This is a genomic window from Nesterenkonia cremea, from assembly GCF_014642675.1.
In the GTDB taxonomy this organism is placed as follows: Bacteria; Actinomycetota; Actinomycetes; order Actinomycetales; family Micrococcaceae; genus Nesterenkonia; species Nesterenkonia cremea.
The window spans coordinates 395,525-450,957 of record NZ_BMIS01000001.1 but is presented as its reverse complement, the minus strand read 5'-3'; the positions used below and the strand labels follow the sequence as shown (position 1 = coordinate 450,957).

The window sequence follows — 55,433 nt, the reverse complement described above, 5'->3', positions numbered from 1 at the left end:
GGCTGCTCCACCGGTGGGAACAGCGCTCCCTGGGGCAACACATCCTGGATGGAGAGGCCCTTTCCTCCCTGGTCATAGGCGCCTTCGATCTGGTTGGCGGCAGTCGCCCCGCCCCAGAGGAAATCGTGGGGGAAGTTGGTCATGTCTGGTTTCCTTTCGTGTGCAGGATGGAGCGCTGTGAGGCGGCCGAGATCAGGGTGTCACGGTGATGATGACGGCGCCCGGAACAGCTTCGCCGGCCCCCTCAGCGACGACGTCGGTCAGGCTGTCGCTGTTGGTCACCGTGAGCACAGTGGTGATGTCATACCCCGCCTCGGAGACCGCGTCGAAGTCCACGGCAGCAAGCTGCTGGCCGATGTCCACGTGGTCTCCCTGAGACACCGCAGGGCTGAAATGAAGTCCCTTCAGCTGCACGGTGTCGATGCCGATATGGATGAGGATCTCGACGCCTTCGGCGGTCTTGATTCCGTAAGCATGCCCGGATGAGGCCACAGACACCACCGTGCCCTCCACCGGGGAGACGACTCCGTCCGATTCCGGGACGATCCCCACACCGTCGCCGAGGGCGCCAGAGGCGAAGGCCTTGTCACCGACGCTGGAGAGCTCGATCAGGCGTCCGAGGAAAGGAGCATGGATCTCTACGACTCCCGGCTCTGCGCTGCGCACTCGGCCGGCCCCTGAAGAGCCCGACCCGACCGCAGGGGAGCCTCCGGTGACCACGGAGGAGCGTTGAGGCTGTGGAGCAGGCTGATCAACCGGCGGCCCTGTCACTGATGCGGCAGACTCCGACGGGTCAGCCTCCCGGTCGACCCAGAAGTAGGTCAGGGTGAAGCTGATGACCATGGCGACGGCCACGCCGACCACCAGCAGGGTGAAGCTTCCCACCTCGAGGAACGCGGGGAAGGCCAGGAAGGAGGGGAAGACGAATGAGGTCGAGGCACTGCCCCCGAGGGCGCTGATCGCTCCACCGATGGCTCCGCCGACCACGCCGAAGTACAGCGGCTTCTTCAGCGGGAGGTTGACACCATAGATCGAAGGCTCGGTGACTCCGGCCAACAGCCCGGACAGTGATGCGGAGCCGGCGACCTGGCGTCGGGCCGCGCTGCGTGTGCGCAGGAAGACGGCCAAGGTCGCCGCTCCCTGGGCGAGCACCGCCGGCATCAGCGGTGCCAGCATGACGACGTGACCGACCGATCCCAGATCGCTGAGGAAGATGGGGACGAAGCCCCAGTGCAGACCGAAGATCACGAGGATCTGCCAGATGCCGCCCATGATCATCCCGCCCAGCCAGGGCGCGACGTCGAACAGCCAGGTGATCCCTCCGGCCATACCCTGCGCGGCGAAGGTGGTGATCGGCCCGACCGTCATCAGGATCAGCGGCACCATGACCAGCAGAGCGATCAGCGGTTTGGTGAAGTTCCGGATCGAGGAGTGCAGGATCTTGTCCAGCAGCCGCTCAAGATGACCCAACAGCCATGTGGCCACCAGGATCGGAATCACTGAGGCGGAGTAGTCCATCAGCACCACGGGGATCCCTGAGAAGGTGACTGACTCCCCGGCCTGCTGAGCCTCGACCAGATTGGGGTACACCAGCGCTCCGGCGATGGCCATGGCGATGAATTGGTCAGCACCGAATCGCTTGGCCGCCGTCACCGCCAAGAAGAGCGGGAGGAAGTAGAAGATCGCATCGGATGCGGCATCCAGGATGAGGTGGGTCGTCCCCTCCGGGTCCAGCAACCCGAGCGTGGTGAACAGGACCAGAAACGCTTTGAACAGGCCAGCGCCGGCCAGCGGCCAGATGATCGGCGTGATGATCGCCGAGATCATCTGGATGAACTGTTCGAACAGGTTCCACTTCTCCCCTGCGGAATCCGGCTCCTGCTCCTGCTTCTGGGAGGGCTCCCCCTCCGGGAGATGGCGCACCAAGGCCTGGTGCACCTTGCCCACCTCATCACCGATGACCACCTGGAACTGCCCTCCGGCCTCCACCACGGTGAGCACACCGGGCAGCTCTCCCACGGCCTGCTGATCCGCGGCGGTGCTGTCCTTGAGGTGCATGCGCAGCCTGGTTGCGCAGTGGAATGCCGAATCGACGTTCTCGGCACCGCCGACCCGCTCGAGTATGCCCTCTGCCAGCTGCGCATGATCCGTCTTGGCGGCCATCATGATCACTCCTCACGCCCTACTCCGGGCACAAAAAAAAGACCCGAGACACACGTGTGACGTGATGTCTCAGGTCTTGCCTCACAGAACTCCAGCGAACCGGAGGTCTCGAAAGTAACAACCCTGCTACCTATTTCTGACGAGCAACAGTACACCCCTGATGTGATGTGGGCAACTGTGAGTGTGTCCCGACATGACAGCGAGACTTTGATCTCCTCGCCGCCCGGAGCGTACTCTGGGCAGGTAACCATCCCGAGCGGCTGAGAGATCTGGCTCTGCGACGCCGCAGCAACCACCGAGAAGTCACCCCTTCTCGAAAGGTGCTACCGCCAGGATCGATGGGAGTGATTTTCCTATGGGCTCGTCCGCACCCACTCTGGACCGCGACGCCGCCGTCTTCGCTGAGCACAGCGCACCCGTGGCCCCTTCGCCGCTTCCGGCGCCCACGGCATCGCCCCCCTCGCTCACTGTGGATCTCGTCCACGTGGGCAGGACCTTCGGCGAGCGCACCGTCCTGCGCGATGTCACCCTGCAGATCCGGCCCGGCGAGGTCATCGCCGTCCTGGGCTCCTCCGGCTGCGGCAAGTCCACGCTGCTGCGCCAGGTGGGAGGCCTGGACACCGGCCATGAGGGTGAGATCCTCATCGGCGGGGAGCCGGTCCGGCGCTATGACGAGCGTACCGCCGTCGGCTTCCAGGAGCCGCGCCTGCTGCCCTGGCGCTCCATCCGGAAGAACGTCGCCCTGGGCCTGCCCCGCAGCCTGTCCAAACTTGAGGGCCGCGAACGCGTGGATGAGCTCCTCCAGCTGGTCGGCCTGAGCGACCGAGCGCACCTGCGTCCGCGGGAGATCTCCGGGGGCATGGCCCAGCGCGCCTCGCTGGCCCGAGCCCTGGCTCGCCGCCCCGGCGTCCTGCTGCTCGACGAACCCTTCGGTGCGCTCGACGCCCTGACCCGCCTGAAGATGCAGGATCTGCTCCTCGACGTCCACGCCCAGACCGGCACAACTGTCCTATTGGTGACCCACGACGTCGACGAGGCCCTGCAGCTGGCCGACCGCATCCTGCTGCTGGGACCGGCCGAGCCGGCTCAGGAGCCAGGCGGCGCCCCCGAAGGTGCGACCATCTCCCGCCTGCTCACCGTGCCGGGCCGGCGCCCCCGCGCCCGTTCCTCCGCCGAAGTGACCGCTCTGCGCGAAGACCTCCTCTCCGGACTGGGCGTAGAAGCCCACAGCCGCTGACGCTGGCCATCCCCTGCACAGACTCCACCCCGGACGGCTGTTGCACCGTCCCACACTCACATCCCGAAAGGCTCTCCCATGCCCAGCACTGCCCGCCGCATCCCCCGCTCCGCCCAGGCTGTCTCCGGCGCAGCTGCCGTGATGCTGCTGGTCACCGCCTGCGGCGGCGAGAGTGACGGCGAGCTCGAGGTCCTCAACATCGACTTCGCCACCTACAACCCGCTCTCCCTGATCATCCTGGAACACGGTTGGCTGGAAGAGGAGCTGGACGATCTGGGCACCGAGGTCACATGGGTTCAGTCCCATGGCTCCAACCAGGCCAACGAGAACCTGCGCGCCGGCAATCTGCACGTCGGCTCCGCTGCAGGTTCGGCGGCTCTGCTGAACCGCTCGGTGGGTGCAGACGTGCATACCTTCTACGTCGAGTCCCAGCCGGAGTGGGCCGCACTGGTGGCGCAGCCGGATTCCGAGGTCCAGGGCCCTGATGACCTCGAGGGCGCCACAGTCGCCGCCACCCTGGCCACCGATCCGTTCTTCTTCTTGGCTCAGACCCTCGACGAGGCCAGCCTCACCCTGGACGATGTGGAGGTTCAGTCCCTTCAGCACGCCGACGGCCGCCAAGCCTTGGAGAACGGCGACGTCGACGCCTGGATGGGGCTGGACCCGATCATGGGTGACGCCGAGCTCGCCGGAGCCGAGCTGGTCCACCGCGATGTCGACTTCAACACCTACAGCACGGTGAACGCCACCGCCGACTTCCTCGAAGACTACCCGGAGGTCGCCCAGACGGTGACCGATGTCTACGAGCAGGCCCGCCAGTGGGCCGAGGAGAACCCGGAGGAGACCGCGGAGATCCTGGCTGAGCACGCGGGCATCGACCTCGAGGTCGCTGAGCTGGTCCTCGATGAGCGCGTGAACTTCGACATCAGCCCGGTGCCCGGCGATGACCTGCACGGGTCTCTGGAGCCCGTCGGCCCGTTCTTCGTGGAGAACGGCGACGTGGACACTGAGGAGCAGGTGGACGAGGCCCTGGAGGAGCTGTTCTGGACCGAGTACGCCGAGCAGGCTGAGCCCACCGACGCCGAGGGGTCCGAGGACGCCGCCCATGAGGCCGACATCGCAGAGGATGAGGACGACGCATGAGCCCGCTCCACACCCAGTCCCCCAGCCATGACACCCCCGGCAGCAATGTTGCCGCGGGCATCGCTGCGGAGGCGAACGCTGAACAGAACCGGGTCTCCGATCCGCACAGCGGCGACGCCGGCTCCGCTCAGACCAAGCCCGCCAAGGCACCCCGCGAGGGACTGAACCCACTGGCCAAATTCGCCGTAGGCTCTGTGGTGCCGGTGGCGCTGCTGGCACTGTGGTGGCTGGTCACCGAATCCCTGGAGATCTTCTCCCCCATCCAGCTGCCCCCGCCGATGGACGTCTACGAGGCCGGCGTCGGGCTCTTCGAATCCGGGCTGCTGGCCGAACATATGAGCATCTCCCTGCAGCGCGTGCTGCTGGGCTTCGCCATCGGCGCCGGCGCCGGACTGGCGCTGGGCTCGCTGCTGGGCCTGTCCAAGATCGCCGACCACCTGCTGCACCCCACTGTGGGTGCCTTCCGCGCTGTGCCCTCGCTGGCCTGGGTTCCGCTGCTGCTGCTCTGGGTGGGAATCGGCGAGGACTCCAAGGTCCTGCTGATCGCCATCGGCGCCTTCTTCCCGGTCTTCACCTCGGTGCACTCGGCGCTGCGTCACGTGGATCCGCAGCTGGTGGAGGCAGGGCGCGCCTTCGGCTTCCACGGCATCCGACTGCTGGGCACCGTCCAGCTGCCCGCAGTGGTCCCGCCGGTCTTCTCCGGGCTGCGCCTCGGCCTGGCCCAGGCCTGGCTGTTCCTGGTGGCCGCCGAGCTGCTGGCCGCGGCCGAGGGACTCGGGTTCCTGCTGACCGAATCGCAGAACAACGGCCGCACCGACCGCCTGCTGCTGGCGATCGTTCTGCTGGCACTGCTGGGCAAGCTCACCGACGCTCTGCTCGGTGTGATCGAACGAAAGGCACTGGTGAGATGGGCCTGAACACACACGCCGCAGCCGCACACGCCCGGACCCCGCACCCGCTGGAAGCGGACGTCCATGCCTGGGATGAGCCGGACCTGACCGATGACACCGCCGAGGCCGCGCGGCTGGACTTCTGGGCCCGTGCCGCTGGTCTCCTGGACTGGGGCACCCCCTTCCGCACCACCCACAGCTGGACCCCTCCGGACTCTGAGGCCAAGCGGGGCCCGGATATGCGCTGGTTCGAGGACGGCCGGCTCAACGCCGCGGTGAACTGCGTGGACCGTCATGTCCAGGCCGGCCGCGGCGACGTCGTCGCTCTGCATTTCGAGGGCGAGCCCGGCGACCGTGAGGACGTCACCTACGCCGACCTGCAGGAAAGGGTGAACCGAGCCGCCAACGCCCTGGAGTCCCTCGGCGTCACCCAGGGCGACCGCGTGGTCATCTACCTGCCGGTGCTGGTGGAGACCATCGTGATCACGCTGGCCTGCGCGCGGATCGGTGCGGTGCATTCGCTGGTCTTCGGCGGCTTCTCCGCTGAGGCGCTGCAGTTCCGCGTGGAGGACACCGGGGCCAAGCTGCTGGTCACCACCGACGGCCAGTTCCGCCGCGGCCGTGCGGTTCCGGTGAAGGAGAACGCCGACGCCGCCGTGGCCGGTGAGAACCAGATCGAGCACGTGCTGGTGCTGCGCCGCACCGGAAGCGAGGTCTCCTGGACCTCCGAGGACCTCAACGGGGACGGGCTGGGCCGCGATGTGTGGTGGCACCAGATCGTGGACACCGCCTCCGCCCAGCATGAGCCGCAGTTCTTCGAGGCGGAGACCCCGCTGTTCATCATGTACACCTCCGGGACCACGGGGAAGCCGAAGGGCCTGGTGCACACCACCGGCGGCTATCTGACCGGCGCGGTCTACAGCTACCTGCGGCTGTTCGCGCACCCGGATCCGGACCAGCGCGACGCCGACGTCCATTGGTGCACCGCCGACCTCGCCTGGGTCACCGCCCACACCTATGAGATGTACGGGCCGCTGGGCGCCGGAGCCACCCAGGTGATCTACGAGGGCGTGCCGAACGTCCCGCATGCGGGCCGGCACTTCGAGATCATCCAGCGCCACCGGGTGACCAGCTACTACACCGCCCCCACGCTGGTCCGCTCACTGATGGGTTGGTGGCCTTCAGGAATCCCTGCCGAATACGACCTCTCCTCCATCCGCCTGGGCGGCACAGTGGGTGAGGCGGTGAACCCGGAGGCCGCCGACTGGCTGCGCCGGGAGGTCGGGCGGGACTCCATCGCCGCCGACGGCACCCCTGCCCTGCCGCTGGTGGACACCTGGTGGCAGTCCGAATCCGGCTCCACGGTCCTCTCCCCCAGGCCCGAGCAGCGGGATCCCTCCCGCTTCAAGCCGGGTTCGGTGGCCCAGGAGATGCCCGGTTGGAAGACCGCCGTGGTCGATGAGCTCGGCACTCCCACCGGCACCGATGTGCAGGGCAACATCGTCGTCACCCGGACCGGGCCCTCCATGGCACGGACCGTCTGGGGCAACCCGGAGCGGTTCTACACCTCCTACTGGGAGAAGTACGCCCAGGCCGAGGGCGGCCGCGGCTGGTTCCTCGCCGGGGACGGGGCCCGCCGCGACGCCGATGAGGACATCTGGATCCTGGGCCGCATCGACGACGCCATCAATGTCTCCGGGCACCTGCTCTCCACCATCGAGATCGAATCCGCCCTGGTGACCCATCCCGATGTGGTCGAGGCCGGCGTCGCGCCCTGCTATGACGCCACCACCGGTCATGCCGCCGTCGCCTTCGTGGTGCTCAGCAGCAGCGGACAGCAGCGCTCCGAGGAGGAGCTGCTTCCGGAGCTGCGTGCCCATGTGGGTGAGGTCATCGGCCCGGTGGCCAAGCCGCGCATGGTCATCCCCGTGCCGGAGGTCCCCAAGACCCGCTCGGGGAAGATCATGCGCCGGCTGCTGACCCAGCTGCACGACGGTGAGACCCTCGGCGACACCACAAGCCTGCAGAACGAACCCTGTGTTCCGCAGATCCAACAGATCTGCCAGGACCTGAAGACAGCACCCCAGAGAGAAGAGGCCACAGCATGACTGAAGACCGGACGTTCGGCTTCCGCACTCGAGCGCTGCACGCCGGCGCCGTCCCGGACGCCACCTACGGCACCCGCGCGGTGCCGATCCACCAGTCCACCTCCTTCGTGTTCAAGGACACCGACGACGCCGCCAACCTGTTCGCGCTGCAGAAGTTCGGCAACATCTACTCCCGCATCGGCAACCCGACGGTCGCCGCCCTGGAGGAGCGCATCGCCTCGCTGGAGGGCGGCATCGGTGCCGTGGCCACAGCGTCGGGGATGTCTGCCGAGTTCCTGGTCTTCGCCGCACTGTGCGAGCAGGGCGACCACATCGTGGCCAGCTCCAAGCTCTACGGCGGCACAGTCACCCAGCTGGATGTGAGCCTGCGCCGCTTCGGCATCGAGACCACCTTTGTGAACTCCGATGAGGCCGAAGACTTCGCCGCGGCCGTCCAGGACAACACCAAGCTGATCTTCACCGAGATCGTCTCCAACCCCAGCTCCGATGTGGTGGACCTGCGCGGCCTGGCCGATGTGGCCCATGAGCGCGGCATCCCGCTGGTGGTGGACTCCACGCTGACCACCCCATACCTGATCCGTCCGATCGACCACGACGCCGACATCGTCACCCATTCGGTCACCAAATTCCTGGGCGGGCACGGCACCACCCTGGGCGGTGTGATCGTGGAGTCCGGGACGTTCCCGTGGAACAACGGCAACTTCCCGCAGATGACCGAGGAGGTCCCCTCCTACGGCGGGCTGACCTGGTGGGGAAACTTCGCCGAGTACGGGTTCCTCACCAAGATCCGCGCCGAGCAGCTGCGCGACTTCGGTCCCAGCCTGACCCCGCAGGCCGCCTTCCAGCTGATCCAGGGAATCGAAACCCTGCCTCAGCGCATTGAAGAACATGTGAGCAACGCTCAGCGGGTGGCCGAATGGCTCGACGCCGACGACCGCGTCGAGTACGTGAACTATGCCGGTCTGCCCGCCCACCCGCACCACGAGCGCGGCAAGGAGCTGCTGCCCCACGGCGTGGGATCGGTCTTCAGCTTCGGGGTGAAGGGCGGCCGCGAGGTCGGTGCGGACTTCATCGGCAGGCTGCAGCTGGCCAGCCATCTGGCCAATGTGGGCGATGCCCGCACCCTGGTTCTGCACCCGGCCTCCACCACCCACCAGCAGCTCAACGCCGAGCAGCTGGCAGCCGCCGGCATCCCGGATGACCTGGTGCGCATCTCAGTAGGGCTGGAAGACGTCGAGGACATCATCTGGGACCTGGATCAGGCCCTGACCGCCGCTCTGGAAGGAGCTCAGGCATGACCGCCACCGTTGAGAACACCGATCACCCCCATGGCGCTTGGGAGGAGCCCGGCCCGGCCCGGCGCCTGCAGCTGCTGCGCAGCGCCGAGTCCGTGGCCATCGTGGGGATGTCGAACAAGCCGGCCCGCGCCAGCTACTTCGTGGGCACCTATCTGACCTCGGACTCCAGCTACCGGCTCTACTGGGTCAACCCGGCCCTGGAGGGCAAGGAGGTCCTGGGACGCCCCGGCTATGCCTCCCTGTCGGACCTCCCGGAGTCCCCGGACATAGTGGTGGCCTTCCGCAAGCCCGCCGATCTGCCGGCGCTGGCCGAGGACGCCGCCCAGGCCGGAGCCAAGACTCTGTGGGTCCAGCTGGGCATCCATTCCGAGGAGGCCATGCAGAAGGCCACGGACCTGGGACTCAACGCTGTGCAGAACCGCTGCATCAAGATCGAGCACGGGCGCTTCCACGGCAACCTGCACCTGGGCGGCTTCGACACCGGAGTCATCAGCGCCAAGCGCCAGCTCCGGGACGAGGGATGAGGGAGTTGCCATGAGTGATGTGCAGCCCCGCGCCTTCGATCCCCTGGACCTGCGGCGGGCCTTCTCCCAGTTCCCCCAGGGCGTGGTCACCGTCGCCGCGGAGGTGGACGGCCGGCCGGAGGTCCTGCTGGCCTCCACCTTCACCGTGGGCGTCTCCCTGGAGCCGCCGCTGGTGACCTTCGCGGTCCAGCACACCTCCTCCACCTGGCCGAAGCTGCGTGACGGCGCCTCCCGCCTGGGCATCTCGGTCATCGGGCGGGAGCACTCGGACCTGTGCCGGCAGATCGCCTCGAAGGACCGGGAGAACCGGTTCGCCGGCGTCGGGTATCACGTGGCCGAGGACGGGGCGCTCATCCTCGAGGATGTGCCGATGTGGCTGAACACGCGCGTCCATTCCCAGTTCACCGCGGGCGATCATGACGTGGTCGTCCTGGAGGTGATGGACCTGGGTGTACGTGAGGACGCAGAGCCTGTGGCCTTCCACCGCAGCGAGTTCAAAGAACTCTCCCCGCTGACTGTGCGCGTCTGAGCCGAACGCCGCGCTAGGCTGAGGCTATGAGGTTCGGACGGCTCATCGGGGAGGTGCTGCTGTGGCCGGCCTCGCTGGTGGGGCTGGTCTGCATCCTCCTGGTGGTCCTGGCCTGGACGTTCAACATCAGCCTCATCATGTTCCGCACCGGCTCCATGGAGCCCACCATCCCCAGCGGGTCTGTGGCGGTGGTCCGCTAGGTCCCCGCCGAGAGCGTGGAACGCGGTGATCCTCGCCGCAAGATCCAGGCCATTCTGGCCGGCGGCACGGTCCTCGCGCCATCGAGGAGGAGTGCCCGGCGGACCTGGAAGCGATGACAGTCTTCCGCCCGGTGCACCCCGGGGCACGAGACTAACTGGGTGGGCAGCTTCTCCTCTGAGGAAGAGGAGCGCTGGCTGCGCGTCGAGGCCCGTATGCCGTTGGACTCTCCCCACGAGACCCAGAACTCCACGAGCAGGTTGCGGTTCCACATCTCGGGGGACGGGCATGAGACATCCTCCGAGCTGCCGAGAGAACCTTCTCCCTCGGACGCGCCCGGTGCGACGCCGGAAGCAGACGCGCCCCACGGCTCCGAGAGTCCGGGCGGCTCCGCGGCGGACTCGCCGGAACTTGCTGAGGCGGGGACCGACCCTGAGGAGGCACACGCCCAGGGCCCCGGACGGCTCGCACAGACCGGCTTCTCCCTGCTCGCGCTGGTGGGAGCCGGTCTGCTCTCTGTCTTGGTGGGGCGAGCTCTTCAGCGCAACTCGCAGGAGGTGAGGGACGATGCCTGAGCAGAACCCCCGACGCCGTCGCAGCGCCCGGTGAGCAGCCGCTCTGCTGACCGGTGGACTCATCCTGACCTCGGTGCAGGCCTCCGGTGCCGGCGCTCCGACTGCCGAATGGACCGACGCGGACTGGTCAGGCGGGCAGAGCGCCGTGGGCTCGGTCCAAGCGGGTGTGGTCCCTACGCCGACCAACGTCCGCTGCACCGGCGGCGGCGTGCTCCAGAACCCCACTGTGCATTGGGATGTGCCCTCCGCGGCGGTCTCCCCCACCGGCTTCCGCGGCGAGTTCTACAACCGCGGCCTGCTGGGTCAACGCTTAGGCGAACGGGTCATCCAGGACCCGAACGTGCGAAGCGCCCAGGTCAATCGCAGCCTGCTCGATGTGATCTCGAACTTGCTGGGCGGCTACTACGACGTACGGATCACGGCTCTGGGCCCGGGAGGCTGGACCTCTGAGGTCTCCTCCGCCACGACGATCCGAGTGGGCCTCTTGGGCGGTCTCGTCGTCTACTGCGCCTGACGCCCCCCGCTGACCCGACCCTCGTTTTACCAACCGTTCTTAGGTTTACCCCTGCGGATCCGCAGGGGTAAACCTCATCTGCCTTGGTACGACGAGGGTGAAAGGAGTCAGTCCTCGATCAGGTCATAGCGCTGGATGGTCTGCTCACGGCCCGGGCCCACGCCGATGCCGGAGATCCGCGTGCCGGACATCTTCTCCAGGGCCAGCACGTAGTTCTGCGCGTTGACCGGCAGGTCCTCCAGCGTCTTGGCCCCGGAGATGTCCTCGGTCCAGCCGGGGAAGTGCTCGAAGATCGGCGTGGCGTGGTGGAACTCGGTCTGGCTCATGGGCATCTCATCGTGGCGCACGCCGTCGATCTCGTAGGCCACGCAGACCGGGATCTGCTCGATGCCGGTCAGGACGTCGAGCTTGGTGAGGAAGTAGTCGGTGAACCCGTTGATACGGGTGGCGTAGCGGGCCATCACGGCGTCGTACCAGCCGCAGCGACGTGGTCGGCCGGTGTTCACGCCGAACTCACCGCCGGTCTTCTGCAGGTACTCGCCCCACTCGTCGAAGAGCTCGGTGGGGAACGGCCCCGCGCCCACACGGGTGGTGTAGGCCTTCACGATGCCGATGGAACGGTTGATGCGCGTGGGCCCGATGCCCGAGCCCACTGATGCGCCCCCGGCGGTCGGGTTGGAGGAGGTCACGAACGGGTAGGTGCCGTGGTCCACGTCGAGGTAGGTGGCCTGGCCGCCCTCCATGAGCACCACCTTCTCCTCGTCCAGGGCGTCGTTGAGCAGGATGGTCGTGTCCACGACCATCGGGCGCAGCCGCTCGGCGTAGGACAGGAAGTATTCGGCGATCTCATCGACGGTGATGGCCCGGCGGTTGTACAGCTTGACCAGCAGCTCGTTCTTCTGGCGCAGTGCGCCGTCGATCTTCTGCCGCAGGATGGACTCGTCGAAGATGTCCTGCACCCGGATGCCCAGGCGCCCGACCTTATCCATGTAGGTGGGCCCGATGCCGCGGCCGGTGGTGCCGATCGCCCGCTTGCCCAGGAAGCGCTCGCTGACTTTGTCCATCGTCTGGTGGTACGGGGCCACCAGGTGGGCGTTGGCGGAGATGCGCAGCTTGGAGGTGTCTTCGCCGCGGGCCTCCAGACCGTCGATCTCATGGAACAGCGCCTCGAGGTTGACCACTACGCCGTTGCCGATCACCGGGGTGGCGTTCGGGGACAGAATGCCCGCGGGCAGCAGCTTCAGCTCGAACTTCTCGCCGCCGACCACCACAGTGTGCCCGGCGTTGTTGCCTCCGTTGGGCTTGACCACATAGTCCACACGGGAGCCGAGGAGGTCAGTCGCCTTGCCTTTTCCCTCGTCGCCCCACTGGGCACCGACGATCACGATGGCTGGCATGGAATTCCTCTCGGCGTGCGGTCAAAAGACTCAGAAAGTCTACCAATCGCAACCCGGTGACGAGCGCCCGACGCCGGCGGCCCACCCATCAGCGCATCAGCCCAGCCGGCCGCCGCTGGCCTCCAGATAGCAGGCCGCACACAGCGACTCATACGTGACGTCGGCGCCGTCGATGGCGACCTGGTCGCCGTCGAAGATGATGTGCTCCCCCACCTGGCGAGCGTTGAACACCGCTTTGCGTCCGCATCCGCAGATCGTCTTCAGCTCTTCCAGGGCATGGGCCAGGTCCATCAGGCGGGCGGCCCCGGGGAAGGCCCGTGTGCGGAAGTCAGTACGGATGCCGTAGGCCAGCACGGGGACGCCGTCGAGCACAGCGATCCGCAGCAGATCGTCCACCTGGGCCTCGGTGAGGAACTGGGCCTCGTCGATCAGCAGGCAGGAGACCGGCTTGGAGCGCAGGGCCGCGCCCTCGTCCCCCAATCCCTCCAGAAGGGTTCCCTGCGGATCGACTTCGGCATGCTGCCTGAAGAGCTCTCGCAGGTCGGCCTCGGCGGGGATCAGGACATCGACCCTGCGGCCCACACCGAGCCTGGAGACGATCTCATCCTCTCCCTTGGTGTCGGTGGCCGGCTTGGCCAGCAGCACCCGCTGGCCGCGCTCCTCATAGTTGAAGGCCGCCTGGAGCAGACCGGTGGATTTGCCGGAGTTCATCGCCCCGTAGCGGAAATAGAGCTTGGCCACCCTCGTCCTCTCTGCAGCACCTGCGGACCCCGCTCATTCTAAGGGCCAGCCCCAGGGCCTCAGAGCCTCCAGCAGCTGTTCGCGGTGGTCCAACCGTTCAGGGACAGCGTGGTGAACAGCGCCACCCCCGGCGCACCAGCCACATAGCCGCCGACGTGGGTCGGACCGGCATTGGACTCGAACGCCACCCGAGTGCCCTGATCACACCACCGCTGAGCCAGACCACGCCCGGTCTGGGATGGGATGACATCGTCGAGCAGGCTGTGGTTGATCTGCACCGGCACCTGGGGCGCCCGGCCCTCGCCGATGCGCTGCTGCGCCAGCGCTGAGGTGAAGGGCTCCTCCTGGATCAGCTCCGTGAAGCTGCGCCCATCCACAGTGAGCATCGCCGTGTCCACGAACATGTGGCTGATCAGCGCTGAGACGGTGCACTGCCCGGAGGCCTGCTCCAGCCGCTCCAGTCCCTCGGCATTGAGGAATTCCGCCGGATCCAGCCCCTCGGACTCTGCCAGTCCGCCCAGGGCGAAGAGCAGGAAGGCGTTGTAGAGGCTGCTGTCGATCGTCTCCGCCACCTCGGGCAGGTCTGCCGGGACCGCACCGGCCGCACCCGAGATCAGGTTGAGCTCCGGGGCGCGCTCGTGGGCGATCTCCAGTGCCGCGGCAGAGGCTCCCCCACCCTGCGAATAGCCGCGCAGATGGATGGGATTCTCCTCGCTGAGGCCGACCCCTTCGGCCTGCTGAGCCGCTCGCGCGGCGTCGAGCACCGCATGGGCCTGATCGACCCGGTTCAGATAGGTGTGCTCACCTTCGGTGCCCAGGCCTATATAGTCCGGCACGACGACTGAGTAGCCGGCCGTCAGCGCTGCGGCGATCCCCAGCCCCTCATACTCAGTGCCGGCGGCCAGCTGCCTGCTGGGGGCGCATTGGTCCCCCATGCCCTGGGTGCCGGGCGCGTGGACCACCATCGGGCGCTCCGAGTCCTCGCCGCCGACTGCAGGCTCCAGCACTGTGGCCACTGCGGCCCGCGCCGAGCCGTTGGAATCGGTGGTCCGGTACATGATGCGGGTGACCTCGGCATCATGCTCCACGAGGCGGACCGGGTCCAGGTAGAACGTGCTCGGCTCCTGCCGGATCAGCTCACCGTCCTGCTCCGGAAGACTCTCCGGAGTGCTGTAGAAGTCCGAATCCGGCCCAGCGGCCAGGTCCTCGGTGGCCGCTGCGTACCGCAGGTCATCTGCAGCCAGCTCGTCGGAGGCGTCCAGGACCTCCTGCGCGTCCTCCACCGAGACGTCATCGGGCACGTCGGCGGGGTCAAGATCCTCGGACCCGGCCGCCTCAGATTCGCGTTCCCGCAGGAGCTGCTCCATCTCCTCCAGCTCCTCCTCCACGGCAACGTCCGAGGGATCCTCCGGCGCTGCAGAGACGGCAGGCATCGCTGTCAGCACCAGCGCCGCCGCGGTGAGCACCGCACCTGCGCCCTGGGCCGCTCGGAGGGGCCTGCTGCCACGGCTCCAGGAGCTCGGAGGCTTTCCCTCTGCCTGACTGCCGCTGGGGGGAGGGGGACTCTGGGGTGTGGTGGGATTCGTCATCGAACCTCTCTCATCAGTGGGTGATCGCCGGTGGACCACTCATCACTCGCTGGTGTGACTCGCGAGTAACATATGATCCACATCACACACTAATGTCAGTTGGGCACGCTGGGAAGACCCAGCATCCACCACGGTCTCTGCTCCCAGCGCAGAGCAGAAGGGGGAGACCAGAAAGGGGAGGGCGGGCCACGTGGCCTGCCCTCCCCCTTCTGCCCTACCGGTGCACTCAGTTCTGCAGCTGGGCGATCTGCTCCGGCGCAGTGGGGTCGCAGTCGCGCAGCAATGCTTGGATCCGGTGGATCTCCTCGGTCTCACCGATCGCAGCGGCCGCCTGGCCCAGCGCACCGAGGGCACGCAGGAAGCCTCGGTTGGGCTCATGGGACCAGGGCACCGGCCCGGCGCCGCGCCAGCCGGATCCGCGCAGGGCATCCAGACCGCGGTGGTATCCCACCCGGGCATAGGCGTAGCCCTCCACGGTGTAGCCCCGGCTCAGGGCGTCCTCCGCCAGCAGTGCCCAGACCAGGGAGGACTTGGGGTGCTCGGCGGCCAGATCCACCGGCTCCTCTCCTGCGGCCAGGGACTCAGTGACTTCGGGCTCGGCCGGCAGAAGCGTGGGCTCCGGCTCCATCAGGTTTTGTCCGACGATGCTCATGGTCGACATCCTACGCGGGCACCGCGCACTCACGCGCGGAGTATCCCTTTCGAGGACGCCTCCCGCACCGCCGCGGTCCGGTTATCGACCCCCAGCTTCTGATAGATGTGCACCAGGTGGGTCTTCACCGTCGCCACCGAGATGAAGAGACGGCGCGCAATCTGCTGGTTGGACTGCCCTGTGGCCAGCAGCTCCAGCAGCTCCACCTCACGCGTGCTCAGCGAGGTGCTCTCATCTCGCACTCGGCCCATCAGCCGAGCGGCGACGACGGGAGCGAGCGCCGTGCGGCCCTCCGCCGCATCATGGACCGCGCGATGTATCTCCCCCGGAGCGGCGTCCTTGAGCATGTACCCACTGGCCCCGGCGTCCACAGCGGCCAGGATGTCAGCCTCAGTGTCATAGGTGGTCAGGATCAGCACCGGAAGGCTCGGGCACTGCTGCCGCAGCATCCGAGTCGCCGCGACCCCGTCCATCCCCTCCCCCATCTGAAGGTCCATCAGCACCAGATCGGGTGGGGCCCCCTCACTGACGAGGCGAGCGACGACGTCGACAGACTCCTTCCCGTCCGCCGCTTCAGCGACCACTCGGATTCCAGGATCCTCACCGAGCATCGCGCGCAGCCCTGCCCGGACCACCGGGTGATCATCGACGAGCACTGCCCGAAGAACGTCGCCGGTCTCTCCGCCTCCGACCTCTCCGGACCCCTGATTCGGCCGACTCATCACGCCGCCTCCCTCTGATTCTGCTGAGTCCCCTGGTCCAGCGGAATACGCACGGACACCGCTGTCCCTGCCCCGGGGGAAGACTCCACATGCAGCTGACCGCCCTGTGCTGCCACACGGTCACGCAGCGCTCCGAGCCCGACGCCGGTTCCTGTGGGGCGTTCGGCACCGGCTGCGCCAGGTGCACCGGTCGCCTGCTGCAGGTCGAAGCCGACGCCGTCATCGACGATGTCGGCGAGCAGATCGTCCTCCAGGAACGTGAGAGTGACCGCGGCGGTCTCAGCCTGTGCATGCTGCAGCACATTGGCCAGACTCGCCTGCACCGTCCGCAGGACCAGCATCGCCTGGCCGCCGGCCACGGGTCGGCTGCCTCCGCTGATGCGCAGTCGACAGCGAAGCCCGTGCCCCTGCGCGGCCGCCTGCGCCTCGATCTGCCGACAGGTCCGGCGCAGCTCGTCGAGGAGACCTGGATCCTGCTGCTCACCGGACTGCAGCACCGCGACGAACCGCCGAGCATCTTCCAAGTTCTCCCCGGCAGTGTGGACCACCGTGCTGAGCTGTTCCCGGGCCTGCGATGCGGAGCCTGAGTCGAGGCTGGAGACCGCGGCACGGCTCATCAGCACGATGCTCGCCAGGCCCTGGGCGAGCGTGTCATGGATCTCGCGTGCCAGCCGCTCCCGCTCGGCGAGCGCCCCCGCCTCCCGCTGGACGGCGACCAGCTGCTGGCGGGCTCGCTGCAGGTCCGTCATCGTCTCACGCAGGGCGCGGTTCTCTCGGTCCATGATCCTGTAGGCCTGCGCCATCAGCCCCGCGCAGGCCGCTCCGATGATCGGTCCGATCACCGTGGCGGGATGGTCGCCGCCGGGCTGATTCCAGAGTGCCAGGACGACGGCGGCGGTGAGGCCGGCAACGGTGACCACGGCCCAGGGAGTGCGCAGCAGGTGAAGGTGCAGGAAGAACAGTGGGAAGGCCACCCAGGCGAAGTCCGCACTGACGGCCAACAGTCCGGCCCACAGTCCGGTGACCACGAACAGCCATATCAGGGTGCCGCTGCGCCCGAGAGCTGAGCCGGTACGCAGCAGCCCCGCTGCACCCGGGGAGGCAGACGCCATCGCTTCGGAGACCCTACGCTCCACGAGGGTTCCGGCCACGTAGACGAGGGCGAACACCGCTGTCAGCGTGACACCGGCGATGCGGTGCCCCAGCGGATACGGGCCGTCGAGCAGTCGGATGAGCCCGATGACCAGGAGCACAGCGACGCTGGTGTGCAGCCCGACGCGCAGGCTGCGCAGGATCATCACGCCACGTTCCGCAGGAGGATGCTCGTCGGACCTCAGCATCCTCCCATCGTAAGCGGGGCGGGGACATGAGGGCATCAACCGAACGGTTGACCCGCGGCTCCACCCTTCGGATCCAGAAGCACCACCCTCCAGACGATGGCGAACCCGCGTGGGCCCAGGAGAGTGGAGGAAGACACGGCGGAAGCGCTCCGCCCCGACCGACGGACCGAGGTCGGAACAGCCCTGAGAACGATCGGAGATCCTGATGTATCTGGCACTTCGCGAAGTCCGCTTCGCCCGCGGACGCTTCGCCCTGATGGGCGCAGTGGTCGCCCTGATCACGCTGCTGCTGGTGATGCTCACCGGGCTGACATCCGGGCTTGCGCGGCAGAACATCGCCGCGATCGACTCCCTGCCGGCGGATCGGATCGTTTTCGGGGATGACGAACGCGATCCCAGCTACACGGAGTCCTCCGTCGACGCCGAGCAGCTTGAGGCCTGGCAGCAGGCCGCGAACGTGTCCCACGCGGAACCGCTCGGCATCAGCCAGACCACGGCCGAGTCCGAGACCGCCCTCTCGGTGGCCGTCTTCGGCCTCGCCGAGGACTCCGTGATGGGTCCGGAGGGCGGGGCAGCACCGAGTGCGGGTGAGACGGTGATCTCCGAAGAGATCAGCGAGGATCTGGGGCTGACGGTGGGCGATTCGGTGACGGTCAACGGCCAGGAGCTCACCGTCAGCGCTGTGGCTCCGACCCAGTGGTACAGCCACACCCCAGTGATGTGGACCGCACTGACGCAGTGGCAGGAACTGTCCCCTCGCGGCGACCCTGATGCCGTGGGCACAGTCTTGGCAGTCACCCTGCAGGACGACGCCGTCCCGACCCTCGACGGACAGGACGTGGATGACGTGGCCGGCACCTGGAGCATGACTCCCACCGAGAGTTTCGACGCGCTGGCGTCCTACTCCTCCGAGAACGGATCGCTGACGCTGATGCAGGTCATGCTCTATCTGATCTCGGCACTGGTCATAGCGGCCTTCCTGACCGTGTGGACGATCCAGCGCACTCGGGACATCGCGGTGCTCAAAGCACTCGGCGCCTCCACCGGCTATGTGCTGCGAGATTCCCTGGCAGAGGCCGCCCTGGTGCTCTTCCTCGGAGCGAGCATCGGAGGTCTGGCCGGGTGGGCCGGCGGTCTTGCGGCCAGCGGGGCTGCGCCTGTCGAACTCACCGTGCTGACCACTCTCGCACCCGCCGCCGGAGTACTGCTGACAGGACTTGCCGCCGCCGTCCTCGCTGTCCGCCGAGTCACCCGTGTGGACCCCCTCCTCGCGCTCGGCGGAAGCTGAACCTCGCCCGCATTCGGCAACGCTCAGTCCCACTGTCCCTCGCCCCCTCCACCCACATAGGAGCACCCATGCCCACATCACCACGCGTCTCAGACCAGGCCGCACCGACCATGCCCTCCGGCGCTTCCTCGCACAGCGTCTGCTCCCCCGCACCAGCGGCGCTCGAGCTGGACGGGGTGACTCTCACCTATCCGGACGGCGCGGGGACGCTCACCGCTCTGGACCAGGTCTGCCTCCGCGTCGGCGCCGGCCAGATGCTCGCCCTCGTGGGCCCCTCCGGTTCCGGGAAGTCCAGCCTGCTCGCCGTCGCAGCCACTCTGGTCCAACCTCAGCACGGCGTGGTGAGCATCGCCGGAAGCGACGCTGCGCAGCTCAGCCGACGACGTCGCGACCGGCTGCGCCGTGACGAGGTCGGCATGATCTTTCAGCAGCCCAATCTGCTGCCGTCGCTGACAGCTCGCGAGCAGCTCATCCTCGCCGAGGACATGAGGGGCGGGTCCCGTCGGTCCGCCGCAGCCAGGGCCGACGCCCTGTTGGAGGAGGTCGGCCTGACCGACGCCGCCGGGCGGCGGCCCCATGAGCTCTCCGGGGGCATGCGCCAACGCGTCAACATCGCTCGCGCCCTGATCGGCTCGCCGTCGGTGCTGCTGGTGGACGAACCGACTGCCGCTCTGGACCACGAGCGTTCCCTGACCGTGGTGCAGCTGCTCGCGAGGCTGACCATCGAGCATCAGGTGGCCACGGTGATGGTCACCCACGACACCGAGTACGTGCCTTCGGCCGACGCCGTGGCCACGATGCGTGACGGCGCGCTGTCCCGCCCCGAACCGACCGACGCCGGAGAGTCCTCCTGGAACTGACCCCCACCATCGTGCTCCTTGCCCACGTGCTCAGCCCGGCTCACGCCTGGGCGTCCTGAGCCTGCTCTGCACCGCGACCGCCGTCGCTGTGCTGTGGTGAACCGGTGGGCGGGCCTCCGATCACGCCATCCTCAGATCGGATGTGCACCCGCCGGAGGCACGCCCACACCGTCGCTGTCATCGCGTTCCCGCGCAGCTCGTGCCTCCTTCTTCGGTGCCCCATGGATGACCCGGTGACGGATCCAGGCAGAGATCTGGTCGATGATGATGGTGACCACGACGATCACCACCAGAGTGATGCCGATCCGATCCCAGGCGCGCACTCCGAAGAGCGCCGAGAGCAGCGAGCCGATGCCGCCGGCACCCAGCACGCCCAGAATGGCCGAAGCACGGATGTTGACCTCAAAGCGATAGAGCCAGATCGCGATGACCTCCGGCATGATCTGCGGGAGCACCGCCCAGCGGATCATCTGCACCTGGGTGGCCCCGGAGGCGCGCGCCGATTCGAGCGGCCCCTGATCCACCCCTTCGATGGCCTCGGAGATCAGCTTGGAGAGTGTCCCGATCGAACTGATGCCCAACGCCAGGGCGCCGGCCAGCGGACCCAGGCCGAAGATCGGCAGCATGATCGCGATGGCGAAGACGATCTCCGGCACGGCACGGATGACCGAGAGGATGAAGCGGACGACCACGTAGAGCGGCAGCGGAGTCATGTTCCGCGCCGCCAGGAAGCCCATCGGCAGGGAGAACAGCGCGCCGACCACGGTGCCGATCCACGCGATCTGCACCGATTCGAGCATGTTGTCGAAGGCCGAGAGCCAATGCTGCTGGACCTCGGCGGTCAGCGGCTGGGCCACCCCCTGACCCATCAGGGTGAAGTAGTTGACCATATTGCCGGGGAGCTGGACCAACCGGCCCCAGTCAGCACCGGTGGCTGAGATCGCTGCGATGAAGACGATCCCCAGAACCAGCAGCGCGATGTTGTAGCCCAGCTTGGAGGGCTTCACCGGCCGGGCATCGAGCATGTCCGGCTTGTACTGACCGGTGGTGGGCTGGGATTCGCCGCCCGGCGTCGGAGGATTCTGTGGCGTCTTGGAGCTGCTGTCACTCACGTGATCCTCCTCCGGATGGTCAGCGAGACGTAGTCCACGATCAGCACCACGATCACCAGGGCGATCATAATGGCCGAGATGTTGGAGTAGTTGAAGTGGGAGAGCTGCACCGAGATGGTCGAGCCGATTCCGCCGGCCCCCACGATGCCCAACACCACCGAGGCGCGGATATTCAGCTCGAAGACGTAGAGGCTGTACGAGGAGTAGCCGGGGAGGATCTGTGGCAGGACCGCGATCCGATCACGCTGGAGCAGTGTGGAGCCCGTGGCGTCTGCAGCCTCAAGCGGTCCTTTGTCCACAGAGTCGATGGTCTCACCGGTGAGCTTGGCGATGATGCCGATGTTGAACATGATCAGGGCCAGGATGCCGGCCATCTCTCCCGCACCGGCTGCGGTGCCTCCGAGCATGGCGACGAACAGCAGCCCGTAGCCGATGTCCGGGATGGAGCGGATGACCGAGTTGATGGCTTTGACCGCCTGGGAGACCGGCTTGCTGGGGCTGGAGACCGGGGAGGCCAGCATGGCCAGCAGCAGCCCCACCGAGCAGCCGATTCCGGTGGCCACAACGGCCATAGCCAGAGTGACCACCCACTGGTCCCAGACTCGCCAGATGAAGCCCCAGCTGGGGTCGAGGAACTCCTGGATGATGGGCCACCCGCGGTCGAAGTCCTCCCACAGCGGTGCCAGTGTGAAACCGATTCCGGAGCCGCCCCACCAGGTGACCCCGATGACGGCCAGCGCGCCCAGGGCGGTGAGGGGCCCGGTCCGGGCCCTCCAGCACAGCGCCAGGACCGCGAACACGCCCAACGCGCCGAGGATCGGGTAGAGCGGCAGGCGGGCCACCCCGATGTCCAGCTGCAGGGTGGAGGTGGAGCTCCAGAGGAAGAAGAGGATGAGTCCGACGGCGGCTGCCAGCAGTCCCGCATAGGCCGAGGCTGCGGGCCTCGGCTTCTGCGGCCGTGCCGGTGCTTCGATGGCCGGCGTGCTCAATGTGCAGCACTCTCCGGTGCCGCATCCCCCGCCGTCAGCGAGCGCTGGTAGACCTCTTCGATGGCAGCGTCGGTGGCCTCTTCCACCGGACCGTCGAAGACGACCTCCCCGCCGCGCATGCCGATGACTCGGTCCGCATACTTCCGCGCCATCTCCAAGTGATGGAGGTTCACGATGGTGGTGATCCCCAGCTCACGGTTGATGCGCCGCAGGTCCTGCAGCACCCTATGAGCTGTGGGCGGGTCCAGAGAGGCCACGGGTTCATCGGCCAGGATGACCTCGGGGTCCTGGGCGAGCACGCGGGCGATGGCCACGCGCTGCTGCTGACCGCCGGAGAGCGCCGAGGCTCGGTTATAGGCCTTGTCCACGATCCCGACCCGCTCCAGCGATTGGAAGGCGAGTTCCTTGTCCTCTGCGCGGTACCAACCCAGCAGCGAGCGCCAGGCCGGCGTCGAGCTGCAGCGGCCCACCAGCACGTTGTTCAACACCGAGATGCGGGTGACCAGGTTGAAGGACTGGAAGATCATGCCCACTGAGGAGCGCAGACGGCGGATCTTACCCTTGGAGGTGGGGTCGACCACTTCATCACCGACGGTCAGCTCCCCGGAGGTGTAGGGGACCAGGCCGTTGATCGTGCGGATGAGGGTGGACTTGCCGGCTCCGGAGAGTCCGACGATGACCACGAATTCGCCTTTGTCAATGGTGAGGTCGACTCCCTTCAGCCCTTGGAATCCACCGGGGTAGACGACGTCGACGTTGCTGAATCGAATCATAGTGTGACAGTTCTGCCTTCCAGCCTCTCAGGGCTCACCCGCAGAGTACCGCGGGTGAGCCCTGAGACGCAGTCGGAAGGGGAGAGACTCTCCGTTTCTCCCAGACCTTACTCGGCCTCGTCGCCGAAGTCGGCGGCGACCTCGCGGGCAGCTTCCAGCCCCTCGGTGTCGACATCCACAAGACCGTCGATCTCGTAGACATCGAACAGCGCCTCAGCCCCCTCCTCCGAAGCGGCCATATCCTCGAACGCGGTCTTGATCGTCTCGGTCTCCTCCTCATCGATCTCGGAGGAGACGGCGATGCCGTCGTTGGGGATGTTCTCGCTCCAGGCGAAGACCACGACCTGCTCGCCCACGTCCTCGAACTCCTCGACCATGCCCTCGCGCGCGTCGTCGAAGGAGACTCCCACGGAGATCTCACCTTCGTAGACGTTCTGCACCGACTGCGGGTGGCCGCCTGCGAACTGGGCGTCGATGTCGTTGAGCGGGTCGAAGCCGTTGACCTCTCGCAGCTGGGTCGCCGGGTAGAAGTAACCCGAGGCCGATCCCTCATCCACGAAGGAGATGGTCTGGCCCTCCTCGATCAGCTCCAGGGCTTCCTCGCCGACCGGACCGTCCTCGGCCTCATCGGTGCCGTTGCAGTAGAGCATCTCGTAGCCCTGGTCGGTCTCACCCTCCACCGGCTCGTCCAGGCAGTAGGTGTCCGGGTCATCGGTGAACCACTGAGTGACATAGGTGTCTGAGCCGAAGCGCTCCGCCTGAAGGATCGGCTCCGCATCAGCCTGATCGATCGCCTGGGTGAAGACCACCGGGCCCAGGCCCATGGCCACATCCACCTGGCCGGTCTGCAGCGCAGTGACCATGCCGGCATATCCCTCGGTGATGTAGTGCTCGACCTCGCGGTCGAGGTGTTCACTGAGCTGCTCGGCGATCGCCGTCGCGTCCTCGACCAGCTGATCATCATCCTGGGAGGGCAGGAAGCCCAGCACCAGCGGCTCGCCGTCATCTCCTCCGTCGCCGTCGTCGCTCTCATCGGCCACACAGCCGGAGAGGCCCAGGGCCAGAACGCTGCCCAGCGCGAAGGCGGACTTGGTCTTTGTGCGCATATGAAGTTCCCTCTTCCAACAAGATGCAGGTGCCGGGCCTCATCGGCCTCCCTGCGCAGCGAGGAGCCCGGTAAGGCTTCTGACGTGCGCAGTTACGAGCATCACTCTAGGGTGCGGCCGAAGGGGCGACAACCTGGCACCCGTCAGTTGGCCCAGCCGTCACTCAATGTTTACACGGGTCATTCCCGTCAGCAGTTCAGAGACCTGACTCCACTGCTGCACACGGCGAGTGGGATCACCCAGCCCGGTGCCGAAGCGGTCGATGAGCACCGTGGTGCCGCCCTGGGCGTGGACATGCTCCAGATCATTGCGCCAGATGTCCCCCACCGAGATGATCCGCTGCGGATCCACCTCCAGGCCGGCCCGCTCCTGGGCCGCGCGCACCGCAGCCGGCATCCCGAAGGGCTTCTGCGCCCCGTTGATCACCGCGTCGAAGCTGTCGGACAGCCCCAGATGCTCCAGCCAGGGGCCGAAGGCGTCAGCCGGAGAGTTGGTGATCAGCACGACGCCGGCCACCTCGCGCAGCCGAGCAAGCAGCTCGTCCGCCCCCTGAGGGGCGTGGACGTCCGAGTGCTCCAGTCCGCGGGCCAGCAGAGCCCGGCGTCCCTGCGCAAAGGCGACGCCGGCCTCCTCGTCGCTCAGCCCAGCCTGGACGGCGAGCAGCTGGACCAGCTGGTAGCCGTCCTGCAGGGGCCAGGAGGTCGGATGGGCCTTGGCCTTCCCTGCCTCCTGCGCCGCGGCTGAGCGAACGGCCTCCTGGTCCACCCCCAGCGGCCACCCGGAGGCGTCGTAGCGGATCTCGGAGGCGAGCAGGGTGTTCTGCGCGAAGGCGCGCTCCACGGCGGCGCGGATGCCGCCGCTCTCCGGCGAGGCAGCGGCGTCGGGCTCACCGCCGGCGTCGGGAACCTGCCCCTTCTCCGCCAGCAGGAGGTCGGCCTGCTCCGCGTAGAAGAGCACCGGGTCATCGCCCAGGCAGAGGGTTCCGTCGAAGTCCAGAAGGATCAGCTGCTCACGCATGCCAGTGATCTTGGCACACCCGCCGAGACGAAATCACCCCGCCCTTCTCCCGAGCAGCGGCCCGAAAGGACCGATCTGCGGGAGGAGGACGGGGTGATCCCAGAGGTGTGTGGGCGCTCAGCGCATCACTTGACCGACTTGCCGGCCGAGCCCAGCCACTGGGCGGACTCGACGATGCGTGCGGCCATGGACTCCTCAGCCTTGGCGCCCCAGACGCGCGGGTCATAGGTCTTCTTGTTGCCGACCTCGCCGTCTACCTTCAGGACGCCGTCGTAGTTGGAGAACATGTGGCCGGCCACCGGACGGGTGAAGGCGTACTGGGTGTCGGTGTCGACGTTCATCTTGATGGTGCCGTAGCTGACCGCGTCGCGGACCTCCTGCTCGGTGGAGCCGGAGCCGCCGTGGAACACCAGGTCGAAGGGACGGTCCTTGCCGTACTTCTCACCGGTGGCGTCCTGGATCTCCTTGAGGATCTCCGGGCGCAGCTTCACGTTGCCGGGCTTGTAGACGCCGTGGACGTTTCCGAAGGTCAGCGCGGTGATGTAACGGCCCTTCTCGCCGGTGCCCAGCGCCTCAATGGTGGCGACGGCGTCCTCGACGGTGGAGTAGAGCTTCTCGTTGATCTCGTTCTCCACACCGTCCTCCTCGCCGCCGACGGCGCCGATCTCGACCTCGAGGATCTGCTTGGCGGCGGAGGTGCGCTCCAGCAGCTCCACGGCGATGCGGAGGTTCTCCTCCAGGGTCTCGGCGGAACCGTCCCACATATGGGAGTTGAAGATCGGGTCGCGGCCGGCCTTGACCTCGGCCTCGGAGGCCTCCAGCAGCGGCAGCACGAAGCCGTCCAGCTTGTCCTTGGGGCAGTGGTCGGTGTGCAGGGCGATATTCACGCCGTAGTTCTTGGCCACCTGCTTGGCGAAGGCGGCGAAGCCGAGGGAGCCGGCCACCATGTCCTTGATGGAGGCACCGGACCAGTAGGCCGCCCCGCCGGTGGAGACCTGGATGATGCCGTCGGACTCTGCCTCGGCGAAACCGCGGATGGCGGCGTTCAGGGTCTGTGAGCTGGTGACGTTCACAGCCGGGTAGGCGTAGCCGCCGGACTTGGCGGCGTCGATCATCTCGTTGTACTTCTCCGGTGTTGCAATAGCCACGCTGAACTCCTTCAGGTCTGGATCGATGGCGGCAACGGCGTCGGTGCCTTCGCGGCCCATCCTACCTATCTACCCGTGACCCACCGCATATCCCCGGCGCCCAGGCGGCTGTTAGGTTTGCGGCATGAAGCTGAGCCATCTCCCCGCACGTGTGACCGCAGGCGCCCTGATCCTCAACGCAGGCCTGGACATCAGGAAGCTGCCCGAAGAGGCCGCCGCCGGCATGCAGGACATGGGCGCCAACGGCGTCCCGCCGGTGAAGAAGCTCTCGCCGCGCACGTTCCGCGAGACTCTCTCCCGCAGCGAGGTCGCCCTGGGCGCCGCGCTGCTGACGCCCTTCGTCCCCAGTTGGGTGGCCGGTGCAGGCCTGGCCGGGTTCTCCGGCGCCCTGATGGCCATGTACTTCCGCACCCCGGAGATGACCAAGGAGGACGGCATCCGTCCCACTGAGGCGGGCACCCCGATCGCCAAGGACATCGTCATGTTCGGCACCGGCGTGACCCTGGTGCTGGATGACCTGCTGAGCAAGAAGTGAGCGCCCCTGCCTTCGGGCTGCTGCTCGACGTCGACGGCCCCATCGCCTCCCCGGTCTCCCGGACGGTGGCCGTGGAGTCCATCGGCCGGGACCTGGTCCTGATGGCCAACGCCGGGATCCCAGTCATCTTCAACACAGGACGCTCGGACGCCTTCATCGCTGAGCAGGTGGTCCCGGTGCTGCGGGCCGCCGAGCTGGAACCTGCGACGCCGGTCTACACGGTCAGCGAGAAGGGCGCCGTCTGGGCCGAGGTCACCCCTGAAGGACTCGGCGAGGTGTCCGTGGACGCTGAGCTGAAGCTTCCCGACGCCCTCTCGGAGGATGTCAGGGAGCTGGTGGCCGAGCGCTTCTCCGAGCTGATGTTCTTCGATGAGACCAAGCGCGCGATGGTCTCGGTGGAGCAGCACGTGCATGTGCCCTCCGAGCGGTATCTGCGGGCACAGGAGGAGTTCGACGCCGCCGTGCCCGCCCTGCTGAAGAAGCACGGCCTGGAGGAGGTGCGGATCGATCCGACGATCATCTCCACCGACGTGGAACATCAGCGCCTGGGCAAGGATCTGGGCGCCTCCCGCAGCCTGGAGCTGCTGGCTGAGCGGGACATCCACCCGCAGGCCTGGTACACGATGGGCGACTCCCGCACCGACTATGCGATGGCCGACTGGCTCCACGAGCAGGGCCATACGGTCCGCCATGTGGATGTGCGCCCGGCCGACGGCGTCCCGGAGACGGAGTACCCGGTGCTGGTCTCCGAGACCGGCGCCATCCATGACGAGGCCGGGGCCGAGTTCCTGCACCGCTGGGCGGCGTCGCTCTGAGGTCCTGAACTACGGCACCCCGAGCAGGCGCAGCCCGGCCGCGGCTCCTGCTCCGACGATCACCACCACGATGAACGGTGCGCGCAGGATCAGCGCCACGGCGGCGGCCAGAAGGGCACCGATCCGCGCGTCGAAGGCCAGGCCGTCGTCACCGGAGACGGTGTTCATAGCCACCAGTGCTGCCAGCAGCGCCACGGTGAGCACACCGGAGATCTGGGTGACCAGGCGGTGCTGCAGCCAGGCGGCGGGCACCAGATAGCCGATGATCTTGGTGGCGTAGGCGGCTGCGCAGGCCACCAGGATCCATATCCACAGCTCGCTCATGCAGCCACCTCCTGCTGCCGGCGGGAGGAGATCAGGCCCCAGACCACCGCGACGCCGGCGGCGATGAGGATCGGGATGCCTGCGGGAACCAACGGCATGGTCAGCGTGGTCACCAGTGCGGCGAGCACGGCCAGGGCCCAGGGCTCCCTGGAGCGCAGGCGCGGCCAGAGCAGGGCCAGGAAGGCAGCCACCACGGCGCCGTCGAGGCCGAGGGCCTCCGGCTCGGCGATGAAGTCGCCGGCCACCGCCCCGATGACGGTGGCGATGTTCCAGCCGATGTAGACGCCCACGCCGGTGATCCAGAAGCCGCGGCGCTGTTCGGCGCGAGACTCCTGGGCGGTGGAGACGGCCATGGACTCATCGATAGTGACCTGGGCGGCGGCGTACTTCGCAGCACCGGCGGGGTTCAGCAGCGCCTTGAGCTGGACTGCGTAGATCGTGTTGCGCATGGACAGCATCGTGGCCCCGGTGAAGGCGGTGGCCGGGGAGCCGCCGGAGGCCAGCACCCCGATGAAGGCGAACTGCGATCCCCCGGTGAACATCAGCGCGCTCAGCGCCACGGCCTGCCAGAAGGTGAGACCGGAGGCCACGGCCAGGGCGCCGAAGGAGATGCCGTAGAGCGCCACGGCCAGGGAGATGGAGAGGCCCGTGCGGGCGGCGGGGGTCAGACGCAGCAGCCGGCCGTCGTCCTTCAGGGCATCATCCACAGGGCAATGATAATAAAAATTTCATGCACATAAATTGCTTCTGCGCGATGGTAGTGTCGAATTATGAGCAACAACCATGCGGTGGATGACCTGGACCGTGCGATCATTGCTGAGCTTCAGAACGATGCCCGGCTGAGCAACACCGAACTGGCCCGCCGCGTGGGCCTGACCCCCGCACCCTGCCTGCGCCGGGTGCAGCGCCTGGAGCGCGAGGGCGTGATCGAGGGATACCACGCCGCACTGAACCCGAAGGCCGCGGGCAAGGGCTTCGAGGTGATCGTGGCTGTGGACATCGCGGTGAACAACACCGCCACCGTCCAGGACTTCGAGGCCGCCGCCGTCGCTGTGCCCGAGGTGACCGAGGTACGGCGCATGTTCGGCCAGCCCGACTACTACCTGCGGGTGCAGGTGGCCGACGGCGAAGCCTATGAGGCGCTGAGCATCTCCACCCTCTCCCAGCTGCCGGCAGTCAGCCGGGTGCTCTCCCACCAGACCATGCGCCGGCTGAAGGGCTGAGCCTGTTCGGCTGGTGAGGGCACCTGTTGAACCGGGCCGGCGGCTGGACCGGTGCAGCTGCTGAGCCTGTGAAGCGGCGGTGCCGCGCCGGCGTCGGGCCTGCCGCCCGATACTGTGGTGCTCATGGATGAGGGGGTCACCGAGCACTTCACGCATCAGGGCCGGACCATGGCCTACCACCGGCATGCCCGCGCGGCGGATGCGCCGGCGCCCAGCCGGGGCGGACGGCCGTTCCTGCTGGTGCACGGGATCGGGATGGGCCGCGCGGTCTATGCGGAGCTGGCCGCTGAGCTCTCCGCCCACGGGACCGTGTATTCGGTGGATCTGCCGGGGTTCGGCGACTCCCCGGAGCCGCAGACCCCACTGAGCATCCCGGAGACCGGGGACTTCATGGCCGCCTTCATCTGTGAGCAGCAGCTGCAGGATCCGGTCCTGGTGGGGCACTCGATGGGCGGCCAGGTGGTCGCGGAGATCCACGCCCGGCACCCGGAACTCAGCAGCACCGGCGTGCTGATCGCCCCGGCGGTGAACCAGGCCGAGCGCACTGCGGCTCGGCAGGCCCTGCGGATGGTCCAGGACCTGGCCGGGGAGAGCCCCAAGGTCCTGGCGCTGGGAACTGCGCAGTACGCCAAGGCGGGGCCTCGCTGGTTCTTCAAGAAGATGCGCCAGATGCTCGATCACCGGATCGAGGAGTCGCTGCCGCATATCCAGGCCGATGTGATGGTCCTGCGCGGGGAGAAGGACCGGGTCTGCCCGCGCCCGTGGACCCAGCAGATCACCGACCTGCTGCCCCAGGGACGCATGGAGGAGATCCCCGACCGCGGCCATGAGGCCGTGATCCGCACGTCCCAGCCGGCGGCCGAGATCATCCTGAACCGCCTACGGGACCGGCAGACCGGCTGACGACCGCACTCGCCGGCGTCGTACCCTCAGCCCCGCCTTCGACCCAACCCTCGTTTTACCAAGCATTTTTCGCTTTACCTGCCCGGATCTGCAGGGGTAAAACGAATTCTGGTTGGTAAAACGAGGGTGGGTCAGGACTTGGCCTGCTCCACCGCCAGGTCGAACTCACGCTCCAGCTCAGCATCCTCGCGGAAGGTCAGCCGGCTGACCACGACGGCGACCAGGACATTGGCCGCGAAGCCGGGGATGATCTCGTAGAGCTCGGCTCCGAAGACCTCCGGGCCGAAGGCCGACCACAGGAACACGGTGGCGGCGCCGGCCACCATGCCGGCCAGGGCTCCCCAGGCGCTCAGCCGGCGCCAGAACAGGGAGAGCAGGATGGCCGGGCCGAAGGAGGCGCCGAATCCGGCCCAGGCGAAGGCCACCAGCTCCAGGATCGTCCCGCCGGGGTCCATGGCCAGCAGCACACCCACCACGGCCACCAGCAGCACGCAGACCCGGCCCATCAGCAGCAGACGCCGCGGCGAGGTCTTCCGGCCCAGGACCTGGTAGATGTCCTCCACGAAGGCCGAGGAGCTCACGATCAGCTGGCTGGAGACCGTGCTCATGATGGAGGCCAGCACGGCGGCGAAGACCAGGCCCACGATCAGCGGGTGCAACAGGATCTGGGACAGTGCGAGGACCACATGCTCAGAGTTGTCCAGGCTGTGGTCGGTGTCGTTGAAGTAGGCCACGCCCACCAGACCCGCCGCCACAGCGCCCAGCAGGGACAGCGCCATCCAACCGATGCCGATCCGCCGCGCGGCCTTGGCGTCGGAGGGGTTGCGCAACGCCATGAACCGGACGATCACGTGGGGTTGACCGAAGTAGCCCAGGCCCCAGGCCAGGGCGGAGACGACGCCGACCACAGTGGCCGCGGTCAGCGCCTCGCCACCGATCAGCGAAAGCCGCGAGGGATCCACATCCTCGATCACGGAGACGGCCTCGCCTACGCCGCCCAGGGAGAACAGGGCGATCACCGGCACGATGAGCAGGGCGAAGAGCATCATGGTCCCCTGGACCACATCGGTCAGCGAGGCGCCCAGGAAGCCGCCCAACAGCGTGTAGAGCAGGGTGACGCCGGCGACGATGTACATGCCGGTCAGGTATGGGGTCTCGAAGGCCAGCCGGAAGAACTCACCGCCGGCCACCATCATGGAGGCCACGTAGAAGGTGAAGAACACCAGCACGATCACGCCGGAGGCGATCCGCAGCAGGCGGCTGCGGTCATGCAGACGGTTCTCGAAGAAGCTGGGGATGGTGATCGAGTTCTTGGCCACCTCGGTGTAGGAGCGCAGCCGCGGCGCCACGATCTTCCAGTTCAGATAGGCGCCGATGGTGAGCCCGACGGCGATCCAGGCCTCGATCAGGCCGGCCAGGTAGATGGCGCCGGGCAGGCCCATCATGAGCCAGCCGGACATGTCCGAGGCGCCGGCGCTCAGCGCCGCGGCCCAGGAGGGCAGCCGGCGCCCGGCCAGCAGGTATCCCTCGTGGTCGGTGGTGTGCCGGTAGGCGTAGATCCCGATGGCGACCATCGCCGCGAAGTACAGGATCAGCGCGGCGATGAGGTAGGCCTGGTCAGACAAACGAACTCCTGGAGACGTCGAGCGGTGAGCGGCACCACATTACTCCAGAGTTTCCTAAACCTCTCAACTCCCCTGGTCCCGTCCAACGGCCGGCGGCCGACTGCTCAGGGACCAGCAGCTCAGCACCGGGCGCTCAGCCGAAGCGGTGCTGCCGCACCCAGGCGTGCATGGCCACCCCCGCGGCCACGCCCGCGTTGATGGACCGCGTGGAACCGAACTGGGCGATGGAGAGCGTGTCCCGGGAGACCTGCCGGATCTCCTCGCTGAGCCCGGGACCCTCCTGCCCGAAGACCAGCACACAGCGCTCGGGCAGCTCATAGGTATCCAGCGGCACCGATTCCGGGAAGAGGTCGACGCCGATCACCGGCAGCCCCTCCTGCTGGGCCCACTGGACGAAGTCCTCCACCGTCGGGTGGTGCCGGACATGCTGGTAGCGGTCGGTGACCATGGCGCCGCGGCGGTTCCAGCGCTTCTTGCCGATGATGTGGACTTCGGCGGCGAGGAAGGCGTTGGCGGTGCGGACCACTGTGCCGATGTTGAAGTCGTGCTGCCAGTTCTCGATGGCCACATGGAAGCCGTGGCGGCGACGGTCGAGGTCAGCCACGATCGCCTCGCGGCTCCAGTACCGGTACTCGTCCACCACATTGCGCCGGTCGCCCTCTCGCAGCAGCTCCGGATCCCAATGGTCGCCCTCCGGCCAGGGCCCCTCCCAGGGGCCGACGCCGACCTCACGCGGTTCTTCATCTGTCACACCGACGAGCGTATCTGAGTAGGCTCGGGGCATGAGCCAGCTCCCCAACCCCTTGGAACAGTTCTCCCTCGATGAGCTCCGGCAGCGCCGCTCGGCGAAGTGGCGGGCGTTCGGAGACGATGTCCTGCCGCTGTGGGTGGCCGAGCAGGATGTGCCGCTGGCCGAGCCGGTGGCACAGGCCCTGCACCGTGCCGTGGAGCTGGGCGACACCGGCTATCCCTTCTCCGGCGAGTTCTCGGCGTCGCTGTCTGAGTTCGCCGCGGCCCGCTGGGACTGGAAGCCGGAGATGAAACAGATCCGCCCGGTGCGCGATGTGATGATCGGTGTGGTGGAGGCGCTGAAGCTGGTCACCTATCTGGCCGACACCGTGATCGTGAACTCCCCGGTGTATCCCCCGTTCTTCAACTATCCGCGCAGCGCCGGGCTGCGCGTGGTGGAGGCCCCGTTGGGCGGCGACGGCCGGCTGGACCTGGAGGCGCTGGAGGAGTCCTTCAACCTGCGCACCCTGGGCGGCAGCGCTGCCTTCCTGCTGTGCAATCCGCATAACCCCACCGGCGCAGTGCACACCCGCGAGGAGCTGGAGCAGGTGGCCCAGCTGGCCGAGAAGTACGGTATCCGCGTGGTGGCCGACGAGATCCACGCTCCGCTGGTCTACGACGGCGAATTCGTCCCCTACCTCTCGGTGGATCCGCGCGGCTACTCGGTGATGTCGGCGTCGAAGGCTTGGAACCTGGCGGGCACCAAGGCAGGCCTGCTTGTGGCCGGAGAGGACGTGATCTCCGAGCTGAGCGAGCTGCCCCACGAGGCCGCCCAGGGCCCCAGCCACTTCGGCGTGATGGCCCAGACCGCGGCCTACCGCGAGGGCGGCGAATGGCTGGATGCCCTGCTGGCCGGATTGGATTCCAACCGCCGGCTGCTGGGTGAGCTGATCGACGAGCACCTGCCGGAGCTGGAGTGGATCACCCCGGAGGGCACATATCTGGCGTGGATGGACTTCAGCGCCTACGGCTTCGCCGATGACGTGGCCGAGGGCGGCATCGAGTCCCCGATCAGAGGCCCGGCCAAGTTCCTGCTGAAGGAAGCCAAGGTGGCGCTGACCGCCGGGCATCCCTTCGGCGAGGGCGGCGAGCGCCACGCCCGAATCAACTTCGCCGCCTCCCAGCAGACCCTCACCCAAGCTGTGGAGCGGATGGGCGCGGCGCTGCACCGCTAGAAACCCGTGCCACGCGGCACGTCCCTCCCCCACACCCGTTCAGTGGGCGCGCAGGTGTCGGAAAGAGCCCCGAAATCTGCTTGTTCCGACACCTGCGCGCCGAGCAGAGCCCTCAGGCGGCGCCCAGGACCAGCCACAGGCCGAGCAGGAAGAGGATGAGGGCCACCGTGCCGTTGGCGTGGCGGCTCAGAAAGCCCTCCAGCTTCTTCAGCGGCCGCTCCAGGACGCGATGCGCGGTGAGGCGCAGGACCAGCAGCACCAGCGCAGGCGTGATCATCACCATGCAGTAGAAGAGGATCATCGCCGGACCCATGGGCGCCTCGGGCGTTTCTGCGGCAACCACCGCGATGCCGGCCAGATACGGCAGCAGCGTGGCGATCTCCAGCCCGACGGCGGCCAGCGCCAGACCCAGCAGTGCAGCCGCTCCGCCCTGGGCACCGTCGCCCACTGCCCGCTCACGGAACTGAGCGACTCGTCCGCCCGTGCCGCGGGCCTCCTCTCGGCGCCGCTTCCTCTCCTTACCCGCCTGCGTGAAGGGGTCCAGCCGGCAGCTGAACCAGATCAGCCCGGCGCCCAGTGCGGCCTGGCCCAGCAGGAATGCGGGCTGAGCGGAAAGCTCGGAGAGGGCGCCGATCAGGTGGTCGCCCACCAGCACCAGACTGGCCAGCAGGATCAGGCCGATGGCCGCGTAGGCCCCGGCCACCACGCCCAGATATCCCAGGATGCGGCCGCCGCGCAGCCGCCCCGGGGCCATGAGGAGCCAGACCGGGATCAGCAGCGTGCCGAAGCTGGTGGAGTCCAGCAGGGCGAGCACGCCCAGGATCCCGAGGATGCTCCAGGCGCCCTGGGCGCCGTCGGGAACCAGCCCCTCGGTGAGGCTGGAGAGCCCGAACAGCGGCTCCAGCGGTGAGGGCCCGGCGGACAGGAAGTGGTTGAGCATAGCTCTATGCTGACCGTGAGCCACGGCCGGGCACATCGGCCGAAGGATCGAGAACCGGGCTCTGCCGATCGGGGATCTCGTCCTTCGGAGGGAGGCGGGGGCTGAACGGGTGTGGTCGAATACTGCTATGGCCCACAGGTTCAGGGATCGGCTGCAGCAGAACGCCTCCGTGGCCCTTGCCCTGCTGGTCCTGGCCGCCGGATGGGCCGACGTCTGGGGTGATGCCGTCTGGCTGCGGGCCCCCAGCCTGGAGCCGCAGCTGTGGTGGCATCTGATCCCGCTGGCTCTCATGGCCGCTGTGGTCCAGCTGCGCCGCAGCCACGTGGAGCTGGCCCTGGTGCTCGGTCTCACCACAGTGGCCCTGCACCTGCTGATCGGGGTGAACCTGGGGCTGCTGCTCTGCCTGGCCGACCTCATCTATGCCCTGGGGATCCGCGGCAGTCGGCGCAGTGTACGGATCGCCCACCGCAGCTTCCTGGGGCTGATCCTCCTGAGCGCTCCGGCGGGCCTGCTGGTGGGCATGGATGCCGAGGGTCTGTTCCATATGGTGCTGGTCCTGGCCAGCGTCCTGCTGGGTCCGCTCTGGTGGGCCTCGGAGGTCCGCCGCGGCTACCCGCTGTGGCAGGAGCGCGACGCCCGCCGAGCCCTGGAGGCCGAACGTCACGCCGCCCTGCTGGAGCGCCAGCGCCAGGAGCGCACCGCCGCGGTGGACTCTGAGCGCCGGCGCATGGCCCGCGAGCTCCACGACGGGATCTCCTCCCAGGTCTCGGCCATGGCGCTGACCTCCGGAGCCGTGCTCAACGCAGAGCCCGACGCCGTAAGGGACCGTCAGGCCCTGCAGACGGTCCGCACCACCAGCGTGGAGACTCTGGACCAGCTGCGCGAGATGATGCGGCTGCTGCGTGGTGAGGAGACCGAGGAGGGCCCCATGGCCTCCCTCACCTGGGAGGGGATGCTGTCCCGCGCCCGCACCCAGGGCGTCCGGGTGGAGGTTGGAGGAGAGCTTCCCTCCGACCTCGCCCCGGTTCCGCGGCAGGTCGCCGTGCGCGTCACCCAGGAGGCATTGGCCAATGCGCTGCGCCACGGAGACGCCTCCGCCTACGTAGAGATCCAGTCCCGACGCCGCAGCCTGCGTCTTCGCGTGATCTCAGGACTGCACCCGGATACGGAGACTGAGACTCCCGCGGCAGGGACCCACGGCGCTGAGCCCCTCGGCACCGGAACCGGTCTGCTGGCGATGCAGGAGCGGGTGAGCCAGGCCGGAGGCCGACTGCGCTGCGGCCCTGACTCCGGAGCCTGGCTGGTGGAGGCGACTCTGCCGCTTCAGCGTTCCCCGTGGGAGGAGCTCCATGACTGAGGCTGAGACCATCACCGTGCTGCTCACCGATGATCATTCCAGCGTGCGGGCCGGACTGCGGCTGCTGCTGGAGACCGCTGAGGGCATCGAGGTCATCGGCGAGGCCGCCGACGGAGCCGCCGCCCTGCAACAGGTCCGCGCCCTGCGCCCCGATGTGGTCCTGATGGATGCCCGCATGCCGGGCACCGACGGGATCGAGGCCACCCGAGCCGTCGTGGCCGAGGCCGCGGCCGAGGTCCTCATGCTGACCACCTTCGATCTGGATGAGGTGGTCTTCGGCGCACTGCGGGCGGGGGCCGCGGGCTTCCTGCTGAAGTCTGCCGAGCCGGCCCTGCTCATCGACGCCATCCGGCGCGTGGCCGCCGGGGACGGTGTCCTCGCCCCGGAGGTGACCCGCACTCTGCTGCGCACCTTCGCCGAGACCCCGGAGAAGGGGTCTGCCGAGAAGGCGAGGCCGGAAGCACAGACGGCCGGTGCGGCGTCGGCGGATCTCTCCGTCCTGACCCCACGGGAGGTGGAGGTGCTGGCCGCGCTGGGGCGCGGACTGTCCAATGAGGAGATCGCCGCGGAGCTCTTCGTCAGCCGCGCCACAGTCAAGACCCACGTGTCCAGCCTGCTGGGCAAGCTCGCCCTGAGCAGCCGCATGCAGGCGGCGATCTGTGCCCGCGAGAACGGCCTGGCCTGAGAGGAGAAGGATGTTCGCAGGATGGAGGCGCCGACGGCGGCAGAACAAGGTGAAGCCCGGCGACGGGCATCACCTCAGACCCTTCCGCTGGTGGCATCTGGCCCACCGATCTTTGTTCCATCTGCGGATGGAGGGAGTCGCCGCGGAGCCTCAGGACCGGCGTCGGGTCTATGCGGTGAGCCTGAGCCACTTCGATCTCGATGAGAAGGTTCATCTGTACTGTCACGGGCGGCATGAGGCGGAGTCCACCCTGCCGGCCGCCTTCCCCGTGCCGGGCGGGCATATCGAGGTGGCGGCGTCGACCTTCGGGGTCAAGCGGATGCACTATGTGCCCCAGGACGGCAGCCCGGAGCGGCAGCTGACTCCGGACGCCGACTCCAATGAGGGCTACCGGGCCAGGTTCGCCGCCCGGCATCCGCTGGCCAGCCGGATGATCGGCTTCGTGTCCCTGGTGGTGCTGGTGGTGGCACTGCTGCTAGGGATCCCACAGCTGCTGGAGGAGCTGACCAGCATCGAGGACGTGGCCGATGTGGTGGGCACCTTCAGCTCACCGCTGCATCTGCCGGCCTGGGCCAACACGGCGCTGATCGTGGCCGCCGCCCTGGCCAGCTTCGAACGGGCTCTGCGGCTGCGGCACAACTGGCTGCTCGACGGGGACATGGACCTGGACTTCTGAGCCCCCACACCCCCACACCCGTTCAGTTGTCGCGCAGGTGTCGGAAAGCGGCCCGAAATCGGCTTATTCCGACACCTGCGCGCCAAGCAAAGTCCTCAGAGGGGCAGACAGCCCTGCCTCAGAGCTGGGCGTTGATCTCGTCCACGTAGCTGCTCACCCGAGCGTAGACGCCGGGGTAGCCGGCCTCGGCGCAGCCGCTGCCGAAGGAGACCACGCCGACCACCTCGTCGCCGACCACCAACGGACCGCCGGAGTCGCCCTGGCAGGCGTCCTGGCCGCCCTCGGGGAAGCCGGCGCAGATCATGACGTCGGAGTCATAGGCCAGACCGTAGGAGTCGGTGCAGTCCGCGCTGCTGACGATGGGCACTGTGACCTTCTGCAGGTCATCCACCGGGTAGCCGGTCTCGGTCACGCCCCAGCCGTAGACCGTGGCGTCCTGACCGGGCTGCGGGTCTGCCGCGGCCAGGTCCACCGTGGGAGCATCCACTGCCTGGTCCAGGGTGATCACGGCGATGTCGTGGTCATGGGCAGCGTTGGAGTACTCCGGGTGGATCCAGACATCCTCGACGCCGGCCTCGGCACCTCCGGTGCGGTCCGTGCTGCCGATGCTCAGCGTGAACAGGTTCTCGTCCACGCCGTCCACACAGTGGGCCGCGGTCAGTACGGCCGTGCTGCTGATCAGGGCGCCGCCGCACCAGTTGTCCGGCTGGCCGTCCGGGTCGGCGCCGGTGGCGCCGTCGGGAACATTCAGCGCCGCCATATAGGGGGCATCCGTTGGAGCTGCGTCGTCGCCGCCGATGATGCGCTCCTGCTCAGAGGAGGCGGGTGTCACCACGGGAGCGGAGGCGGCCGCCGGAGCACCGACCGCAGTCAGAAGCAGCGCGGAGGCCGCCGCTGCGCTCATGGTCATGGTCCCGATGAGTCCTGTTGTGTTATTCGCCATAGAGCAGACCCTACGGGAGGGAAGCACCTCTCCGGCACCCCTCTGAGGAGGATTTCTGCTGAAGTTTACGCGCCGCGGCCACGGGTGAGCACGGGCATCGCAGCGGCGATGATCACCGCCGCCACCGCCATCGCGGCGAAGGCGCCGCTGTATCCTGCGGCCCCGATCACAGCACCCAGTGCCACCGCCCCGACGCCGAACCCACCGTCATAGGCCACGTTCCAGACTGTGCTGGCCGCACCGGATTTTCCGGGACCGAACCGCTCCACGGTCACCACGAAGGAGTCGTTCTGCGCAGCCCCGAATCCGGCACCCACCAGAGCCGCCCCGATGAGCAGCAGCGGCAGCGGCCCCTCCAGGGAGAAGGCCAGCAGTCCCAGACCGATTCCACCCAGCAGCGCAGAGAGCACCACAAGCCGCCCCGCGCCAGCACGTCCGAGGAATCCAGCGCCGAGCCGGCCCATGATCAGCGCGATGGAGGCGACCAGCAGGGCCGCGGCGGCCTGGGCGGCGTCGGGACCTGCCAGCGGCAGAAAGGTGGTCAGCGCACCGAAGGCGGCCGCAGTGATGAGGAAGAGGATCAGCGGCGGCAGCACCCGGCCCATCCCGGCCAGGGAGCTGAGCGAGAACTCGGTGCGCACCGCCGGCAGCAGGAAGCTCAGGGCAGCCGCACCCAGGCAGGCGATGCCGGTGCCCCAGAAGACCACCTCGAAGCTGATGGTCTGGGCCACCCAGACGCCGCCGGAGAGGGCGCCGAGATTGGGCAGCGCGGCCGCGGCGCCGTAGAGCGCGGCCACTGTGGAGAGTTTGCCCATGCCGGCCAGCTCGGCCACCAGGGCGGCGCCGGCCACCACCATCATGGCGAATCCGATGCCGCGCACTGCGGTGATCAGCAGGATCCAGAGCAGGCCGTCGGAGAGGACGTAGAGCGGCGTCGGGAGTCCCAGCAGGATGGCACCGAGAATCATCATCCCGCGCAGGGTCAGGATGCGGAACAGCCAGGGTGAGGCCATCTGCGCGGCCACAGTGGCGCCCATCATGACGCCGGTGGTGGCGCCCACGGCCACGCTGGCGGCCCCGCCGGCAGAGGCCCACATGGGCACCACGGAGAGCAGGCCGGCGTAGTTGCCGAAAGCCAGCGCGGTGACCAGCAGCAACAGGGCCAGGCCCTTGATATCAGGGCTCTGCCAGGGCTGTTCCTGGGGGTCACTCACCGATGATCACGGACCTATCGTAGAGGGACATCTTCATTCCCAGGAAACACCTGCGTGAGTAGACTCGAGGCATGCGCGAGCTACAGTCTGAGATCTTGGAAGAGATGGGCGTGAAGCCGGAGATCGACCCGGCGGAGGAGGTGCGGCGACGCACCGACTTCCTGGCGGAGTATCTGCAGTCGGTGGGTGCCCGGGGCTTCGTGCTGGGGATCTCCGGAGGCGTGGACTCCTCCCTGGCGGGTCGGCTGGGCCAGCTGGCCGCGGAGAAGCTGCGCGAACAGGGCGTGGAGGCCTCCTTCCACGCCATGCGCCTGCCCCACGGGAACCAGAAGGATGAGGACGACGCCGTCCGCGCCCTCGAGTTCATCGGCCCGGACCACACGCACACCTTCAACATCGAGAAGGCTGTGACCGGCGTGGACGTGGCCTTCCACGAGAGCTTCGGCCGCGGGATGAAGGACTACCACCGCGGCAATGTGAAGGCTCGCCTGCGGATGACCGCCCAGTATGCGGTGGCCGGCGAGCAGCAGGCCCTGGTGGTCGGCACCGACCAGGGCGCAGAGTCGATCACCGGCTTCTTCACCAAGCACGGCGACGGCGGCGCAGACATCCTGCCGCTGTTCACGCTGAACAAGCGCCAGGTCCGCCAGATCCTGAAGCATCTGGGTGCGCCGGAGGCCCTCTACAGCAAGGCCCCGACCGCCGATCTGCTGGATGAGAACCCAGGTCAGCTGGATGAGACCGAGCTGGGGATCACCTACGACCACATCGATGACTATCTGGAGGGTCGCGAGATCCCCGAGGATGAGGCGCAGAAGCTGGAGCAGCGGTATCTGTCCACCCGCCATAAGCGCACTGTTCCGGTGACCATCCTGGATGAGTGGTGGAAGCAGAGCTGATCAGGACGCTCAGCTGCGGCTGATCTGCTGAAGTTGCGCGGCCCCGGGAGTTGCCCCTAAACTTTTACAGGTTCCCACGAGGGTTCGCGCCCCCATCGTCTAGCGGCCTAGGACACCGCCCTTTCACGGCGGCGGCACGGGTTCGAATCCCGTTGGGGGTACTCTCCGCAGAGTTCGGTTTCGGTCGATTTTGCGGAGGGAGGAGAAAGCCTGGTAAAGTTTCTCCTCGTGCTGAACGGCACAAACAGATGAATAAGGCCCTGTGGCGCAGTTGGTTAGCGCGCCGCCCTGTCACGGCGGAGGTCGCGGGTTCAAGTCCCGTCAGGGTCGCTCTCGCCAGAGCTGAGGCGTCAAGCTCGCGGCATGTATGCTGGCGAGTATGGCTCTGTAGCTCAGTTGGTAGAGCGTTCGACTGAAAATCGAAAGGTCACCGGATCGACGCCGGTCGGAGCCACCAGAGCAGTAAGGCCCCGTTCCTCTTCGGAGGGACGGGGCCTTATTCGTGTCTCAGCCGTTCACTGCTCGTTCCACCCGCCCAGCAGCTGTGCAGCCTGCTCGCTGAGCGCCATCTGCAGCAGAGGCCCGAAGCTGATCCGGCTGACGCCCAGTTCGGCCAGCCGCGGCAGAGTCAGGCCCTCTGGGATGGCACCGCGCTCGGGGTGAGCCGTGACGTTCAGCGGCGTGCTGACCTGTTCGAGGATGGTGGAGAGCTCCTGCTCGCTGGGCAGGCCCACCGGGTAGAGGCTGTCCGCGCCGGCCTGTTCCAGCAGAGACAGCCGGTGCAGAGTCTCGGCAAGCGGGTCGGCGAAGTCATCAGCATGCTTATAGACGTCGGTACGACCGTTGATCACCAGGTGGACTCCGGCAGCATCGGCGGCCCGGCGGATTCCGGCGATGTAGTCCGCGTGCTCCTGCCCGCCGCGCATCTGACCGCGGGAGTGGACAGTGTCCTCGATGTTGATGCCGACGACGCCGGCCGCCAGGGCCTTCTCCACGAGCTCAGCAGGATCGGTGTCATATCCGGACTCGAGGTCGGCCGAGACCGGGATCTCAACGGCGGCGGTGATGCGCGCGATCGCCTCCAGCGCCTGGTCCAGGGTCATATCTTCGCCGTCGGCGGCACCCAGAGAGTCGGCGAGCGGGTGGCTGCCCACCGTGAGCGCGCCGAAGCCGGCGTCGGCGATGAGCCGCGCGGACCAGACGTCCCAGGCAGTGGGCAGCACCACCGGCTCCTCCCGGTGATGGAGCTGCAGCAGAGTCTCGGCACGGGCGCGCAGAGCGGCGGCGTCGAATACGGGGGTCGAGCCGGCAGATGTCATGGAGGGTCCTTTCCCTGTGGGTGATCCGGAGACGCTGACGATCCAGCGCCGAGGGCTGACAGGTGGTGATGCTCATCCGCCCCAAAACGCTGTGGAGAACCGACACACTGTGTCAGACCCCTGTGGCAGAGTGAACGCCGTGACCTCCTCACCGATTCCTCGTCAGCCCGGTCCGGATCATCCTCGGCAGCAGAGCGCCACCTCTGCCTCTTCCTTCTCGCCGCCTGTCTCCACTGCATTCCACGCCGAAGCCCGGGGGCGCCTCACCGCGCTGACCGGGCAGGACGCAGACTTCCGTCCCGGTCAGCTGGAGGCGATCTCCGCTTTGGTGGAACAACGACGCCGGGTCCTGGTGGTCCAGAAGACCGGGTGGGGCAAATCGGCCGTGTACTTCCTGGCCGCGCATCTGCTGCGCCGTCGGGGCCGCGGGGTGAGCCTGATCGTCTCCCCGCTGATCGCGCTGATGCGGGACCAGATCTCGGCCGCCGAACGCGCCGGGGTCCGCGCCCAGGCGGTGAACTCGGCCAACGCCCATGAGTGGGACTCGGTGGTGGAGGCGCTGGCCGCCGATGAGCTGGACGTCCTGCTGATCTCTCCAGAGCGGCTGGCCAATCCCCGCTTCCGTGATGAGGTGCTGCCCGGGCTGCTGGAGCGCCTGGGCATGCTGGTGGTGGATGAGGCTCACTGCATCTCCGACTGGGGACACGACTTCCGCCCCGACTACCGCCGGATCGGTGAGATCGTCCGCGGCCTGCCTGCTGAGGTTCCGGTGCTGGCCACCACGGCCACGGCCAACTCACGCGTGGTCGACGATGTGGCCGCACAGCTGGCCCCGCCCGAGGACTCCAGCGGCAAGGAGGTGATGGTGCTGCGTGGCAGCCTCAGCCGCAATTCGCTGCGGCTCGGGGTGCTGACCCTGCCTGAGTCAGAGCAGCGGATCGCCTGGCTGACCCAGCACCTGAGCTCCCTGACCGGCAGCGGGATCGTCTATGCCCTCACCGTCTCCCAGGCCCAGGACCTGACCCGGCATCTGCGCGAGCACGGCCATGAGGTGGCCGCCTACACCGGGCAGACCGACCCGGATGAGCGCCAGCAGCTGGAGGCCGCATTGAAGGAGAACCGCGTCAAGGCGCTGATCGCCACCTCGGCGCTGGGCATGGGCTTCGACAAGCCGGATCTGGGCTTCGTGGTGCACCTGGGGGCGCCGTCGTCGCCGGTGTCCTACTACCAGCAGATCGGACGCGCCGGACGCGCCGTCGACAGCGCGGACGTACTGCTGCTCCCAGGCCAGGAGGACGTGCGGATCTGGGAGCACTTCGCCCAGGCCTCCATGCCCACTCAGCAGCGGGCCGACGCCGTGCTGGCCGCGCTGGCCGAGCATCCGGAGGAGCCGCTCTCAGCGGCTCGCCTGGAGACGATGGTGGAGATCCGCCGCTCGCCCTTGGAGCTGCTGCTGAAGGTCCTAGAGGTGGACGGCGCGGTGCACCGGGTGCGCGGTGGATGGACGGCCACCGGCCGCGGCTGGCGGTACGACGCCGAGCGCTATGACACCATCCTGCGCCTGCGCCGGGCCGAGCAGCAGGCGATGCTCGACTACGAGCGGCTGGAGCCAGGTCAGTGCCGGATGGCCTACCTGGCCGGAACCCTCGACGACGACGCCGCGACAGCCTGCGGCCGCTGCGACACCTGCTCAGGCCCCTGGTACCCACAGGAGTTGGATCAAGGCTCGGTGAGCCGGGCGCGCGCCTCGCTGGACAGGGTGGGAGTGGAGATCGCGCCGCGGAAGCAGTGGCCCACGGGCCTGGCCGCGCTGGGACTCTCGCTGAAGGGGCGGCTGGGTCCCGGTGAGGTGGCCGAGGAGGGCCGGGCGCTGGCTCGCCTGTCCGACCTGGGATGGGGGCCGTTGGTGCGGGAGACGCTGCAGGGCGAGGACACCGCTGTCCCTGATCAGCTAGCCAGTGCGGTGACGCGGCTGCTCTCCGAATGGGACTGGCCGCGCCGCCCGGATGTGGTGGTCTCGGTGTCCTCGCGCCGGCATCCCCGGCTGGTGGACTCACTGGCCCGCGGAGTGGCCCAGCTGGGACGGCTCCCCTACGCCGGCTCCCTGGAACCGGCCGACGGCGGGCCGTCGAGCTCTCCAGAGTCCAACAGCGCCTTCCGCCTGGCGGGCCTGATGGGCCGGTTCAGGGTGCCGGCTGAGCTGTCCTCCCAGATCCAGGGCGCTGCCGTGCTGCTGGTGGACGACGAAGTGATCTCCCGCTGGACGCTCACCGTGACCGCCCGGGAGCTGCGCGGAGCCGGGGCGGAGATGGTGCTGCCCTTTGCCCTGGGCCTGCGCGGCTGAGGACGCCCCGGACCGCGCAGCTCAGTGCCGGCGCACCACGACGTCGGCCACGCTCTGCCGGCCGAAGGCCCACAGCACCAGCTCGCCGGGGGCGCCCTCGAGGATGAGCAACGGGTCGCTTGAAGCGCCGTGGGTCACCGAGCCGTAGCCTGGGCTGATGTAGGTGATGCGGCGGCCCTGCTTTCGGGCCGCAGCCATCAGCAGAGTGCGGGAGGCCTGCTTCCACAGTCGCCGCTGGAGACCCTGGGAGGACCTGCGGCGGTGCGGCTGCAGGGCGGATGAACTCTCCGCAGCGTCGGCGGCTCCTGTGTTTTCGCCGTCGGCTCCTGTGCGCTCTTCGTCGGGCCCGGGGCTCGCCGTCGACTCATCGACGCGCAGGACATCCTCAGTATGGACGAAGAACTCCAGGGTATTCATCGCGTCATCGACGGCACGGCTGCGGGCCGGATGCCAGGACGGCACCCCAGCCTCGATCCGGTCCACCAGTTCGGCGAAGCTGAGCTGCTCGATGCTCCGGTACTGTCTCTGAGCCCTGGACCCCACCACCGGCAGCTCTCTGCCGAAGATCAGGTGCGGATGGGAGTCGCGGGCGACCACATGGACTGCGAGGTCGTGGGCAGTCCAACCCTCACAGAGGGTGTCGGCCATCGGGCCCTTCTCGCGCAGGGCTCTGACGAGAGCCTGACGCTCGGTGGCGGCGGTGGATGCAGGGGGCATCGGTCGGGTCCTCACTGTCGGGGTGGCCTGGCCAGGAAGGCTCTCGGATCAGCGGCTGCTCAGAACAGCTGACGCCAATTGGTGCGGGCCAGGTCCACCAGCTCGTCACCCCGGCCGGAGAGCACCGTGCGGATGGCGTAGAGAGTGAAGCCCTTGGCCTGCTCGGCGGTGACCGACGGCGGCATGGACAGCTCCTGCCGCTCGGTGACCACGTCCAGCACGGCTGGCCCCTCATGGGCGAAGAGCTCCTCCACGGCGCCGGGAAGCTCCTCCGAGGACTCCACTCGGATGCCGCGGATGCCCATGGACTCCGCGATGTCGGCGAAGCTCGGGTTGGTCAGTCCGGTGCCGAAGTTCACGAAGCCGGCGGCCTTCATCTCCACCTCGACGAAGTTCAGCGAGGAGTTGTTGAAGACCACCGTCTTCACCGGCAGCTGCGCCTGGGTCAGGGTCAGCAGCTCACCGAGCATCATGGTCAGTCCGCCGTCGCCCGCCAGGGCGACCACCTGCCGGGAGGGGTCGGCCGCTGCCGCGCCGACCGACTGAGTGAGCGCATTGGCCATGGAACCGTGGGAGAAGGAGCCGATGAGCCGGCGTCGGCCGTTCATGGTCAGGTACCGAGAGGCCCAGACCACCGGGGAGCCGACGTCGGGGATGAACACCGCGTCCTCAGCGGCGGCCTGGTCCACCAGCCGTGCCAGGTACTGCGGGTGGATGGTGCGTTTGGACGGGGTCGCCAGCGAGTCCAGGTCCTTGCGGGTGCGCCGATGGTGCTTGGTCATCGTGTCGAGGTGCTTGGAGCTGCGGTCAGCCTTCAGCCGCGGCAGCAGCGCCTCGATGGTCTCCTTGACCCCGCCGACCAGCCCGACGTCGACGGGGGTGCGCCGGCCCAGCTGGGACCCGCGCAGGTCCACCTGCACCACTGAGGCGTCCTGCGGGTAGAACTGCTGGTAGGGCAGGTCGGATCCCAGGACCAGCAGCGTCTCGGCGGCCTCCATGGCGTGGTAGCCCGAGGAGAAGCCCAGCAGACCGGTCATGCCGACGTCGTAGGGGTTGTCGTAGGCGACGTGTTCCTTGCCGCGCAGGGCGTGGACGATCGGAGCCTGGAGCCGTTCGGCGATCTGCAGCAGCTCATCGTGAGCGCCTGCCGCACCGGCGCCGGCCAGGATGGTGACCCGTTCGCAGCCGTTGAGCGCCTCTGCCGCAGCCTCGAGGCCGCTTTCAGCCGGGGTGACCACAGAGGCGGTCGGGCGGATCGCCTCAGGCTCCGCACTGATCTCCTGCAGCGCGACGTCGCCGGGGATCACCAACACCGCCACACCCTGCTTCTCGATGGCCTCACGCATGGCTACGCGCATCAGACGAGGCATCTGGTCTGCCTGGGAGACGTGCTCGACGTAGACGCTGCATTCACGGAAGAGCTCCTGCGGGTGGGTCTCCTGGAAGTAGCCCGAGCCGATCTCTTCGCTGGGGATGTGGGCTGCGATGGCCAGCACCGGGGTGCGGGAGCGCTGAGCGTCGTAGAGTCCGTTGATCAGATGAAGGTTGCCGGGACCGCAGCTGCCCGCGCAGACGGCGAGCTCGCCGGTCAGCTGAGACTCCGCGCTCGCGGCGAAGGCGGCGGTCTCCTCATGCCGGACCTGGACCCAATCGATGGTCCCGGAGGCGCGCAGGGCGTCGGTGAAGCCGTTGAGTGAGTCTCCGGGGATCCCGTAGACCCGCTGGACTCCGCTGGCGTGCAAGGTGTCGACCATTGTGCGTGCGACAGTCGGCATAGGACGTTCCCCTTTCTGCGGCAGGACTCGGCCGACCCGAATCTCGGACCGCCCGGCCCACCTGTCACTGAGTCTATGACCGCAGCGCGGCGGAGACCATGACCTGATTCACCCGGCTCCGGACCCCGGCGGCGAGGTCGGTCGTCTGCCCCGGTGTTGCCATATGATGCAGATCACGCTACAGTTCCTGACACGTGTTAGGAGGGTGTGATGAATCACTCGACAGATCTTCGGAGGCTCTCTCGCCGAGGCCTCCTCGGCCTGGGCGGACTCACGGCAGTCGGCCTCACCGGAGCGGCCTGGCCGCGACTGACCGGGACCGACATCCCCAGCCGCAACGAGGACGTGCTGCGGATCGCTATCCAGGGAACTGCCCAGGACGCGGCCGCCCGCCAAAGCCTCGTGGACGCCTTCACCGAGGCCCACCCTGATATTCCCGTCCGCCTCCAAGCGATCCAATCGGCGGACTGGGGCGATTTCTTCACCAAGATCCTGACGATGACGGCGGCCGGAACCGCACCTGATGTGACCTATGTGGCCACTGAGGGAGCCCAGCTCTTCGCCGAACGTATGGCCGAACCGCTCGACCGATGGGTCGATGGTGACCACACTGAGGTCGCCGACTACTTCGAGGATGTCCACCCCTCGCTCATCGAGTCCTTCATGTACGACGGCAGCCTCTATACGCTGCCGCTGGACTTCAACGCGGCCAATATGTATCTGAATCTGGACACCCTGCGCTCCTCGAACCTGGATTTCCCCTCAGAGGATTGGGATGTCGAGGAGTTCGAATCGATGCTGCGGACCATGAAGGAGCACCAGGGCACGGACTTCAGCCCGTACTACTGGACCAACCGGCTCTTCGGGGGCATCGTGCCGTGGCTCTATGCCAACGACACCTCCATTCTCCGCGAAGACCGGTTCGACGGAGGCAGCTGGCTGTGGGACCGCTTCTACTCCGCCGACCAGGTGGCAGAGCGCCGGGGCGGCTACCGCTGGACGACGTCGAACGTATCCTCCGATGCTGTGGGCGAGACCTTCGAGATGCTCAACCGCTGGGTCCGGGAAGGGCTCAGCGTGCGCCCTGAGGAGGGCGGCGGCAATGCGCTGGTCGGCCTGTTCGCCTCCTCCCGGATCGGTGCCACACCGGCAGGGGGCTACTGGGCACAGGGGCTCCACGAGGCCGGAATGGCCGAAGACCGGTTCGACGTCCAGTACTTCCCCCGCTGGCGGAGCCAGCGCCACCAGTTCGGATCCGCCGGCTACGCCATGATGCGCAGCTCAGAACGCAAGGAGCAGGCCTGGGAATGGCTCAAATTCACAGCTTCCAAGGAGGGGATGGAACTGGCCTTCCCCAGCCCGGAGACCACTCCGACTCGTCGTTCGATGGCCACTCCTGAGTTCTACCGCGAGACCGGGCCGGAACGTTGGAAGGTCTTCTACGACACCCTCGACGAATTTCCCGACTCAGGGCCGATCCCGGCACCGCCCCAGCAGGCAGAGATCGAGAATGCCTTGGCACGCAACGTGGCCACAGCGATGGGCGGCAGCCAGGCGCAGCTTCATGACGCGCTGGATCGCCTCGATGGTGAACTCACCGCTGCGATGGAGTCCCCAGCATGATCAGCACCGACAAGCCCACAGGCACCCCAGCACGCCGCCGCTCCCACCGGTGGTTCATCGCCCTTCTCCTGGCACCCACTCTGGTGGGCATGGGGATCTTCACCATCCTGCCGATCCTCGGCTCGCTGGTCCTCGCCTTCTTCGAATGGGACCTGGTCAGTGCACCCACGTTCAACGGAGTTGACAACTTCGTCGCGCTGGGTGCCGACACCACCATCCGCCGGGCCTTCATCAACACCATCGGATTCGTGGCCATCGCCGTGACGCTCCAGCTGGCTCTTGCGATGTTCTTGGCCGTCATGATCCAGTCCCGGATGCCCAACTGGCTGCGGCTGTTCTTCCGCTCGACGTTCTTCTTCCCACTGGTGCTCTCCGCCGCCAGCGTCTCGATCTTCATGCGGTACATGTTCAACGAGCAGTTCGGCGTCGTGAACTGGATGCTGAACCTCGTGGGCATCTCGTCGGTCCCCTGGCTGACGACCCAGACGGGCGCGGCCGCCGTGGTGATCTTCGTCTTCGTCTGGCAGAACTTCGGCTTCTCGTTCCTCATCCTGATCGGCGGGCTCGCCTCCATCCCCAAGGAGCTGCACGAGGCCGCCGAGATCGACGGAGCCAGCGGCTGGAGGCATTTCCGCAACATCACCTTGCCGCTGATCTCGCCCTCCATGCTCGTCGCCTCAGTGACGGCGATGATCACCGCCCTTCAGGTCTTCGACCAGCCCTACGTGCTGACCCGCGGCGGGCCCGGGGACTCCACCCGCTCAGCTGTGATGGTCGTCTTCGAAGCGGCCTTCCAACGGCTCGAATTCGGCCTGGCCTCGGCCACAGGTCTCGTTCTGATGCTCATCATCATGCTCATCACCTGGGGACAGTTCCGACTCTCACGACGGCTGGTCTTCTACCAGTGAGCCGTCCTCCGAGAAGCCCCTGCCTTCGAGCAGAAGGCGCCCGCTCCCCGCACCGTCCCAGCTCACCCAGAAGGAGCCCACGACGTGACAACCCAGCAGACCCGCCCATCAGGCGCAGACAACCCACCCGCTCCATCGCGCCCGGCGCGGCGGCGACGTCGCCTGCCCTCACCAGGCAGAACAGCAGCGATCCTCTTCACCATGGTCGCAGCGGCGGCGGTGCTCGTCCCGGTGATGTGGACTCTTTCCACCTCGCTTCGCTCTCCGTCGGAAGCGTTCGACCTGCCCCCTCACTTCATCCCCCTGGGCTTCGACCTGACGGCCTATCGAGAGGTGTTCGTCCAGATCGACATCACCCGCCTGGTGCTGAACTCCGCCCTGGTGACCGCCCTGATCGCAGCAGGGCAGATGCTCACCGCAGCGATGGCGGGGTACGTCTTCGCCCGCATGCGGTTCCGGGGGTCGAACCTGCTCTTCGCCCTCGTTCTGGCCACCATGATGGTGCCGGTCCAGGTGACGATCGTTCCGGTCTTCATGCTGATCCGTGGGATGGGCCTCTCAGACACGCTGCTGGCTCTGATCATCCCTGCGATCCCGACCGCTTTCGGCACCTTCCTGATGCGTCAGTACTTCATGAGCCTGCCGACTGACTTCGCCGAAGCGGCCGAGATCGACGGCGCCGGGCCGTGGAGGACGTTCTTCTCCATCTATCTGCCGCTTTCTGCTCCAGGTATGGCCATCGTCGGAATCCTCGCCTTCAACTACCACTGGAACGAGTTCTTCCGCCCACTGGTGCTCACCAACTCGGAGGAGAACTTCACGCTGCCGCTCGGCTTGGTCTCCCTCCAGGGGCACCTGGGAACCGGCAGCATCTCCGTCGTGCTGGCCGGAGTCATCATCTCCATGATCCCCGCCCTCGTGGTCTTCCTCTTCGGCCAGCGATACCTGCGCGAGGGCCTGACCGCCGGCGCCGGAAAATGACTGCCGAAGCCACATCCCGCTGACCCGCACCCACCCGAAAGGAACTGATGACCACCGACCCCGCCACCACCTCTGCGCGTCCTGCCCAGGACGACCTTTCCTTCCCGGTCGCCCACCCCAGACCGGACCTGGGTTGGCTCAACGATCCCAACGGCGTGTGCCGGGTCGGTGACACCTGGCACGTCTTCTTCCAGTACAACCCAGACTCGGCGCGCCATGAGAATGTCCACTGGGGACACCTCTCCTCCTCCGATCTGGTCACCTGGACACAGGAGCCCATCGCGTTGGCACCCACTCCAGGGGCTCCGGACAGCGCCGGCTGCTGGTCAGGCGTCATGGCGTTCGACGAGGACGCCGCCCCGGTGGCGGTGTACAGCGGAGTGGAGCGCCACGATCACAGCTCCTCAGTGACATTGGTCCGCGGGTCCGAGGATCTCCGACAGTGGGGCCCGGAACGCCACGTGGCGGCCGGAATGCCCGATGACGAACGCGTCATCGCGGTCCGTGACCCTTTCGTCTTCCGGCATTCGGGCCGCCGATGGGCGATCCAGGGCGCCGGACTCGCCGACGGACAGGCCGCGATCCTTCTCTACGATGCCGAAGACCTGTGGAACTGGAGCTACCGCGGCGTTCTGCTGTCCTCCGGCCAGCAGGGCGTGCCCGAGGACGCTCAAGCCTCGATCTGGGAATGCCCTCAGCTCGTTCAGATCGGCCCCGAGGGCACGTGGGTGCTCCTGGTCTGCCTGTGGAACCGGATGCCTGAGGATCACCCGAGCGAGGCCCAGCTCGAAGGCACCCGGGCTCTGCTCGTCGACCTCTCCGCCGCAGATGGAACCGCTGACGCGAGCCTGAACATCGCAGTGGGCGGCTCCACGGCTGTCGACCACGGCGACTCCCTCTATGCTCCTCAGGTGGTCGCGCTCGAGGAGGGGCCCGTGCTCATCGGCTGGGCGCGGGAAGGCCGCGCCCAAGAAGTCTCCGACAGTCTCGGATGGTCCGGGCTTCTGACCTGGCCAAGGGACCTGTCGCTGCGCGGCGGAGAGCTCGTCTCCCGGCCCCGGCCGGAGTGTGCGGGCTGGCGTGAGGGTGAGCCTCAGCGTCATGAGAGCGGAACCGAGGCACCCGTGGGCGCGGAGTCAGACATCGTCATCGGCGAGAGCCCTTCAGCGGATGAGCTGACCGAGGACGAGGTCGAGCTGGTCCTGCGACACAGTGACGGATCCGACGAGCTGGTGTACTCCGGACCAGCCCACCGCATCGTGATCGACCGTTCGATCCTCGAGGTCTACCCACTCACGGAAGCATCGACGACCCTGAGGCACTACCCCGCCGACGATGCCCGATGGGTCCTGCGGACCGAGACGGCGCCGCTCACCTGGTGGCGGCTGGGCCGGACGAAGCACGCTCGATGAGAGTGCTGGGGAGCCGCTCCACCGACGCCGGAGCGGCTCCCCCCGCGACCAGCTCCAGGAGGATCTCCATCGCTCGCAGACCGATCTCGCGATGCGGCAGGGCGACTGTCGTCAGAGCAGGGACCACGGTGCTGGCCACATGGGGCTGATCGTCGACGCCGACCACGGAGATGTCCTCGGGCACACGAAGGCCCCGATGAGCAGCAGCCAGGAGCACCCCCACGGCGGTGCGGTCGTTGGAGGCGATCACGGCGCTCGGCTGCTCTCCTGAGTCAAAGAGATCCGCGGCCGCCCGATAGCCGTCATGGATCTCCCAACCGCAGAGATGGGTCCGGGCGGCCACACCGACATCTCGCGCCGCCTGCAGGAAGCCTTCCCTACGCAGCGGAACGGCAGGCGACTCCTCAGCTCCGGAGAGAAGGACGATGTCCCGGTGACCCAGCCCGACCAGGTGTTCGACCGCCTGAACAGATCCGCCGACCTCGTCAGGGATGACCGAGGGCAGCTGCCCAGCCGGGTCGAAGCAGTTGGCAAGCACCGTGGGGAATGCGCTCACCGATTCCGGGGGTTCCATCTGAACCAGACCACCGGTGGCGAGCACGAGCGCGTCGACGCTCCGGGCGAAGAACAGCTCGCAGGCCTCATGGAGCCGTTCCCGGTCTCCCTCCGTGTCATTGACGACGGTCATGAAGCCCTGTCGCCTGGCCACCTCACCGACTCCGCTGATCAGCCCTCCTGCGAAGGGGGAGGTCACGATCTCATCAGTGATGATGCCGACTGTTCGCGTGGTCCGGGAGCGCAGCGACTGCCCCAGGCCCTGGGGCATGTAGCGCAGCTCGGCCGCAGCTCTGCGGATCCTCTCCTGCGCGGCGGGCGAGACATTGCCATCGGCACGTCCGTTGAGGACCATTGACACCGCACTTCGCGAGACCCCGGCCCGCCCCGCGACGTCGAGGGCGCTGACCCGGCGACGCGGAGGCCCGCTGCTGGAGCTGCTGTCCACCTGTACCTCCTTGGTGCGATCTCGATGTGCCGCCCCTACCCGTCGGACGAGCTCTGCCGTGGGACGCTCCGCCAGTCTAGATGTAATGCCCCGGAACGACCCCGGCCTCATATGCCGGACGATGAGACCCCACCCCCGAGGTGACCCGCATCAGCGGAGAGCTCAACCGCTCCCCTTCCGGCAGCTGAAGCTGGCCGCATCCTCCGGGTCGCCCTCCTCATAGTGAGCCGTCTCGGGGTAGGGGCAGAGCAGACGGGTCCGGTCAGCCGCCCAGTCGTCCGGAAGCTCCTCATTGACGCCGCCAGGATTGCCCTCCCCGCGGGCGGTCGCCTCCATATGTTCCGGGGCCTCCCCGTGCTCCACCCAGTCCACCAGCGCGCCGAGCCCATCGAACTGATCAGTGGCCACACCGTCCTCAACGTGTGCCATCCCCGGCACCTGGAAGTAGCGGACGAAGTCCCGAGCATCCTCATGCTGGGACTCCACCTCGCGGTACCAGCGGGCCGTGTCATCAGCACTGAACACGGCGTCGGAGGCTCCGTGGACCACCATCATCTTGGAGCCGGCGGCCTCCAGCTCGCTGAGGTCATAAGGGGCCGGCGGGGTCATGAACTCCATGGCGCTCTCCCCGGCGATTCCTTCATCCGAGATCCCGGCGGCCGCCTCGTCGATGTCCATCTCCAGGGCGTATCCGGGCAGGTCCTCCAGGACCGCGGGGTCAGCCGGTTCCGGGGAGAAGACGAAGCCCACAGCCATCGGATCCAGCATCACGCTGGCCTCGAAGGTCCACCAGCCCCAGTCCTCATTGCTGATCCCCGGATCGAAGGGGAAGGAGGTATAGATCGGATCGCCCGCCGAATCCACAGCCCCGGCGTGGACATCAGCCAGCACCTCCTGCTGCTCAGCGGACAGGCACGTGCCGTCCCGCTCCTCCTGACAGGTGGGGACATCCTGCTGCGGGTCGAAAGCCTCCTGGCAGGCCTCGCTGTCCGCCACGATCCCGTCTTCGACGTCGTCGAGGTCATCGCAGCGCTCCAGGATGGCCGCGGCCACCACCTCACGCTCCTCGGCCGAGAGCGCGGTGGTGATGTCACCCGGCTCCTCCGCCACCTGATCCCACTGATGGGCGCCCCAGATCTGCGCCACTGCGGCCTGCGGCAGATTGAAGCCGGGCGCCACCGCCAGGAAACCGTCATATTCATCAGCGGAGCGGCTGGCCGCCACCATGGCGTGCCGGCCGCCGTTGGACCCGCCGGCGAAATAGGAGGTGTCCGGCCCACGACCATAGGCCTCCTCGATCAGCGCCTGGGCCATCGGCGTCAGTGCATCCACCGCCTGATATCCGTAGTCCAGCCGCGCCTGGGGATCCATCCCGAAGAGCGGGTTCTGGTCAGCACTGTGGCCAGCGTCCGAACTGAGGATCGCAAAGCCCTGCTGCAGCCCGTCCTCCAGCTGACCACCGGTGAATCTGCCCATCGCGGGCACCACCTCACCGTCCATACCGCCGTTGGCCTGGTGGAGGAAGCGGCCCGCCCAGTCGGCGGGCAGGCGCATCTCGAAGCCGATGGCGTACCGCTCGCCGTCGGCGTCGCTGGTCCGTTCGTTCATCTCCCCGCTGACCAGACAGTGCTCACCCACCGGCTCACCGGCGTTCTCCTCCTCGCCCTCAGGGATCAGCTCCGCCTGTCGGATCTGCGTGGCCTCGAAGTCGAAGGTCGTCAGCTCCTCACAGGTCTCCAACGTGCCCGGCTCAGCAGGTCCGACGCCGACGGCCGCCTCCTCCTCCGCATCTGCCGAAACTTCCCGATCCTCCCCTTCAGCGCTCAGCGCACAGCCGGAGAGCAGGGCTGTCGCCGCCAGAACAGTCATCATCCTCGTCACGGTGCTCATGGAACGACCCAAATATGATTCCGATCATATGGGAAGGGCCCTGCTCAATGACTGAGACAGCAACTCCTCGAACATCCCCTGATCTCACCTTTGACACCTGTCTTTGTGGGCGTATGCCACTGCGGTAGGTTGATACGAAGACAGCAGTCACCAGTGCACGGTGCATGAGGGGCAGCGCTGGTGGAATGAAGAACAGATCGAACAAACTCCTGGAGGAGCGCGATGACTCAGCAGCCCGACAACCCCCAGAACCCGCAGGATCAGAACCCTGCCTACGGCCAGCAGCCCAACCAGCAGCAGTACGGCCAGTACGGCCAGCAGCAGGGCGGCTACCCGCAGCAGGGCGGCGCGCCCTCCGCCTCCTCCGCCCAAGGCACCGGCTACCAGGGCTACCCGCAGCCTCCGCAGCAGAAGAAGGAGGCTCAGGGCTTCGGCGTCCTGCTGGACCTCGACTTCAGCACTCTGAAGGTGGAGAAGGCGGCCAAGGCTTTCTACACCCTGTTCCTGGTCATCGCAGCCGTCTGGTACATCTCCGACGTCATCAGCGGCCTGGTGGTCGCCGCGTCCGGCCCGGGCGACTTCATGGTCTGGACCTTCCTCAACCCGCTGCTCTTCGGCTGGATCGTCCCGGTGATCGTGCTGATCTTCGCCCGCCTGGCCATCGAACTCACGGTGGCTTCGGTGCGCACCTCGCAGAAGCAGTGACCTTTCACCACCTCAGATGAGAAGAGGCGCCGTTCCCTCGGGGGCGGCGCCTCTTCTCATCTGCAGCCGGACTGTCAGCCCAGATCCACGACCACCGGGGCGTGGTCACTGGCACCCTTGCCGCGGCGCTCATCCTTATCGATGAAGGCCGACTCCACCCGCTCGGCCAGAGCCGGGGAGCCCAACACGAAGTCGATCCGCATCCCTTCGCGCTTCTGGAACCGCAGGCTGGTGTAGTCCCAGTAGGTGTAGACCCCGGGGCCGGGGGTGTGGGGGCGGACCAGGTCGGCGTAGCCGGCGTCGAGGAAGGAGCGGAAGGCCTCCCGCTCCGGCTCGGAGACATGCGTCAGCTCCTGCTCACGAAAGTGGTCGATGTCCCAGACATCCTCATCCTGCGGGGCGATGTTCCAGTCGCCGGCCAGCGCGATCTGCGCCTGCGAGTCACCGGCCAGCCAGGTCTCGGCCTGCTCGCGCAGCTGCTTGAGCCAGGTCAGCTTGTACTCCATATGCTCATCGGTCAGCGCCCGCCCATTGGGGACGTACAGGCTCCAGATCCGCACATCGCCGCAGGTCGCAGCGATGGCGCGGGCCTCCTGCACCGGATCCTCGCCGCCCTTGCCGAAGGGAGGCTGATCGGCGAAGGTCCGCTCCACATCCTTCAGCCCCACGCGGGAGGCGATGGCCACACCGTTCCACTGGCTGAAGCCGAAGTGGGCGACGTCGTAGCCGTTGTGCTCGAA

54 protein-coding genes, 3 tRNA genes and 1 riboswitch (2 of these 58 running past the window's edge) are annotated in these 55,433 nt (G+C 67.6%); of the genes, 30 read left to right on the top strand and 27 right to left on the bottom strand.

What is annotated here, in order from left to right:
* Together IEW85_RS02055 and IEW85_RS02050 are read right to left on the bottom strand one after the other, a co-directional pair.
* Nucleotides 1-143, bottom strand: partial view of a glycoside hydrolase family 1 protein gene (locus IEW85_RS02055; RefSeq protein ID WP_188682378.1) — the beginning only. The gene continues 1,267 nt to the left of window position 1, outside the view; the window shows 143 of its 1,410 coding nt (coding positions 1-143); it begins with the start codon at nucleotides 141-143; the stop codon falls past the left edge of the window.
* A gap of 49 nt (nucleotides 144-192) precedes the next feature.
* Nucleotides 193-2,163, bottom strand: coding sequence for a beta-glucoside-specific PTS transporter subunit IIABC (locus IEW85_RS02050; protein ID WP_188682377.1), 1,971 nt, complete (start codon nucleotides 2,161-2,163; stop codon nucleotides 193-195).
* A 244-nt stretch (nucleotides 2,164-2,407) separates the two neighbouring features.
* Nucleotides 2,408-2,508: riboswitch (SAM riboswitch) on the top strand.
* Between the two features lie 10 nt (nucleotides 2,509-2,518).
* Between IEW85_RS02050 and IEW85_RS02045 the strand changes: the two genes are divergently transcribed.
* From IEW85_RS02045 to IEW85_RS02000, 10 genes are all read left to right on the top strand, one after another.
* A complete protein-coding gene (locus IEW85_RS02045; RefSeq protein ID WP_188682375.1) occupies nucleotides 2,519-3,400 on the top strand; it encodes an ABC transporter ATP-binding protein in 882 nt (293 codons plus the stop codon).
* Between the two features lie 78 nt (nucleotides 3,401-3,478).
* Nucleotides 3,479-4,543 (top strand): ABC transporter substrate-binding protein, encoded by a 1,065-nt coding sequence (locus tag IEW85_RS02040; RefSeq protein WP_188682373.1) that lies wholly within the window; start codon nucleotides 3,479-3,481, stop codon nucleotides 4,541-4,543.
* Nucleotides 4,540-5,460, top strand: a complete 921-nt coding sequence (locus IEW85_RS02035; RefSeq protein WP_188682371.1) for an ABC transporter permease — start codon at nucleotides 4,540-4,542, stop codon at nucleotides 5,458-5,460. Before IEW85_RS02040 ends, IEW85_RS02035 begins: the two co-directional genes overlap by 4 nt.
* Nucleotides 5,451-7,541: an acetate--CoA ligase gene (locus tag IEW85_RS02030; RefSeq protein WP_188682369.1), complete on the top strand. Its 2,091-nt coding sequence runs from the start codon at nucleotides 5,451-5,453 to the stop codon at nucleotides 7,539-7,541. The genes IEW85_RS02035 and IEW85_RS02030 overlap by 10 nt, the downstream gene beginning before the upstream one ends.
* On the top strand, nucleotides 7,538-8,839 hold the full coding sequence (locus tag IEW85_RS02025; protein WP_188682368.1) for an O-acetylhomoserine aminocarboxypropyltransferase/cysteine synthase family protein: 1,302 nt from the start codon (nucleotides 7,538-7,540) through the stop codon (nucleotides 8,837-8,839). The genes IEW85_RS02030 and IEW85_RS02025 overlap by 4 nt, the downstream gene beginning before the upstream one ends.
* Nucleotides 8,836-9,363 carry a CoA-binding protein gene (locus IEW85_RS02020; protein WP_188682366.1) on the top strand — a complete coding sequence of 176 codons (528 nt, stop codon included), beginning with the start codon at nucleotides 8,836-8,838 and terminating at the stop codon, nucleotides 9,361-9,363. The genes IEW85_RS02025 and IEW85_RS02020 overlap by 4 nt, the downstream gene beginning before the upstream one ends.
* A 10-nt stretch (nucleotides 9,364-9,373) precedes the next feature.
* Nucleotides 9,374-9,892 (top strand): flavin reductase family protein, encoded by a 519-nt coding sequence (locus IEW85_RS02015; RefSeq protein WP_188682364.1) that lies wholly within the window; start codon nucleotides 9,374-9,376, stop codon nucleotides 9,890-9,892.
* Nucleotides 9,893-9,918: 26 nt separating this feature from the next.
* Entirely contained in the window at nucleotides 9,919-10,092 is a 174-nt protein-coding gene (locus IEW85_RS02010) for a hypothetical protein (RefSeq protein ID WP_229658711.1), read from the top strand.
* Between the two features lie 159 nt (nucleotides 10,093-10,251).
* A complete protein-coding gene (locus IEW85_RS02005) occupies nucleotides 10,252-10,665 on the top strand; it encodes a hypothetical protein (protein ID WP_188682362.1) in 414 nt (137 codons plus the stop codon).
* 73 nt (nucleotides 10,666-10,738) lie between these two features.
* Entirely contained in the window at nucleotides 10,739-11,179 is a 441-nt protein-coding gene (locus tag IEW85_RS02000) for a hypothetical protein (RefSeq protein WP_188682360.1), read from the top strand.
* 107 nt (nucleotides 11,180-11,286) lie between these two features.
* Here the strand turns inward: IEW85_RS02000 and IEW85_RS01995 are convergent, their stop codons facing one another.
* From IEW85_RS01995 to IEW85_RS01970, 6 genes are all read right to left on the bottom strand, one after another.
* Nucleotides 11,287-12,576 carry an adenylosuccinate synthase gene (locus tag IEW85_RS01995; protein WP_188682358.1) on the bottom strand — a complete coding sequence of 430 codons (1,290 nt, stop codon included), beginning with the start codon at nucleotides 12,574-12,576 and terminating at the stop codon, nucleotides 11,287-11,289.
* Between the two features lie 96 nt (nucleotides 12,577-12,672).
* The gene (locus IEW85_RS01990; RefSeq protein ID WP_188682356.1) at nucleotides 12,673-13,317 is read right to left on the bottom strand and encodes a thymidine kinase; all 645 of its coding nucleotides are present in this window, start codon (nucleotides 13,315-13,317) and stop codon (nucleotides 12,673-12,675) included.
* 59 nt (nucleotides 13,318-13,376) lie between these two features.
* Nucleotides 13,377-14,783 carry an alpha/beta fold hydrolase gene (locus IEW85_RS01985; protein WP_188682354.1) on the bottom strand — a complete coding sequence of 469 codons (1,407 nt, stop codon included), beginning with the start codon at nucleotides 14,781-14,783 and terminating at the stop codon, nucleotides 13,377-13,379.
* Nucleotides 14,784-15,132: 349 nt separating this feature from the next.
* Entirely contained in the window at nucleotides 15,133-15,558 is a 426-nt protein-coding gene (locus IEW85_RS01980) for a DUF3151 domain-containing protein (protein ID WP_188682352.1), read from the bottom strand.
* 29 nt (nucleotides 15,559-15,587) lie between these two features.
* Entirely contained in the window at nucleotides 15,588-16,280 is a 693-nt protein-coding gene (locus IEW85_RS01975; protein ID WP_188682350.1) for a response regulator, read from the bottom strand.
* A complete protein-coding gene (locus tag IEW85_RS01970) occupies nucleotides 16,280-17,620 on the bottom strand; it encodes a sensor histidine kinase (RefSeq protein WP_229658710.1) in 1,341 nt (446 codons plus the stop codon). Before IEW85_RS01970 ends, IEW85_RS01975 begins: the two co-directional genes overlap by 1 nt.
* A gap of 205 nt (nucleotides 17,621-17,825) precedes the next feature.
* Here IEW85_RS01970 and IEW85_RS01965 point away from each other — a divergent pair, with 205 nt between their 5' ends.
* Nucleotides 17,826-18,908, top strand: coding sequence for an ABC transporter permease (locus IEW85_RS01965; protein WP_188682348.1), 1,083 nt, complete (start codon nucleotides 17,826-17,828; stop codon nucleotides 18,906-18,908).
* Between the two features lie 110 nt (nucleotides 18,909-19,018).
* Nucleotides 19,019-19,768, top strand: a complete 750-nt coding sequence (locus IEW85_RS01960; protein WP_188682510.1) for an ABC transporter ATP-binding protein — start codon at nucleotides 19,019-19,021, stop codon at nucleotides 19,766-19,768.
* A gap of 131 nt (nucleotides 19,769-19,899) precedes the next feature.
* Here IEW85_RS01960 and phnE (IEW85_RS01955) read toward each other — a convergent pair whose 3' ends face one another.
* From phnE (IEW85_RS01955) to fbaA, 6 genes are all read right to left on the bottom strand, one after another.
* Nucleotides 19,900-20,880, bottom strand: coding sequence for a phosphonate ABC transporter, permease protein PhnE (gene phnE / locus IEW85_RS01955; RefSeq protein ID WP_229658709.1), 981 nt, complete (start codon nucleotides 20,878-20,880; stop codon nucleotides 19,900-19,902).
* A complete protein-coding gene (phnE, locus tag IEW85_RS01950) occupies nucleotides 20,877-21,869 on the bottom strand; it encodes a phosphonate ABC transporter, permease protein PhnE (protein WP_188682346.1) in 993 nt (330 codons plus the stop codon). Before phnE (IEW85_RS01950) ends, phnE (IEW85_RS01955) begins: the two co-directional genes overlap by 4 nt.
* Nucleotides 21,866-22,642 carry a phosphonate ABC transporter ATP-binding protein gene (gene phnC / locus IEW85_RS01945; RefSeq protein WP_188682344.1) on the bottom strand — a complete coding sequence of 259 codons (777 nt, stop codon included), beginning with the start codon at nucleotides 22,640-22,642 and terminating at the stop codon, nucleotides 21,866-21,868. The genes phnE (IEW85_RS01950) and phnC overlap by 4 nt, the downstream gene beginning before the upstream one ends.
* A 107-nt stretch (nucleotides 22,643-22,749) precedes the next feature.
* Nucleotides 22,750-23,748: a phosphate/phosphite/phosphonate ABC transporter substrate-binding protein gene (gene phnD, locus IEW85_RS01940; RefSeq protein ID WP_188682342.1), complete on the bottom strand. Its 999-nt coding sequence runs from the start codon at nucleotides 23,746-23,748 to the stop codon at nucleotides 22,750-22,752.
* A gap of 159 nt (nucleotides 23,749-23,907) precedes the next feature.
* Nucleotides 23,908-24,765: an HAD family hydrolase gene (locus tag IEW85_RS01935; protein WP_188682340.1), complete on the bottom strand. Its 858-nt coding sequence runs from the start codon at nucleotides 24,763-24,765 to the stop codon at nucleotides 23,908-23,910.
* Nucleotides 24,766-24,890: 125 nt separating this feature from the next.
* Nucleotides 24,891-25,913 (bottom strand): class II fructose-bisphosphate aldolase, encoded by a 1,023-nt coding sequence (gene fbaA, locus IEW85_RS01930; protein WP_188682506.1) that lies wholly within the window; start codon nucleotides 25,911-25,913, stop codon nucleotides 24,891-24,893.
* A 124-nt stretch (nucleotides 25,914-26,037) separates the two neighbouring features.
* Here fbaA and IEW85_RS01925 point away from each other — a divergent pair, with 124 nt between their 5' ends.
* On the top strand, nucleotides 26,038-26,448 hold the full coding sequence (locus tag IEW85_RS01925) for a hypothetical protein (protein WP_188682338.1): 411 nt from the start codon (nucleotides 26,038-26,040) through the stop codon (nucleotides 26,446-26,448).
* Nucleotides 26,445-27,263, top strand: a complete 819-nt coding sequence (locus IEW85_RS01920; RefSeq protein WP_188682336.1) for a Cof-type HAD-IIB family hydrolase — start codon at nucleotides 26,445-26,447, stop codon at nucleotides 27,261-27,263. The genes IEW85_RS01925 and IEW85_RS01920 overlap by 4 nt, the downstream gene beginning before the upstream one ends.
* Before the next feature lie 9 nt (nucleotides 27,264-27,272).
* Here the strand turns inward: IEW85_RS01920 and IEW85_RS01915 are convergent, their stop codons facing one another.
* Both IEW85_RS01915 and IEW85_RS01910 read right to left on the bottom strand, forming a co-directional pair.
* The gene (locus IEW85_RS01915; RefSeq protein WP_188682334.1) at nucleotides 27,273-27,587 is read right to left on the bottom strand and encodes an AzlD domain-containing protein; all 315 of its coding nucleotides are present in this window, start codon (nucleotides 27,585-27,587) and stop codon (nucleotides 27,273-27,275) included.
* Nucleotides 27,584-28,294: an AzlC family ABC transporter permease gene (locus IEW85_RS01910; RefSeq protein WP_229658708.1), complete on the bottom strand. Its 711-nt coding sequence runs from the start codon at nucleotides 28,292-28,294 to the stop codon at nucleotides 27,584-27,586. Before IEW85_RS01910 ends, IEW85_RS01915 begins: the two co-directional genes overlap by 4 nt.
* Before the next feature lie 63 nt (nucleotides 28,295-28,357).
* On the opposite strand from IEW85_RS01910, the gene IEW85_RS01905 reads away from it, so the two are divergent.
* Nucleotides 28,358-28,810: an Lrp/AsnC family transcriptional regulator gene (locus IEW85_RS01905; RefSeq protein ID WP_188682332.1), complete on the top strand. Its 453-nt coding sequence runs from the start codon at nucleotides 28,358-28,360 to the stop codon at nucleotides 28,808-28,810.
* Nucleotides 28,811-28,933: 123 nt separating this feature from the next.
* Nucleotides 28,934-29,713, top strand: a complete 780-nt coding sequence (locus tag IEW85_RS01900) for an alpha/beta fold hydrolase (protein WP_188682330.1) — start codon at nucleotides 28,934-28,936, stop codon at nucleotides 29,711-29,713.
* Nucleotides 29,714-29,844: 131 nt separating this feature from the next.
* Here the strand turns inward: IEW85_RS01900 and putP are convergent, their stop codons facing one another.
* Nucleotides 29,845-31,338 carry a sodium/proline symporter PutP gene (gene putP / locus IEW85_RS01895; protein ID WP_188682329.1) on the bottom strand — a complete coding sequence of 498 codons (1,494 nt, stop codon included), beginning with the start codon at nucleotides 31,336-31,338 and terminating at the stop codon, nucleotides 29,845-29,847.
* 133 nt (nucleotides 31,339-31,471) lie between these two features.
* Complete coding sequence (locus tag IEW85_RS01890; RefSeq protein ID WP_308420852.1) at nucleotides 31,472-32,089, bottom strand: TrmH family RNA methyltransferase; 618 nt, start codon at nucleotides 32,087-32,089, stop codon at nucleotides 31,472-31,474.
* Between the two features lie 31 nt (nucleotides 32,090-32,120).
* Here IEW85_RS01890 and IEW85_RS01885 point away from each other — a divergent pair, with 31 nt between their 5' ends.
* Complete coding sequence (locus IEW85_RS01885) at nucleotides 32,121-33,302, top strand: MalY/PatB family protein (protein WP_188682325.1); 1,182 nt, start codon at nucleotides 32,121-32,123, stop codon at nucleotides 33,300-33,302.
* Nucleotides 33,303-33,414: 112 nt separating this feature from the next.
* Here the strand turns inward: IEW85_RS01885 and IEW85_RS01880 are convergent, their stop codons facing one another.
* Nucleotides 33,415-34,242 (bottom strand): GAP family protein, encoded by an 828-nt coding sequence (locus IEW85_RS01880; RefSeq protein ID WP_188682323.1) that lies wholly within the window; start codon nucleotides 34,240-34,242, stop codon nucleotides 33,415-33,417.
* 127 nt (nucleotides 34,243-34,369) lie between these two features.
* Between IEW85_RS01880 and IEW85_RS01875 the strand changes: the two genes are divergently transcribed.
* From IEW85_RS01875 to IEW85_RS01865, 3 genes are all read left to right on the top strand, one after another.
* A complete protein-coding gene (locus IEW85_RS01875; protein WP_188682321.1) occupies nucleotides 34,370-35,599 on the top strand; it encodes a sensor histidine kinase in 1,230 nt (409 codons plus the stop codon).
* On the top strand, nucleotides 35,592-36,284 hold the full coding sequence (locus IEW85_RS01870; protein ID WP_188682319.1) for a response regulator: 693 nt from the start codon (nucleotides 35,592-35,594) through the stop codon (nucleotides 36,282-36,284). The genes IEW85_RS01875 and IEW85_RS01870 overlap by 8 nt, the downstream gene beginning before the upstream one ends.
* Before the next feature lie 127 nt (nucleotides 36,285-36,411).
* Nucleotides 36,412-36,960 (top strand): hypothetical protein, encoded by a 549-nt coding sequence (locus IEW85_RS01865; protein WP_229658707.1) that lies wholly within the window; start codon nucleotides 36,412-36,414, stop codon nucleotides 36,958-36,960.
* A gap of 118 nt (nucleotides 36,961-37,078) precedes the next feature.
* On the opposite strand, the gene IEW85_RS01860 is transcribed toward IEW85_RS01865, so the two are convergent.
* Nucleotides 37,079-37,903, bottom strand: coding sequence for a S1 family serine peptidase (locus IEW85_RS01860; protein ID WP_188682314.1), 825 nt, complete (start codon nucleotides 37,901-37,903; stop codon nucleotides 37,079-37,081).
* Nucleotides 37,904-37,968: 65 nt separating this feature from the next.
* The gene (locus IEW85_RS01855; protein WP_188682312.1) at nucleotides 37,969-39,117 is read right to left on the bottom strand and encodes an MFS transporter; all 1,149 of its coding nucleotides are present in this window, start codon (nucleotides 39,115-39,117) and stop codon (nucleotides 37,969-37,971) included.
* Nucleotides 39,118-39,188: 71 nt separating this feature from the next.
* On the opposite strand from IEW85_RS01855, the gene nadE reads away from it, so the two are divergent.
* From nadE to IEW85_RS01835, 4 genes are all read left to right on the top strand, one after another.
* Nucleotides 39,189-40,016 (top strand): NAD(+) synthase, encoded by an 828-nt coding sequence (gene nadE, locus IEW85_RS01850; RefSeq protein WP_188682310.1) that lies wholly within the window; start codon nucleotides 39,189-39,191, stop codon nucleotides 40,014-40,016.
* 88 nt (nucleotides 40,017-40,104) lie between these two features.
* A tRNA-Glu gene (locus tag IEW85_RS01845) sits at nucleotides 40,105-40,177 on the top strand.
* 95 nt (nucleotides 40,178-40,272) lie between these two features.
* Nucleotides 40,273-40,346, top strand: a tRNA-Asp gene (locus tag IEW85_RS01840).
* A gap of 51 nt (nucleotides 40,347-40,397) precedes the next feature.
* A tRNA-Phe gene (locus IEW85_RS01835) sits at nucleotides 40,398-40,473 on the top strand.
* Nucleotides 40,474-40,531: 58 nt separating this feature from the next.
* Here IEW85_RS01835 and IEW85_RS01830 read toward each other — a convergent pair.
* On the bottom strand, nucleotides 40,532-41,335 hold the full coding sequence (locus IEW85_RS01830) for an isocitrate lyase/PEP mutase family protein (protein ID WP_188682308.1): 804 nt from the start codon (nucleotides 41,333-41,335) through the stop codon (nucleotides 40,532-40,534).
* Between the two features lie 139 nt (nucleotides 41,336-41,474).
* Between IEW85_RS01830 and IEW85_RS01825 the strand changes: the two genes are divergently transcribed.
* Nucleotides 41,475-43,679 carry a RecQ family ATP-dependent DNA helicase gene (locus IEW85_RS01825; RefSeq protein WP_373286535.1) on the top strand — a complete coding sequence of 735 codons (2,205 nt, stop codon included), beginning with the start codon at nucleotides 41,475-41,477 and terminating at the stop codon, nucleotides 43,677-43,679.
* A gap of 21 nt (nucleotides 43,680-43,700) precedes the next feature.
* On the opposite strand, the gene IEW85_RS01820 is transcribed toward IEW85_RS01825, so the two are convergent.
* A complete protein-coding gene (locus tag IEW85_RS01820; protein ID WP_188682304.1) occupies nucleotides 43,701-44,396 on the bottom strand; it encodes a TIGR03085 family metal-binding protein in 696 nt (231 codons plus the stop codon).
* A gap of 59 nt (nucleotides 44,397-44,455) precedes the next feature.
* Nucleotides 44,456-46,171 (bottom strand): ubiquinone-dependent pyruvate dehydrogenase, encoded by a 1,716-nt coding sequence (gene poxB / locus IEW85_RS01815; RefSeq protein WP_188682302.1) that lies wholly within the window; start codon nucleotides 46,169-46,171, stop codon nucleotides 44,456-44,458.
* Nucleotides 46,172-46,381: 210 nt separating this feature from the next.
* On the opposite strand from poxB, the gene IEW85_RS01810 reads away from it, so the two are divergent.
* The 4 genes from IEW85_RS01810 to IEW85_RS01795 all read left to right on the top strand — a co-directional run bounded on the left by IEW85_RS01810 (nucleotide 46,382) and on the right by IEW85_RS01795 (nucleotide 51,095).
* On the top strand, nucleotides 46,382-47,794 hold the full coding sequence (locus tag IEW85_RS01810) for an extracellular solute-binding protein (protein ID WP_188682300.1): 1,413 nt from the start codon (nucleotides 46,382-46,384) through the stop codon (nucleotides 47,792-47,794).
* Nucleotides 47,791-48,702, top strand: coding sequence for a carbohydrate ABC transporter permease (locus IEW85_RS01805; protein ID WP_188682298.1), 912 nt, complete (start codon nucleotides 47,791-47,793; stop codon nucleotides 48,700-48,702). The genes IEW85_RS01810 and IEW85_RS01805 overlap by 4 nt, the downstream gene beginning before the upstream one ends.
* Nucleotides 48,703-48,903: 201 nt before the next feature.
* On the top strand, nucleotides 48,904-49,683 hold the full coding sequence (locus IEW85_RS01800) for a carbohydrate ABC transporter permease (protein ID WP_188682296.1): 780 nt from the start codon (nucleotides 48,904-48,906) through the stop codon (nucleotides 49,681-49,683).
* 47 nt (nucleotides 49,684-49,730) lie between these two features.
* The gene (locus IEW85_RS01795) at nucleotides 49,731-51,095 is read left to right on the top strand and encodes a glycoside hydrolase family 32 protein (protein WP_188682295.1); all 1,365 of its coding nucleotides are present in this window, start codon (nucleotides 49,731-49,733) and stop codon (nucleotides 51,093-51,095) included.
* Here the strand turns inward: IEW85_RS01795 and IEW85_RS01790 are convergent.
* Nucleotides 51,055-52,098 (bottom strand): LacI family DNA-binding transcriptional regulator, encoded by a 1,044-nt coding sequence (locus IEW85_RS01790; RefSeq protein ID WP_229658706.1) that lies wholly within the window; start codon nucleotides 52,096-52,098, stop codon nucleotides 51,055-51,057. The genes IEW85_RS01795 and IEW85_RS01790 overlap by 41 nt on opposite strands.
* 162 nt (nucleotides 52,099-52,260) lie before the next feature.
* On the bottom strand, nucleotides 52,261-53,970 hold the full coding sequence (locus IEW85_RS01785) for a tannase/feruloyl esterase family alpha/beta hydrolase (RefSeq protein ID WP_229658705.1): 1,710 nt from the start codon (nucleotides 53,968-53,970) through the stop codon (nucleotides 52,261-52,263).
* Nucleotides 53,971-54,210: 240 nt separating this feature from the next.
* On the opposite strand from IEW85_RS01785, the gene IEW85_RS01780 reads away from it, so the two are divergent.
* Nucleotides 54,211-54,693: a DUF4282 domain-containing protein gene (locus IEW85_RS01780; RefSeq protein WP_188682289.1), complete on the top strand. Its 483-nt coding sequence runs from the start codon at nucleotides 54,211-54,213 to the stop codon at nucleotides 54,691-54,693.
* Nucleotides 54,694-54,767: 74 nt separating this feature from the next.
* Here IEW85_RS01780 and IEW85_RS01775 read toward each other — a convergent pair whose 3' ends face one another.
* Nucleotides 54,768-55,433: the 3' portion of an exodeoxyribonuclease III gene (locus IEW85_RS01775; protein ID WP_188682287.1), read on the bottom strand. The gene runs 138 nt beyond the window's last position; 666 of the gene's 804 nt are visible here — the last part of the coding sequence; its start codon lies beyond the right edge, outside the window — the gene reads right to left on this strand; it ends in the stop codon at nucleotides 54,768-54,770.

What these genes read in the sequence shown, in the direction of transcription:
- IEW85_RS02050 (WP_188682377.1), bottom strand. Translation starts at nt 2,163, where the DNA reads ATGGCCGCCAAGACGGATCATGCGCAGCTGGCAGAGGGCATACTCGAG.
- IEW85_RS02045 (WP_188682375.1), top strand. Translation starts at nt 2,519, where the DNA reads ATGGGCTCGTCCGCACCCACTCTGGACCGCGACGCCGCCGTCTTCGCT.
- IEW85_RS02040 (WP_188682373.1), top strand. Translation starts at nt 3,479, where the DNA reads ATGCCCAGCACTGCCCGCCGCATCCCCCGCTCCGCCCAGGCTGTCTCC.
- IEW85_RS02035 (WP_188682371.1), top strand. Translation starts at nt 4,540, where the DNA reads ATGAGCCCGCTCCACACCCAGTCCCCCAGCCATGACACCCCCGGCAGC.
- IEW85_RS02030 (WP_188682369.1), top strand. Translation starts at nt 5,451, where the DNA reads ATGGGCCTGAACACACACGCCGCAGCCGCACACGCCCGGACCCCGCAC.
- IEW85_RS02025 (WP_188682368.1), top strand. Translation starts at nt 7,538, where the DNA reads ATGACTGAAGACCGGACGTTCGGCTTCCGCACTCGAGCGCTGCACGCC.
- IEW85_RS02020 (WP_188682366.1), top strand. Translation starts at nt 8,836, where the DNA reads ATGACCGCCACCGTTGAGAACACCGATCACCCCCATGGCGCTTGGGAG.
- IEW85_RS02015 (WP_188682364.1), top strand. Translation starts at nt 9,374, where the DNA reads ATGAGTGATGTGCAGCCCCGCGCCTTCGATCCCCTGGACCTGCGGCGG.
- IEW85_RS02010 (WP_229658711.1), top strand. Translation starts at nt 9,919, where the DNA reads ATGAGGTTCGGACGGCTCATCGGGGAGGTGCTGCTGTGGCCGGCCTCG.
- IEW85_RS01995 (WP_188682358.1), bottom strand. Translation starts at nt 12,576, where the DNA reads ATGCCAGCCATCGTGATCGTCGGTGCCCAGTGGGGCGACGAGGGAAAA.
- IEW85_RS01980 (WP_188682352.1), bottom strand. Translation starts at nt 15,558, where the DNA reads ATGAGCATCGTCGGACAAAACCTGATGGAGCCGGAGCCCACGCTTCTG.
- IEW85_RS01975 (WP_188682350.1), bottom strand. Translation starts at nt 16,280, where the DNA reads ATGAGTCGGCCGAATCAGGGGTCCGGAGAGGTCGGAGGCGGAGAGACC.
- IEW85_RS01970 (WP_229658710.1), bottom strand. Translation starts at nt 17,620, where the DNA reads ATGCTGAGGTCCGACGAGCATCCTCCTGCGGAACGTGGCGTGATGATC.
- IEW85_RS01965 (WP_188682348.1), top strand. Translation starts at nt 17,826, where the DNA reads ATGTATCTGGCACTTCGCGAAGTCCGCTTCGCCCGCGGACGCTTCGCC.
- IEW85_RS01960 (WP_188682510.1), top strand. Translation starts at nt 19,019, where the DNA reads ATGCCCTCCGGCGCTTCCTCGCACAGCGTCTGCTCCCCCGCACCAGCG.
- phnC (WP_188682344.1), bottom strand. Translation starts at nt 22,642, where the DNA reads ATGATTCGATTCAGCAACGTCGACGTCGTCTACCCCGGTGGATTCCAA.
- phnD (WP_188682342.1), bottom strand. Translation starts at nt 23,748, where the DNA reads ATGCGCACAAAGACCAAGTCCGCCTTCGCGCTGGGCAGCGTTCTGGCC.
- IEW85_RS01935 (WP_188682340.1), bottom strand. Translation starts at nt 24,765, where the DNA reads ATGCGTGAGCAGCTGATCCTTCTGGACTTCGACGGAACCCTCTGCCTG.
- IEW85_RS01925 (WP_188682338.1), top strand. Translation starts at nt 26,038, where the DNA reads ATGAAGCTGAGCCATCTCCCCGCACGTGTGACCGCAGGCGCCCTGATC.
- IEW85_RS01915 (WP_188682334.1), bottom strand. Translation starts at nt 27,587, where the DNA reads ATGAGCGAGCTGTGGATATGGATCCTGGTGGCCTGCGCAGCCGCCTAC.
- IEW85_RS01905 (WP_188682332.1), top strand. Translation starts at nt 28,358, where the DNA reads ATGAGCAACAACCATGCGGTGGATGACCTGGACCGTGCGATCATTGCT.
- IEW85_RS01900 (WP_188682330.1), top strand. Translation starts at nt 28,934, where the DNA reads ATGGATGAGGGGGTCACCGAGCACTTCACGCATCAGGGCCGGACCATG.
- IEW85_RS01885 (WP_188682325.1), top strand. Translation starts at nt 32,121, where the DNA reads ATGAGCCAGCTCCCCAACCCCTTGGAACAGTTCTCCCTCGATGAGCTC.
- IEW85_RS01880 (WP_188682323.1), bottom strand. Translation starts at nt 34,242, where the DNA reads ATGCTCAACCACTTCCTGTCCGCCGGGCCCTCACCGCTGGAGCCGCTG.
- IEW85_RS01875 (WP_188682321.1), top strand. Translation starts at nt 34,370, where the DNA reads ATGGCCCACAGGTTCAGGGATCGGCTGCAGCAGAACGCCTCCGTGGCC.
- IEW85_RS01870 (WP_188682319.1), top strand. Translation starts at nt 35,592, where the DNA reads ATGACTGAGGCTGAGACCATCACCGTGCTGCTCACCGATGATCATTCC.
- IEW85_RS01865 (WP_229658707.1), top strand. Translation starts at nt 36,412, where the DNA reads ATGGAGGGAGTCGCCGCGGAGCCTCAGGACCGGCGTCGGGTCTATGCG.
- IEW85_RS01860 (WP_188682314.1), bottom strand. Translation starts at nt 37,903, where the DNA reads ATGGCGAATAACACAACAGGACTCATCGGGACCATGACCATGAGCGCA.
- nadE (WP_188682310.1), top strand. Translation starts at nt 39,189, where the DNA reads ATGCGCGAGCTACAGTCTGAGATCTTGGAAGAGATGGGCGTGAAGCCG.
- IEW85_RS01830 (WP_188682308.1), bottom strand. Translation starts at nt 41,335, where the DNA reads ATGACATCTGCCGGCTCGACCCCCGTATTCGACGCCGCCGCTCTGCGC.
- IEW85_RS01820 (WP_188682304.1), bottom strand. Translation starts at nt 44,396, where the DNA reads ATGCCCCCTGCATCCACCGCCGCCACCGAGCGTCAGGCTCTCGTCAGA.
- poxB (WP_188682302.1), bottom strand. Translation starts at nt 46,171, where the DNA reads ATGCCGACTGTCGCACGCACAATGGTCGACACCTTGCACGCCAGCGGA.
- IEW85_RS01810 (WP_188682300.1), top strand. Translation starts at nt 46,382, where the DNA reads ATGAATCACTCGACAGATCTTCGGAGGCTCTCTCGCCGAGGCCTCCTC.
- IEW85_RS01805 (WP_188682298.1), top strand. Translation starts at nt 47,791, where the DNA reads ATGATCAGCACCGACAAGCCCACAGGCACCCCAGCACGCCGCCGCTCC.
- IEW85_RS01800 (WP_188682296.1), top strand. Translation starts at nt 48,904, where the DNA reads ATGGTCGCAGCGGCGGCGGTGCTCGTCCCGGTGATGTGGACTCTTTCC.
- IEW85_RS01795 (WP_188682295.1), top strand. Translation starts at nt 49,731, where the DNA reads ATGACCACCGACCCCGCCACCACCTCTGCGCGTCCTGCCCAGGACGAC.
- IEW85_RS01785 (WP_229658705.1), bottom strand. Translation starts at nt 53,970, where the DNA reads ATGATGACTGTTCTGGCGGCGACAGCCCTGCTCTCCGGCTGTGCGCTG.
- IEW85_RS01780 (WP_188682289.1), top strand. Translation starts at nt 54,211, where the DNA reads ATGACTCAGCAGCCCGACAACCCCCAGAACCCGCAGGATCAGAACCCT.